This is a genomic window from Providencia sp. PROV032 (genome assembly GCF_028484875.1).
Lineage (GTDB): Bacteria > Pseudomonadota > Gammaproteobacteria > Enterobacterales > Enterobacteriaceae > Providencia > Providencia rettgeri_E.
The window spans coordinates 1-57671 of record NZ_JAMPSX010000031.1 but is presented as its reverse complement, the minus strand read 5'-3'; the positions used below and the strand labels follow the sequence as shown (position 1 = coordinate 57671).

The window sequence follows — 57671 nt, the reverse complement described above, 5'->3', positions numbered from 1 at the left end:
TACGTTCATGCCATCTTGTCGATATTTATTACACTTTATCCTCTCTTTAATTTGTCATTCAGATTTTAGCCACTGTTTATTTTTTATATTATCAAGTAGCTTATTAATAAAGTGATATTGATGGCATGGAGTGAGGTAATGGTAAAACCGCCAAGGAACGAGAGAGATAAGCACCAAGGTTTTTTCCCAAAACAATCATCAGTAAAAAGTGTGAAGGAAAATTCGCATTCTTTCAGCATTATTCGTGTTTTTTCTAAAATAATAAATTACGGCTTTTCATTATTTTATGTCGGCTTTATTTTATCGGTATGGTTTTTCCCTGAATACTATACGGTAGAAATTATTTATAACCTGACATTGATCCTGATTTTTGAATTTATTTTAGTTCACTCAGGCGTCTTTATGGCGGTATTTCGTGATTGGCGAGTATTAACGCTATTTGCTCTTTTTTATGGTCTTTTTGCGCTGGCCATAAATATGTCAGTATTAGGTGATTCCCCATTAATTTTATATTTATACAGTGCCACTGTTGCCAATCGAATGCTTTTTGGTTTAACCAGCCGAACAGAGCAAGAACGTTCAGAAAATATGGGCTATTCAGCATTAATGGCACTCAATTTTATGTTCTGTATTTTCTTGGTGTTAATTTTATCTTTCCTCGTGCCTTATGGTGGGTTAACGCCTGAATATTTAAGGTCGATTGGCTATTATTCGAGTATTTCTAGTGGTGGAGAATTCCCGGATAAACCCCATGTAGCTTTTGCCTTTGGTGTGCTCTACTTTGGTATGCCTATATTTATGGCTTGTTTAATGCATTTTTTATGCAAAGGACGTTCTATTTACCAGGAAAAAGGGAAATAACTATTATGTCACGCTCAAGATGACAGGGGCGAAAAAATAAAAAACGCCTACCGAAGTAGGCGCCTGGTGTTGGCAATACAAAAAGTAAAAATAAAAAGGCCTAGCGAGTTATTGATTTAAATTTTTGTGTTGTTGCGGTTAGTGCGACTTCTGTTGGTAAACGTTCCATTGAGCTGGCACCATAAAAACCATGGCAATCAGGGCAGTTAGCTAAAATATATTCAGCGTCTTCTGGTGTCGCAATTGGGCCACCGTGACACAGAACAATCACATCTTCGCGTACTGCTTTTGCCGCTTTTGCCCATTCATTGATTAATGGCACACAATCTTTGAGCGTCAATGCCGTTTCTGCGCCAATATTCCCGCCAGTCGTTAGCCCCATGTGTGGCACAATAATGTCAGCGCCGGCTTTAGTCATCGCAATGGCATCTTCAGCACTAAAAACGTAAGGCGTGGTAAGTAAATCTTTATCATGGGCTAGACGGATCATTTCAACTTCTAACCCATAACCCATTCCTGTTTCTTCTAAATTGGCACGAAAATTACCATCAATTAGCCCGACGGTAGGGAAGTTTTGCACCCCTGCAAAGCCTGTCGCTTTGATATCATCAAGGAATTTATCAAATTGGCAGAATGGGTCTGTTCCATTTACACCTGCAAGGACAGGAGTCTGTTTTACGACGGGCAAAACTTCTTTTGCCATATCCATAACGATTTCATTCGCATTGCCATAGGCTAATAAGCCGGCAAGTGAACCTCTACCTGCCATACGGTAACGACCAGAGTTATAGATAACGATTAAATCAATACCGCCCGCTTCTTCACATTTTGCGGATAGCCCAGTGCCCGCACCACCGCCGATGATTGGTTCTCCCCGAGCAATCATGTCTCTAAATTTTTTTAATAAATCTGCGCGGTTATGTTTCATAATTAACCTCTATTATTTGTTCGAAATTTCCTGGTGTAGCTGAATAACCTGGTCACAAAACTCGGAGGAGTTAATATGATAAGGACTCAAAATAAGCTGTCTTTTCTCTGTTATGATTAGATTTTCGGTTAAAGCATCAATGAAGGCTTGGTCTGCGATAGGATCCCAAAACGGAGCACCATCAACATCTAATGCTGAAAATCCTGCTGTTGGGATGATAAAGCGCACTTCACCGTGACAACGATTTAATTTTTCTGCAATCCAACGACCCATTTGTTGATTTTCTTCTTTGGTCGTTCTCATTAAAGTGACTTGAGCGTTGTGATGATAAAATAAGCGATTTTGGTAGTGTTCTGGCACGCTGGAAGGACGGCCAAAATTCACCATATCCAAGGCTCCACAAGACATCACACACGGAGTCTGAGTACGCTCAATGGCTCCAAAACGGTCTTCATCACACGCTAATACGCCACCAAATAAATAATCACACACTTCGGTGGTTGTAATGTCTAAAACTGAATGCAGTAACTGGCTATCAATCAGTTTTTCCATGGCTTTACCACCGCTACCTGTTGCATGGAAAACTAGACAGTCATATTGCGCTTCTAACTGTGTTGTAAGTGTCTGTACGCACGGGGTCGTTACTCCGAACATGGTTAGGGCAACGGCAGGTTTTAAGTCGTGAGGTTGTTCTTCGCTATCAAACCAAACGGCTCCTGCGATTTGATTGGCCGCATTTTTTAATACTTTGCGGGAAATGATATTCAAACCTGATACATCAGTAACGGAGTACATCATCGAAATATCACTCGCACCGATATAACCAGAAATATCCCCTGATGCCATCGTGGAAACCATTAACTTTGGAATACCTACAGGCAATACTTGCATGGCGGGTGTTATGAGAGCGGTTCCACCTGACCCCCCTAAACCAAGGATAGCAGCGACATCGGTTTGTGCGGCAAGATAAAGGCTGAAAGCGTGTGCCATGGCTTCAATGGCTTTACCACGATCACCACAGAAAACGGCTTCAGCACCTAGCGGATGAAAACTTGCAACGGTGTGTGCGCTGATATCTGCGTTTTTTTCTAATTGCGTGAGTTGTGTTGTCAGGTCAACGGTGCGTACCGCTAATCCGGCTTTTTTAATTAATTCACTGACATAAAATAGTTCAGCACTTTTTGTGTCAAGCGTCGTTACAACATAAATAAAACCCGGATGTTTTTTCATAGAACAACCCTTTCAGAGTAAAACGAGCGTTGAATTTTTCATCATAATGAGACTATAGTACCATTTGATTTAATTGTAAAATGAGACTGTCGTCTCATTTTTTGTTTTATTGTAAGAGATATTGGATTTTGTTTTTTATCTGATTGAAAATTATGATTTTTTTATTTGTGGTTTTGAGTGTTTTGAAAATGTGTGGAAAATTAAAAGATTTAAATGTGATTATTATGATTTTTGCTATTATCTTTAAAATCATCTCCTGAGATAAGTCTTATCAAATTATCAATCAAGTACATTTACCTATTCACACTTATATGTTTTCATTAATGCTAACTGAATTTATAGTAATTAGCAGTATTTTAAGGATAAATTAATGTCTAAAATTCACACACTCACAGAGTACAAAGGAACACGAAAACGGACCTATGTATTATTGGTTACGACAGCTTTAGACCTATTTGAAAAAGGGGCGATGCCTTCTGTCTCGGAATTAGCGCTTGAGGCGGGAGTGTCTCGTGCGACAGCTTATCGTTATTTTCCGACACAAACCGATTTAATTACCGCAACGGTTAATGAAAGTTTAGGTCCAATTTTAACTTGGCGTCCGCAAAGTGAGCAAACTGAAGAGCGTATTGATGAGTTATTGACCTATGCTTTTCCTCGTATGTTTGAACATGAAGGGGTTTTACGGGCTGCGTTACAAGCATCATTACAGCAGTGGGCGCAGGGTAGAGCTACGCCGCAAAGTCTTCAAGATAAGCGCCTAGAACGTGGTAATCGTAAAGAAATCCTTGCGATGGTGACATCGCCAATGAAATCAGACTATCCGCAAGAAATTATCGATAGAGTGATTCGAGCCTTTTCTGTTATTTATGGTTCTGAAATATTTTTAGTCTTAAAAGATATTTGGAAAATGGATGACGCTCAAGTAACAGAATTAGCCCAATGGATGTCCAAAGCGATTATGAATCAAGCTCGTGCTGATAATATAAAATGATGAAAATAAAAATAGTTTTGTTACTACGCCATGTTAATTTATGTTAGAGCGTTTTTTTAGACACTAAGTTAAAATAACTAGATCAAAACCTAATAAATGGATAAATACTGATAGATATCACTAAGGGGATAAATAATTAAAAACTAAAGCCATATGGCTTAAATAATGTGATATAAATTAGGGTGATAAAAGACGTAATGGTTAATACCATATGATGAAATTACTAAAAATGATAGGCGGGATTTCCATCTGTGCTTTAATCGGTGGTGGGCTTACCTATCTTGGAATTCCCCTTGCATTGATGTTTGGCCCGATCATTGCGATTATCATTTTTCATCGTTTTGGTATCTCGTTCGCTATTCCTAAACATACCATTACCTTTGTTCAAGTCACACTGGGAACCTCTGTCGGCTTGATGTTTAATCAAGTATCTCTTAACGAAGCAGACAATTTATTTCTTTTATTATTGATGTTAGTTGTCTGTTTGGCAGTGCAATTTTCGTTCAGTTTTTTTTGGTTTTACCGAAAAGTCGGTTGGACAAAACAAGAGGCGATGCTTGGCTCTGTCCCCGGTGCGATGGCTGCAATTCTCGCATTAACTGACCATACCCATACACCACCTCAAAAAATTGTTATTTCCCATACTATTCGCTTAATTATTCTTATTTTATTAGCCGGTATTGTTGTTGGTAGTGATGGTGATCCGCAACCAATAATCGAATTTCCTGAACTCACATTAGTTTCAACGGGGTGGTTACTGTTGATTGTTGCTGTCGGTGTTATTTCAGGGATAATTTTACAGCGTTTAAGAGTCCCTGCGCCTTTTATGTTAACGTCATTAGCGGCGGCAACACTCATTCAAAGTTGGGTTGATATCCCGTTGAATTTCCCACTGATGCTGACTGAACTCAGTATGGTCTTGATTGGGATGAATATTGGTAATCATTTCATTGTTTTTCCACTTTCATCGTTGATTAAAAATATATACTCCTCAGCCCAAGTGGTGGTGGTAAATATCGTGCTGACTTTTCTTATCACGGTATTTGCATCTTGGATCACCGGCTATGACATTTCCGTATTATTGTTAGCTTGGGCGCCGGGAAGTATGGAAGCAATGACATTCGCAGCAATTACGATGAATTTAGATGCCGGCTTTGTGATGTCAAACCATATTATCAGAATGGTAATTATTCAAAGTATTCCATCGCTAGTGCTTTTTTGGCAAGAACGAAGGCAAAAAAGGAATAATAATTTAGAGTAAAGAAAGAAAACATGCAGACTATGTTTAGGCATGTTTTCTTGATGGGTTTTCTCATTTGCCTATTTAACGTAAGCAAAAAGGCCTAGCGAATCGCGAGCAAGGGACTGACATTTAAACTCAGCGGTGAGTGGTATTCCTTTTAGGTCACTATAACTTTCTTTGTTAAGAGCGGTCATTTTTTCCGCATTATAGTTACTAAGATCCCATTTATTACTTTTAGCAAAGTAAACGATAGCACGTTCAATTTCCCTATCAGGGATTTGTGAATACCCACAATCATATTTTAGATAAATAAAAATAGCCGTAAGATCAGCAAGATCTTCAGCTTCATTGGGAGAAAGAGCTCTGGCAGAATTGGTTATCCCTAACAGAGTCATTAAGCATGACATCAATATAAATTTGCGCATTCGATATTCTATCTGTTTTCTATGTCAAGTTACGTTAGCATAAGAATAGAATTGTTAGTCAACTATATTTTTCTTAAATCCATGTAATAAACCCACATTTAAAGAGTGGTTTTATTGACCTTCCTGTAAGGGGAGGCTTTATCATCCCTTCATTAAACCATGTTTTGCTTCGAAAGTGTAATTTGCCATAAATTACACCACTGATGATTATTGATTTGATAAATAAAAGGAAGGTTATCAATGCTACGTCGCGATTTTTTGAAATTAAGTGCTATCACATATGCTGCAAGTGCGCTGCCTATTTGGAGCCGCATCGCGGTCGCAGCGGGAAACTACCCTGAATTAGCGATCCCCCCGCTAGTTGAACCAGATGCACAAGGCAACATTCAGTTAGTTATCCAACAAGGTGTTTCGCAATTTGTTCCGGGAAAGAAAACAACAACATGGGGCTATAACGGTAATTTATTGGGCCCCGCGATTAGCTTAAGAAATGGGCAAAGCGTTAATATCAATATTGTGAATCAATTGGCTGAGGATACAACCGTTCACTGGCATGGCTTAGAGATTTCAGGTGAACAAGATGGTGGGCCTCAAGCGATAATTCAGCCGGGAGCAAGCCGTAAAGTGAATTTTACGGTAAACCAAAGTGAAGCGACATGTTGGTTTCATCCACATACTCATGGAAAAACCGGATACCAAGTGGCGATGGGGTTAGCTGGTCTTGTATTAATTAAAGATGATGACAGCACAAAACACGGCTTACCAAGTGATTGGGGGGTCAATGATGTTCCTGTCATTTTGCAAGACAAACGCTTAAAAGATGATGGGCAAATTGATTACCAGCTTGATGTAATGAGCGCTGCAGTGGGGTGGTTCGGAGACATCATGTTGACGAACGGAGCTGTTTACCCTAAACATGTTGCCCCAAAAGGTTGGCTACGCTTAAGGTTATTAAATGGCTGCAATGCGAGAAGTTTAAACATTTCCACTAGTGATGGACGTAAAATGTATGTCATTGCAAGTGATGGTGGTTTGTTGGCTGAACCGATTGCAGTCACAGAATTGCCTATCTTGATGGGAGAGCGTTTTGAAGTATTAATTGACGCCTCCGATGGTCGCGCATTCGATTTGGTTACGCTACCTGTCGGGCAAATGGGTATGACAATCGCACCATTTGACCAGCCTTTGCCAGTACTGCGTATTGAAACAACTTTGACTAAGGGAGACGGAGTCCTGCCATCAACGCTTGCAGCAATATCTGCGATCCCTTCTCTTGCTGGATTAAATCGCCGCCGTTTCCATTTAATGATGGATATGCGTTTAGACATGCAAGGTATGATGATGTTACGCGAAAAATATGGCGATCAGGCCATGGGTAATATGGGCGGTCATGGTGCAATGATGGGTAATATGAGCCATGGAAATATGAATCATGGAAATATGAATCATGGAAATATGAATGGCAAAATGGGAAGTGGTGGCCATTGTGGTTCAGGTTCTGATGGTTTAGATATTCATAACGCGAATACCATTAATGGACAGGTTTTTTCAATGACTCATCCTGCATTCAATGCCCCTATGAATCAACAAGAAATATGGGTCGTTTCTGGGCGTGGCGATATGATGTTGCACCCATTCCACGTTCATGGAACACGTTTTCGTATCCTAAAAGAAAATGGCCAAGCCGTAGAGCCTCATCGCCAAGGTTGGAAAGATATTGTTAAAGTGGAAGGGCAGGTGAGTGAAATTTTAGTCGAATTTAAACACCCTGCAACTCAACAACATCCTTATATGGCTCACTGCCATCTTTTAGAGCATGAAGATACCGGAATGATGTTGGGCTTCACGGTAAGTTAACAGCCACATTTATTTTCAGATAAAATGCAGTGTGAAATTTTAGCACTGCATTTTCCTTTATTAGTATATGCGTGCTGCCTATGTTAAAATTACGTGCTTTCCATTCCCATAGATGCGTAATAGAAGATGAAACATACCCTTGAAGTAATGATCTCTGAAGAAGAGATTGCTCAACGAATCAGTGAATTAGCCGATAAAATTAGCGCTCATTATCAAAAACTTGATGGTGAATTAGTCCTTGTTGGTTTACTGAAAGGTTCATTTATTTTTATGGCTGATTTATGTCGTAAGATTGATGTTCCTCATGAAGTCGATTTTATGACCGTTTCAAGTTACGGCAATGCGATGACATCAAGTCGTGATGTTAAAATTGTCAAAGACTTGGACGAAGATATCCGTGATAAACACGTATTAATCGTTGAAGATATTATCGACTCTGGTAATACCTTAAATAAAGTTCGTGAAATTTTCGAATTACGCGGCCCTAAATCTGTTGCGATTTGTACATTATTGGATAAACCTTCACGCCGAGAAGTACAGGTTCCTGTTGAATGGATTGGTTATTCGATTGAAGACAAATTTGTGGTGGGTTACGGTATTGACTACGCTCAGCAATATCGTCATCTGCCTTATATTGGGCATGTAACGTTACTTGAAGATTAATATTCGGTAATCCGATAAAGAAGAGCCGTGCTTAGGCGGCTCTTCTTATTGTCGCTAGGCAGTATACTGTGGGGCGCTTTTCTTACCTTGTAATTTATTATCCGTAAGTCACTTCGATGTCCATAGTCGCATTGGCTTTACCTGGAGTAATCGTTTTTTCCATTTGTATATAGTAAGAGTTAAAGTATATCGATAGTTTTCCGTCAACATATGACGGGGAAGCCAAAGTATCACGGCCACCTATTATCATCCTATACCACGACGTTCGGTCATTACTGTATTCGACTCTGATACCAATACCTCTGGCTTTATCAGTAGAGTTATCTATATCTAGAACTGTGTTAGCGCCCGGATATTGACGTCCTTGAAGAGCAATATTAATTTTAGTGCCTTTATCGCAATCAAAATCAATCTGCCATCTCACATCTTTACTTTGCGAGTTGACGCCACTACCCAAGCCAAAGCCGGATTGACTAATAGTATAATCACCAAGATGAATATTTTGTATTCTTGATGATTGGATAGAGCAAGTATTAGAAGACACTCGTCCTGTAACATTAAAAATGGCATCGTAACCAAATGATTTAACAGGAAAAAGTAATATCGTTGTTACAAGGCAATGAATTGCATATTGAATTTTTTTATTCATTGTTTTCCCTTAATTATTTCGTACAACGAATGTAATAGAGGCATTTGCCGTACCTGGTGTTGCGCTATTTGCTAATTGCTTATAGCGCGCACGCAATTGAACTGTATTAGTTCCTGAAGTTGTCCCTGCCGCACTAATTAAGGTACTGACTTCATTTGCATTTTTTGCTTCCCAACGTTTGCGCTCAGGCGAATAAGCTTCAATTTGAATAGCCATTCCGCTCGCTGAACCTTCGCTCTGATCCAACTCAAATAGCTTTCTATCTAGTGCTGCAGGAGTTCCTTCTAAAGCGCCACTCACTTGTCGATTTGCTGTTGAACAATTAAAAATCAAATCAAATTCCACCCAATCTGTCACTGAGTTACGAGGGAAGTTACTTCCACCCCCTTCTAAAAACCACATTCCTAAATCAACGCCTTGCGCATCAGAAGATATGCTACACGTTGCACCTTTAATCGAACCTGTAAAATTCACCTTGATTTTGGCATCCACAGCTATCGCATTCATTGGCACTAGAAATATAAAGAACAGTACAAATATGTTTAAATTATGTTTCATAAATAATGACCCTTGATCATTTATACACAAGGGTAACCGTGACCTGTGCATTACCATGAGTTGCCTTCACTTCATTCGATGTTTTGACATATCTGAATTCAAATGTTTTTGTGACGATGGGGTTCAGACTTGCTTTATCCAGCAAGGAATAGACATAATTGTTGGATAAGGTACGGTCTCCTCCTAATTTCAATGGGGAAGATTGACCTGCTTCGTATACTCGCACTGCAAATCCAGGGCTTTCGCTTTCATTTTCTAAATAAATAATATCTGTATTTATATTACTTGGGTGTAAGTTATCCGCTATGGTGTAGGCTACAGACATGATGGCAGGGCAGTTAATCGTAATAGACTGTTGAGCATGGCCAAAGGTATCTCCTATATTTAACGAGCGAACTTTAGCGATGTCATGGACGCCGAGGTCGACCGATTGTCGAACCGATGAAACTGCACAAGTGCGTTGTGCCCATGAAATCAATGTTGATGCAGGTAATATTTCTCCTACTGATGAGATCCAATTCATATCACCACTGCATTGCACTTTGACTGGATTAAAATGTGTAACAGCTTTATCCGTTCCTTCAATATCTCCTTGAACGGTTTTGACATACATCATTCGTGTTTCAAGTTGTAGCGATGATGAGCCATCAATGGCACTAATTTCGCTATTGTTTCCTGTTAACGGATACCATTGGCTCGTTCCTTTTTGCCTTAATGCCATGACATAACCCACGCCATTAATACCAGTGCTAAAAACGGGGTAGCTCCCTGAACTATCATTAATTACCGTTCCTACGGGGTGGCTATTTACTTGTGGAATAAAATTAAAGTTTCCCGGCCCTTCAGCAACACATAATTCCTGATTCCCTGTAGACTCAAATTGCTTCCAACCATTACCCAATATCGCTTCACGGGGAAGTTTATGAGCTGCCGCATCAATTTCTAAATCCCCTAAATTGATGCGAAACTGCCCGATACTGAGCGCGTTAAATGAAAATAAGGTAATACCAACCAAAGCAATAATTTGTTTTATATTCATATTCAAAACCTATTTTATTGGCAGTTGACGGGCAATATGGGTAAATGATGCTTCAATTGTTCAGCGGTTAATTTATATTCGGCAACACACTGATCTTCTTGGTTTTTACCCCATTTAATTTGTAGTCGCCCTTGCTCTGGCATCCCACTGAGATAGACATCACCATTATCACCGACAATACCTGAGCTCATATTTTGGTCATCATTTTGAGCGAATTGGGCCATTGCACCAAAAGGCACTGGTTTTCCATTATGAGTAACATTAAATAATAATCGGTAACCGACATGAGTTTGGTAGTTTGCCAAAATTGCGGCGCCTTTTGTTGGTACCGCATTAACTGTATTGGTTTTTAATTCAACATTTTCAGGTAAAGAGTCAATGTTGAGGGATATTTCATTTTTAGTATAAGGGTTGAGATAAGGCACAATTGCGTAACCTCGAGAATCGGTTGAAATATTTGATCTATTTAATACTTGCACATTTTCTGCGCCCGGGGCTCGAATAATCGCGAAAGAATCATAGATAGGCTGAGCTAAAGTGATGCCATATGGGTGAGCAACAATCGCTCCTGTTAAACCGTAATTTGCTCGCTGTGAATATCTATCATAGCCATAGGCCGCATTAGCGACACCATAACTTCCTCTATAAGATGCCGAAGCATTTCCACTACCACGAGTTTCTTTATTTCCATATGATTGCTGAACAGCGTAATTAATATTATTTTTTTCGCCAAGAGTACCACTTACTCCCATCATTGCGTCTGCATTGCCGCTGTTATCCGCTGTAATACTACTATTTATCGATGTGTAATTACCGGATGTATTATTAAGTGGAATAGAAACTGAGAAAGAGAAATAATTATCAGCTTTACGCTGATAAGCACTATCAGAATAACTGTAATTAAAGTTATAAGTGATCCCATCAAAGCTTTTGTTATAACCCGCATTTAATGAGCGTTCTTTACCCGAACGGTTCCAATAATCTTGCTGATAACTAGAAAAATAAATATTACCAAATTTATTTAGTGACTGATTTAGTGAGACTTGAAAGCGGTTTTTTTTATTATCGCGATATATTTTAGGTTGATTACTGTTAGCTTCACTGAATGAATAAAAACCTTCCGTTGAGTAACGATAGTTAGCTAAAGTTACAGATGTACCAGTCGAGGTCACGTTTTTGGAGTATTGGAAACGATATGACTGCCCACTGTCGGTATCTTCTTTCCCTAATAAATTTTGGCTGTTTGCTTGTGTAACATCGGCCGATAGTGCGCCCAAACTACCTAAATTAATCCCCATTCCTATCGCATAAGATTGGTAATTTTTTGATAGTAAAGTTCCAACATACCCAGTAATACCTTTTGGTAACCCATAAATAAAAGTACTTTGCAGGAAATCAGGTTCTACTTCGCCGGAGGCATTAGATTTATATTTTCCCCCCGTTAATGAATACTTGAGTTGCCCTTCTCGCTGCATAATAGCAATTGATGAGAAAGGAACAGTAAATGAGCGTTCAGTACCATCTGCTTCCTTAATTATAACGGTTAAGTCACCGCTAGTCCCCGTTGGGTATAAATCATCAATTTCAAATGCACCTGGAGAGACATAGGATTGATAAATAACATAGTTATTCTGTTTAATCGTAACTTCTGCGTTACTTTGAGCTATTCCTCTAATAATGGGAGCAAACCCTCTCATTGAACTAGGTAGCATGGATTCATCACTTTGTAATTGAATACCACGGAATTGAAAACCATCAAAAATCTCACTTGGTGTCGCTGTGTCACCAATTACTAATTGAGATTTTAAAAAGTTAATCCCTCTTTCTAAGCTAGTCTCAATGTTTTTCCATTCGCGTTCTCCGCTATTATCCGTATAAGTCGAATAATTTTTTAAACGCCATGGGCCTAGATTTCCAGTGCTACGAAGGTTGAAATAATGAGAGTTTGTGTCTTTGGTGTTATTACGACTCCAATTGTTTGAACCACTATAATAATAATTTAAGATTAAAGCAGGAACACCATTTTCCCACTGACTAACGGGAACAGTACCTAATGCTTGTTTATTCATAGCGACTTGAGGTATTGAGATATTCAGCTTCTGTTGATTCAATTCGAGCGTAGATTTTGCCTCGGGTATATACTCGCCTATTGGGCCTATATATTGCTCAGCAGAAAGTGCAGACAATGCTGGAATAGAGTTAACTTTAACTCCCCAAAGTGCTAATTCTTCTTTTGTTATGCGTGGAATTAACTGGCTTGATTTATCATCTTTAACAAATTCGGTAACCTTAGAATCCATTAAAATACCATTTACGATAATATCGACATGGTATTCACCCGCTAACTGCCCTCCAGGATTAGCGAACTGGTCTAAATTAGGTAGATCTGCAATATTTTGGCCATTAATGACGCTGAGTGAGCTAGGACTAAAATAATCTTCCGCAGATACATGACTGATGTTTATTCCAGCCAAAATTATTGCGGTTACTACCTGACATATTTTTTTCAATCGAAAATAAGTTACCCCATTATGCAAATCGGTTATCGCGTCATAATGACAATTTAATAAATGTTGCTTTCTTGAAATGCAGCGCATAATGAATGTTCTTCCAACTGATTATTTTAATGTCTGATTTTTCGCTTTCGTTATCGTTCCATGGTCATTAATTGCACTCCAAGTAACTTGGTTTGCTTGAGTTCCCGAAATATCCCATGACGCTTCGCCCAGAGGAGGGACCATGCCTGGTTCTGCAATTTCTTTATTACCAATCTTCAACTCCCCAAATGAAACATAATAAGGAGTTGGATTATTTGCTTTTAAATAGTTTCCTTGTTTTTCAAAGGTTAATTTTTCATACGCAATTAACGCTTCCGCTGTTGGTAAACCAGCAGGGCGATAAAATAATTTAATCTTGTTATTAATTGAAATTGTTAAATTATTTGTTGAATTTGGGTCAGATGGTGGAATTGATTTAACATTTAACCAATAAACTGATTCTTTATCAGAGGGCAGCTGAGAATCTGTTAAAACAATTCGAATGGCATTGGCTGATTCAGGTTCAATGCGAAAAAGTGGAGGCGTTACAGTAAATGGTACTTTCTGTTTATCATTATTATTAAAATTATTTACCCAAGATTGTACTAGATAAGGTGTTTTATCATCATTTCTCACTGAAATTGAAGCTTCTTTCTTATTGCCTTCATAAATAACACGAGTACCACCTAAAATAACACTGGCGTTTGCATTAAGAGTCGTCATAAATAAAAGCGCTAATGAAATGAGATGCTTTTTCAAAATTTTCCCCTATAAAAAGAGGGAACGAATGTTCCCTTAATTCAGTGAACTATTGGTTATATTGAATAGTGACAGTAACGTCAGCGTTTGCTTTACCTGCAGTAACTTCATTTGCGGTTGTAACGTAACGCGCATAATATGTTTTCTCTCCACTATTACCATTCAAATCAATACCATCAGCTTCAGTGTCTGGAGTATAGAAATTTGTTCCGTTAACATCACCAGAAATACCAATACCAACACCATCAGCTTCATTGACTGCATATAATTGGTTGTTATCTGGATGTGCGGTTCCTCCGAAGGTGACGCGAGCACGTGCTAATGTTGCAGGGCAACCACTCAAGCCTATTGTTAAAGGAACTGCATCAGTTAGTTCACCGACTTTATCGAAGGTGTTAGTCATCCAAGTGCCAAGTTGTACTACACCTTCATTTTTATTAGCATTATTAACTTCAATAGTACATGTCGTATCAATAAATTGACCTTTGAAATTAATGGTACCTTTAGCATTACCGCTATCAATTGCAGCATGTGCCACACTTGATAATGAAACCATAATAATTGATGCCATTAATACTGACTTTTTAAAAATCATAGGAACCTCTTATCTATCTAGTAAAGATTTATTAATTATATTTAAGTTATTTTTTAATAACTATTATTCCATATATTTCACACGTAAAGATTGTATTAGTATTTTTAAAGTAAGTCCACTGGACGAGTAATTTTAGGTATTTAACTTAGGTTGTGATATTTAACCTGTAATTAATGCATTTAAGTTAATGGAGTAGATGGATAATCCAATAAATTACCATTATCTTAACTGTTAACGATATCAATCAAATCAAAATTAAATTTAAATATTATTCAAGTAACTGTAACATTATATTTCGCTTGAAATACAATTTAATAGGTTTGTGCAGACTAATATTCTTATTTTGTGGGGTGCGCGGTATTAAAAATGTCTAAAGTTGGTTTTTAAGGTGCTTAAAGCTTATTTGCTGTGGGGGGATGTGAAAACGCTTAAGATATGATCTTATGGTGCTATAAAATCATCTTTTTATTTTTACCTTTTTAGGTAAATAAAATGAATGATAAGACTATGGATTTTAATGTTTTCAATAAGAAACTATTTATAGTTTAAATTAAAGAGAGAGTAAACTCTCTTTAATATATGAATTTTTATTAAATTTACTTTAGTTTTGGTTTTATATCGAGAATATTCTTTACTCAATTAAGTGGTTTTACTTAAAAATAAAAGACCGTATCTAATTAGTTGAGTGACAACGATAGATATGACCTTTTCATTGTCAGCCTTAAACGACCTCCTAAGGAGGTAGTGATTGACCCTGTGAGGCTATAGCCGGAAGGAAACCCATATTAAAAAACTACCTCTTACTCACCACAAGTAAAGAGGAAATAACATGGATTTATACAGAAGTTCATCACATGTGTATTGGTGTTGCAAATATCATCTAGTTTGGATACCTAAATATCGTTATAAGATATTGAAAGATAAAGTAGGAAAAGAACTTTATAGAACAATTTATATTCTCTGCAATATGAAAGACTGTGAGTATTGAAGCTAAATGTTCAGCCAGACTATGTTCATTTAGTTGTAATGATCCCACCTAAACTATCAATATCAACACTGATGGGAGTCCTGAAAAGACGTAGTGCGATGAGGTTATATAATCGATTTCCACATATACGTAAGAAACTTTGGAGTAATCACTTTTGGGCTAGGGGATATTTTGCTGATACGGTGGGGGGTAATGAAGTCATCATTAGGCGTTATGTAAGGCATCAGGATAAAGTTGATCAAGAGCTCGACCAACAAATGGAATTATTGGAGGATTAATAAAGAATATAGCCCACTTATAGAGGGCTATATTTAAAGCCACCTCTTTTAGAGGTGGCATATATTAGATAAATCAATAAATTATATTATAACTATTTATTGATGATAACAGTACCGCCCGTGATTTTTCCATAAGAATTGGAAAGCAGAGGCGTGTTAACTTGAGTAGTTCCATTTGAATTGATTCTACCATAGGCATTGTTGATAGAACTGTTGCCCTTAACTGTTAAATTAATACCTGCATTTATTGCACCATTATAGTTGGAAATTGAATTCGCTTGGATATTCATATTTCCTGCACTATTAATTTGAGCGTAGTTGTTAATAAGCTCATTGCTCAATGTTACATCAATATCAGCTTCACCAGGTGCAGGGAAAAGAGCATTCGTTTGAACGATACCTGAAGTATTATTCATCTGAATACCTTTAATTTTAATGTTGCCATTGTTGGTGACAATCCCCCCTTTTTGGCTTGGTAAACCAAGGTTATATGTGTATCGGCTAAAGTCAGACGAATTAGTATTACTGATATAATCAGCATTCATTACTAAGTTATTATCCGCTTTAATCAAACCATTAGAGTTGTTTAAATATTGAGAGATAAAGTTAAGGTTAAAGCCTTTAATGTAACCAGCATTATTAACTAAATTATTAACTTTAAACGTCGATTTACCATTGTTAGAAGAGATAACACCATTATTTGTCAGTTTTGGTGAAGTAATATTCAATAATTTCTCACTGCTAATTACCGATTTACTATCATTAACGACTGAATTGTATGCAGTAATATCCATTCTGCCATTTTCAGTTTTCATGGTAGATGACAGGTTGTTTAAAATATTAGTATCGATAGTCATGCGGCGTTTTGCATAGAGCGCACTTGATGCTTTATTATCTAAACTTTTACCTGTGAAAGTAAAGTCTCTACCTGCTGAAATGATAGCTTGTTCATTGATGAGTCTATTAACGTTAAAAACAATATCTTGGCCAGCAGTAAATCTGTATTTACCATATTTACTATTGTTACCTGCCCAGTTGTAGATTGTATCTGCGTTAACATTAATGTTGCCTTTCTCAGCATGAATCAAGCCATTACTATTCTGGATGTCTTGTGCGGTATTGATGTTAACGTTTTGATTAGCTTTGATTAACCCATTATAGCGATTGAGTAAAGTACCATTTGAGGAAATATTAACATCACCATTAGAGGAGATAATTGTCCCATAATCATTACTAAAGGAATTAGTTGAATTAGCAGCTAAGTCAATGTTTCCTCTGCTTTGAATGGTTCCAGTATTATTTATAGCACCAGCTTTAACGTTTAAGCCTTGATTACCCGCATTAATAACACCTTTATTAAAGAGACCTGTATTGGAATCATTAATATTAATGTTCATTTTTTCTGCGTTTAAGCTACCGTTTGCAGCGACAGTTACACCGTAATTTTTCTGATTATAAGGCCCGGTAATACTAGAGATTATATTACCATTTGCATCATAAAAATTAGAACCGGTTGTAATGTTTAGTTCATTTGCTTTAACGTTGCCGTTAACAAGTACAGCGCGAGAGATAAAATCAACAACGCTGTTAGATGTCAGGTTATTATTAACTGTAATTTCGCCTTTAGAGACATTGTAGCCAACTAAGTTTTGACCAACAACAATAGGTGTTCCTGTAACAAATGCACCACGTGTAGCGTTGATGAAGCCACAGCTGTTACATGTAATACCCGATGCATTAGCAACAATAACTTGAGCTGCATTTCCAGCAACTTCCATCATACCATTAATAGTTGTCATGCTGTTGCCGATAACTTCATTTAAGATAACTGAAGCCTCTTTACCAGCAGTAATATTATCATTTCCAAAAATATTACCCCCTAAAAGGGTATCAGTTGCAGTGCTACTGTTATTAAAAATAACGCCTTTTTCGTTCACATTAAAACTTTGATAGGTGTTATGGGAAATACCACTGTCTGTTGGTTTTTTGATGTGAATGATATTTAAACCGTTTGGTTTATAAATGATACCTGTACCGTCTAAACTATAGGTTCCATTCGTATCATAGCTACTAATACCTGGAGCATAAAGGGTTGTTATATAATCAGATCTGAGTTTACCATAATAGTTATTAATATTACTTGCTGATTTAATATCCAAACGGCCTCCCGCATAGATATCACCTTTATAGTTATTTAGCCCTTTAGCATCAATATTGATTCCGCCATAACTAATTAACTGTCCATTATTGTTATCTAGTTCATCAGTTAATTTAAACTCCATTCCACCACTTGTTGCTGCTTTTTCTGATGAGGAACTTTTAAATAATCCAAAATAGTTAGAAACCTTATTACCAGTAACTGTAATGCCGGAATTTAATGCTTCAATACCACCAACTTTGTTTGTTAAAGCAAATCGAGATGCAACAGAAGAGAAATTATTAGAGTTTAAGTTGCTTAAATGACCAACATTTAATGTCATGTCGTTATATGAGCGAATATATCCACCATTGTTGCTTAGAGTATTAGCGGTAACTTTAAGTGTTTTTCCGTCAATGAAACCTTGTGTGTTACTTATATTATTAGAAGTAATAGTTAAGTTATCACCAGCAATAGACCCACCGTTATTTTCAAGGTTGTCAACCTTGATGTTAGAAGCATAAGTTGGGACTGGTACTGTATTTGGTACATTAGTAGGTGAAACAATTTTACCTGCATTGATTAATTTTGCAGAAGTGATATTTAATCCACGGCCGCTACTAATGGTAGATTTTGCATCATTATTAATATATTTAGTAATATTATAATCAGATTTTGCATTTTTTGCTGTAATAGATGATGATTTGTTGGTTAATATATCAGCATCAACTTTTATTCTACGTTGTGCGGTTACTGCAGAATTTGTATTTTCTAACCCTGAATTTAGCGTTAAATTAATATCTCTTCCAGATTCAATTCTTGCATTTTCATTAATGATTCGGCTGGCTTTGATATTAATATCTCTACCTGCAATAATTCTATCTTCAACGTGGCTATTAGCTGTATTTCGCCACTGATAGAGTGTATCAGTTAAATCAATATTAATATCACCAGTTTCGGCTTTGATTATACCATCACCATTTTGAAGCGTTTCACCTGAAATACTTACATTGTTTTTAGCTTGAATGGAACCTTTATAGCGGTTAAATACTGAGGAATTACCTGCGAGACTAATGCTGCCATCTGTTGAGATGATTTTTCCAGCATCGTTGTTGATGAAACCACCGGAATTAATATCAACGTTAATATTTTTTCTAGCAGTAATTATGGCATCATTGCTAATACCTGAGGCTTTTACATCAATATTACCGTTAGATTCAATTCTATTTCTTTTATTAGATAGCCCACCATTAGAAGAGATAGATAAACCATCATTACCAGCAGAAATAATGCCCTGATTGCTAACGCCGACCCCCATTTCGGTAGAAACAAGGGTAATTTTATCTGCGTACATACCACCTAAAGATGAAACATCAATTGCGACAGAAGGGCGGCTACCTGTACCGGGAACAGAAGATAATACTTCACCATTAGCATCGATAAAGTTATTTCCCGTAACAACTTTGATTTCTTTTGCTGCTAATTGACCATTAATAATTGCTGAACGAGCAATTAGTTCAGTTGGAGAATTAGACGTTAAGTTTTTATTAACGATAATTTGGCCTTTAGAAACGTTATAGCCAAGAATTTCTCCGTTAGTAACAATTGGCTTACCCGTTGTTAGAGTCGCACTTTCTGTATTAATGAAGCCGCATGAGTTACATGTAATACCTGATGGGTTAGCAACAATAACTTGTGCTTTTTTCCCTGCAACTTCAACCATACCATTTAGCGTTGTTGCATTATTAGAGTTAACCTCATTAAGGATAACTTTTGCTTCACCACCCGCTAAATTAAGGTTTCCGTTAATCATTCCACCTAACTGAGTATTAACGTTATCTTTACTGTTGTTTAAAATGACTCCCTTATTATCAACATCGAATTTGTTGTATATATTGTGAGAAACCCCTTTGTCACTAGCTTTATTTATATTAACAATTGTTGGGCCATTGTGCTGATTGATTACTCCAGCACCGTTAGTATTAATTATTTCGCCATGAGCCATTGAAGTCATCCCTAAAATTGCAGAGACGCATAAGACGATAGGCTTTAGCTTTAATGTATGATTAGAAGACCCACTTTTAATAGGCTGACTCATAGAAATATCCCTAAATATGATTTGAAGTTAATATATGTAAATTAACAATACCCCATTATAACACTTGAATTATGATTGAAATTTAAAATAAGTATATTTAAAAATACTTATTCAAAGTCCGGTTTTTTATTCCAAAATAAAATATCATCAATGAGTTTTTCGTGGTTGAATATATATTTCTTGAGGTTAATTTCTTTGTAATCAACAAATAAGCTTTACTCTGCTTCAGAATAAATATGTATCAATACTTAAATTAATATGCGTATAAATATAATTACAACAATTGTTAATCATAAGTTTTTTTGGATTAATATTTTCATTTTAATTTAAAAGAAATGAAAATATATTTTATAATTTAATTACGCTATTTTTGGATTTAATTGGTAAAAAGCTCTTAAATGTAAGAGCTTTTTATTTTTAGTTTAATTTATTTTTTTTGAGTTAATGTTGAAATAGCCTCACGGTAACATAACTCAAGTTTTTCTCGGCTGTCTGCAGTAATATGTAAGTCGTGTAACCGGCCATTATTAATCCCATATACCCAACCGTGGATCATCACTTTCTGGCCTCGTTTCCATGCAGATTGCATGATGGTTGAATGCCCTAAATTATAAACTTGCTCAACGACATTTAATTCACATAAACGGTTAAGGCGCTCGCAAGGTTTTAGCTCACCTAACATAGAGCTATGTCTGTACCAAATATCTCTTATGTGTAATAGCCAGTTATTAATTAAGCCAAGTTCGGTGTTATCAACCGCTGCTTCAATACCACCACAACCGTAGTGGCCACAAATAATGATGTGCTCAACTTGTAAGACATCAACGGCATATTGAATGACAGATAAACAGTTTAGGTCAGTGTGAATAACTAAGTTGGCAACATTACGGTGCACAAAAAGGTCGCCAGGTGCGGCGTTAATTAATTTTTCTGCAGGTACTCGGCTGTCAGAGCAGCCTATCCATAAGAATCTCGGCTTTTGCGCTTTTGATAATTCTTTGAAGAATTCGGGATCTTGTTCATTGACTGATGCTGACCATGCTTCATTGTTAGCAAACAGCTCTTCGATTTTTCTCATCATGACTTATAGCCTAGTTGTGTTACTTTGCGATAAAATCTTATACAACATTTATTGATTAATTAATAATTAGTTATACTAATTTCAACATCCTTATGATGAACCTGTCTTTTATTCAAGGCAACCCTAAATTCATAACATATTGAATTATATCGTATAAACTAATTATCTCTTTTCTGCATAACATAGTGCAGAAAAAAGTGGCATCATGGTGATATATTGCCTTCAAATCGTCCTAAGAATAAAGGTTTTTTTACATATGACATATGCACTTGAGTTATCGCAATTAACCAAAACCTACCCAGGTGGTGTAAAAGCCCTGAAAGGGATTGACCTGAGCGTTGAAGACGGTGACTTTTACGCATTGTTGGGGCCAAATGGCGCGGGTAAATCAACCACGATCGGGATCATTAGCTCACTGGTGAATAAAACGAGCGGTTCTGTAAAAGTATTTGGTTATGATTTAGAAAAGCAAGTTGTGCAAGCAAAGCAGCAACTTGGATTAGTGCCTCAAGAGTTTAATTTCAACCCATTTGAAACGGTATTACAAATTGTTCTTAACCAAGCCGGTTATTATGGGGTCACGCGCTCTGTTGCTGTACAACGTGCAGAGCAGTACCTGACCCAACTTGATTTATGGGAAAAACGTGATGAGCGGGCGCGTAATTTGTCCGGTGGTATGAAACGGCGCTTAATGATAGCCCGTGCGTTGATGCACCAACCAAAGCTATTAATTTTGGATGAACCCACCGCGGGTGTTGATATTGAACTTCGTCGTTCAATGTGGACATTCTTAAAGAACCTTAACGCTCAGGGAACGACAATCATTTTAACCACTCACTATTTGGAAGAAGCTGAAATGTTATGCCGTAATATTGGTATTATTCAACACGGTGAATTAGTTGAAAATACAAGTATGAAGCAATTGCTGAGTCAATTAGAATCAGAAACCTTTATTTTTGATTTAATGCCAAAAAGTCCGATCCCTCAATTATTAGGGTATGAATCACGTTTGATAGACACCTCAACACTTGAGGTAGATGTCAAAAGAGAGCAAGGTCTAAATAGTGTTTTTAGCCAATTCAGTGAGCAAGGTGTTCAGATTTTAAGTATGCGAAATAAAGCAAACCGGTTAGAAGAGTTATTTGTTAACTTAGTCAAAAGAGAAAGTAATGCAACCGAGAAGGAGATTGCAAGATGATCTCATTATATTGGGTCGCATTAAAAACTATTTGGATAAAAGAAGTCACGCGGTTTGGCCGTATTTGGATACAAACATTGTTACCACCAGTGATCACAATGTCGCTGTATTTTGTGATTTTTGGTAATTTAATTGGTTCAAGAATTGGTGATATGGGCGGTGTGGATTATATGCAGTTTATCGTCCCCGGGCTGATCATGATGGCGGTGATCACTAATTCATATTCAAATGTTTGTTCTTCTTTCTTTGGTTCTAAATTTCAGAAAAATATTGAAGAATTACTCGTTGCCCCTGTTCCGACGCATATTATTATCGCAGGTTTTGTTGGTGGTGGTGTTGCTAGAGGGATTTTAGTCGGCTTTCTCGTTACATTGGTATCGTTATTTTTTATTCCCTTGCAAGTGCATTCATGGGCAATGGTGGTAATAACTTTATTGCTAACCGCAATTGTGTTTTCCCTTGCCGGTTTATTAAATGCCATCTTCGCTAAGACATTTGATGATATTAGTATTGTTCCTACCTTTGTATTAACACCATTAACGTATTTAGGTGGTGTGTTTTATTCGTTGTCATTGCTACCACCGTTTTGGCAAGCCGTCTCTAAACTGAACCCAATTGTGTATATGATCAGCGGCTTTCGTTATGGCTTTCTGGGAATAGCTGATGTTTCTATCGCGATTACATTAGGTGTCTTAATGATTTTTTTAGTCGTTTTTTATGCATTAACATGGTTCCTAATTGAGCAGGGTCGAGGCCTCAGAAGCTAAATTTTAGGGATGAAATTGTGATAAAAAAAACGGCTTTTGATACTGAATGTAATCAAAAGCCGTTTTTTATTGAAATGTGTATAAATGGTGTTATTAATCAATCCATTGGGTAAGTAAAACCCCAAATTAAGCCACTTGGACAGGAACCGCTTTTGCTAGGCGACTCATTTTATTATTTTCATCAAAGTAAGCCACTTTTGGCTTATGTAACCGAGCGTCTTCATCTTCTATTTGCACATAAGAGCAAATAATCAATTTATCACCAACTGCAGCTCGGCGTGCAGCAGCACCATTAACCGAAATAATTTTTGAGCCACGTTCGCCTGAAATAGCATAAGTTGAAAAGCGTTCGCCATTATCAACGTTGTAAATATCAATGGCTTCGTATTCAAGGATCCCAGCTGCATCCATGAAGTCCTGATCTATCGCACATGAGCCTTCATAGTGTAGGTCTGCTTGTGTAACCGTGACGCGATGGAGTTTACCTTGTAACATTCTTCTTAACATTTTTTTCTTCCTCATTTGGCTCACAGCGTTGTTGGTGGCGCTCACTCGCCCTAGTCACATACTTATGTGCTCCTAAGGACTCGCTTACTTACCGCCTAGCTGTGAACCAAATGAGTTTGAAAAATAAAAGCCATTCGGAACACAGACATTGAATTAACGCTATAAACACTGTAATTGCAGTGTGTTATTTCATTTTTATAATTGATTTATTTTTATGCAATATCGCGTTGCAGGTCAACTTGTAAATTATCAATAAGACGCGTTTGACCTAACCATGCAGCCATTAAAATAACCGCACGTTTACTGGACTCACCAAGTGGTAATAATGTATCTGCATCGCGAATAAATAGCTCATCAGGGGTAAAACCGGCCTCACGTAAGCTATTATTCATCTCTTCGATAATAACTTCAGATGCGTTAGGCTCAGCGACTAATTTTTCACCCGCTTGTTGCATAATTTGAAACAGTTTAGGCGCTGTTTTTAGCTCTTCCGCTGATAAATTATTGTTGCGTGAACTCAGTGCTAGACCATTTTTGGCTCTAACCGTTGGGACACTAACAATTTGAGTATCAAATGATAAGTCAGAAACTAATTTGCGGATTAATTGCAATTGTTGGTAATCTTTTTCACCAAACAAGGCAATATCTGGCTGAACTAAGTTGAACAGCTTAGTGATAACCGTTGCGACACCTCTGAAATGACCAGGGCGGCTTGCGCCTTCTAACATGGTCGATAATTCAGGAACGTCAACAAAAGTCTGCTTTTCCATCCCTTCAGGGTAAAACTCTTGTGGGGAAGGGGCAAAAATTAAGTTGATGTCACGGCGCTTTAATTTTTCGCAATCCTGTTGCAACGTCCGAGGGTAATTGGCTAAATCAGATTGCCTATCAAATTGCATCGGGTTGACGAAAATACTGGCAATGACAATATCAGCCTGTTTTTTTGCTTGGTCAATGAGCGTTAAGTGACCATCGTGTAAATTACCCATTGTTGGGACAAGTGCAATACGTTTGCCTTCTTGTTTCCAGCGACGGATTTCACGGCGTAAAATAAGTGCCGTTTCAACGATAAGCATACGTGTGTTCCTTATAATTTCTGATATCAATTAAGAAAAAGAGTGGGCTTCACTTGGGTAAATGCCATCTTCCACTTCTTGGATATACATACGAATAGCATCATGAAGGTTGCCTGCCTGAGCTAAAAAGTTTTTAGCGAATTTAGGCGCTCGAGCTGTAATACCCAGTGCATCATGCATAACAAGGATTTGTCCATCAGTTCCATTTCCTGCACCAATACCAATTACCGGTAGAAGTAACTCTTCCGAAACATGACTTGCTAAGGCAGTTGGAACACATTCGAGAACCAACAATTGGATACCTGCATTTTCTAGTGCAATCGCATCTTTGAGTAATTGATTGGCGGTGACTTCATCACGTCCTTGGACTTTATAACCGCCAAGGACATTGACGGCTTGTGGTGTTAAACCGAGATGACCACACACAGGAACAGAGCGTTCTCCTAATATTCTTACAGTATCGCATAGCCAGCTGCCACCCTCAATTTTCACCATGTTTGCACCTGCTTGCATTAAGATTGCTGCATTAGCACAAGCTTGTTCTGGGGTGGCGTAACTCATAAATGGCATATCTGCGATAATGAAGGCATTGGGGGCGCCTTTGCGAACGCATCGGGTGTGGTAGGCAATTTGCTCGACAGTAACTGGTAAAGTCGATGATTCACCTTGGATCGTCATTCCCAGTGAGTCGCCAACGAGCATCACTTGGATACCTTGCTCATAAAATAATTGAGCAAAGCTTGCGTCATAGGCAGTCATAGTAGCAAATTTGTGTTTGTCTTTTTTAAACTGACATAAATCAGCCAGAGAAATTGGTTTCATTATAATAACCTCCGGAAATGATCTCCCTGCGACCATACCTCATAAGAGGTTGAACATTTTAGGCTGGAATATCCCAAAATGTTAGGCCATTTCGAGGGACTTGTTTGAGTCTTTCTGAAAGCTTTTCGCCATCAGGAAAAACAAGAGAAGGAGCGATTTCATTAAGCGGATACAACATAAACTCGCGCTCTTTTAGCCCATAATGTGGAACGGTTAACCGTTCAGTATTGATAATACGGTTACCAAAAAGCATGATATCAAGGTCAAGCGTTCGTGGGCCCCAACGTTCTTCTTTACGTACACGACCAAGCTCAAGTTCTATTTTTTGAGTGTGGTTGAGAAGTACTTCGGGCTCAAGACTCGTTTCGAGTAGTACAGCCAGATTCAGAAAATCTGGCTGATTTTGCGGGCCTAGTGGCTTGGTTCGATAAACAGAAGAGGTAGAAACAACACGGCTATTGGGAACAGCATCTAATGCTGCAATAGCTTGCTGTGCCTGTAGTAGCGGCTCACCAAGGTTACTTCCTACTGCAATATAGACGTGTTCCATTGTATTCTCTCTATCTATTATGACTTATTTGACCGACGCGCACCTGTTCCACCTTGTGATGAACGTGGGCGGTGGCGACGGCGAGTGGGTGCATTGCCTAATTCCGAAATCATTTCACGCTGTTTAGTATTATTTGCCTGTTGAAAATCAGCCCACCATAAGGCTAACTCTTGTAGTTCGTTTCGGTGCTCAACATTGGCCCTTAATTCTAATAAATCAAACGCGGCACGGAATTTCGGGTGCTCCATTAATTTATTGGCACGACGACCTTGGCGACGAGGTAAACGTAACTGCAGCAACCAAATATCACGCATCGTGGTTGTAATGCGTTTGGGGATCGCAATCGAACGGCACTGTTCGTCTAAAATATCATTCATCGCAAGGGCAAAGGCATCATAATAGGCTAGCCCGCCTTCTTGAGAGAGCTTTTCAGCATGCTCTGTCACTGGGTACCATAACATAGCCGCAAATAAAAAAGCAGGGTTAACACGCTTATCATTTTTTAATCGGAAATCAGTATTTTTAAGGACTTGCTCAATGATTTTTTCCATTGGTGAATCACTGTTATCCGTAAAGCGGCTTGCGACAACAGGGAAAAGCTGCTCAAACAAACCATATTTTTTGAGCATTTTATAGGTATCGTAACCTTGGCCTGCTTGTAGTAATTTGAGTGACTCTTCAAATAACCGAGCAGATGGAATTTCTCTCAATAAATGAGCAAGTTGGTAAATTGGCTCTGCAGTTTTTGGTTCGATGCTCATATTTAATTTGCAGGCGAAACGTACCGCTCGTAGCATTCTGACTGGGTCTTCACGATAGCGTGTTTCTGGGTCACCAATTAGACGAATAACGCCAGCTTTGAGGTCATTTAAACCATTAACGTAATCACGTAATGTGAAGTCTTCGATATTGTAATAGAGGCTGTTAACGGTGAAGTCCCGGCGGATCGCATCTTCCTCAATGGAACCAAAGATGTTATCACGTAACAACATGCCGTTTTGTGCTTGTGCAGATAAATTTTTGTCATCTGAGGCATTTTGGTCATGGTGGCCACGGAAAGTTGCAACTTCAATAATTTCGGGGCCAAACATAATATGTGCTAGACGAAAACGACGACCAACGAGTCGGCAATTGCGAAATAATTTGCGGATCTGCTCAGGGGTGGCGTTCGTCGTAATATCGAAGTCTTTAGGTTTTTGGCCTAAAAGCAAATCACGCACACCTCCACCCACTAAATAGGCTTCAAAGCCACTCTTGTTTAAGCGGTACAGCACTTTTAACGCATTGTCACTAATATCACTGCGCGAAATAGGGTGTTCGGAACGCGGGATAACAGTAATGTTTTCTTCGTTTACGGTTGTCATTGTAGGGCGCTTCTCAGGTGTTGAATCGGCACGTTGAGATTGACGAACCGTTTTTCTAATAGGGGTTGTTTTATGGGGCTGAGCTGTGTTCCGCTCTTTAGGTGCGGTTTGCGCATGAGCAGAATGAGTGACTGGCCTTTTACCGGCTGCCTGACTATCTCGCGAAGGATCACGATGTTCTACTACATCTTCAGGGGATGCGGCTGTATTGCGAGATAAAATGTTACGGCAGAAATTTGCTACTCGGTTAAAAATAGTACACCTCGATGTCATTACCAATATTCATTAAACAAAATAAGCGGCTAATCATAGCTCACAGAAGTTTCTTTGAGAATGGTTAAACGAATAAAAGTCGTCTCTAATTATAAACGTTACCAATAAAATTTACGCAAAATAATAGCGTAAAAAGCTTTCTTGCTATAGGGGTATAAGGTTAGAAGCCTTATTTTAAGCGCTTTTTTGTTGTTAGAGGATTATTCAACTTCAAACTATGGGGTTAAAAAATAACCTAATCTATTTCCGTAAAAAATTACCTGAAAGTAAATGTTTATCTTATTTAAAAGAGCACGATAGGACGTTATCGCCAATTAATGAGTAGAAAGGTGCGGGGGAGGATGGAGTGACGTGATAGCTAACGCAAGGAATAAACTTTGAGCTGAACACAACAAAATGTAGAGTTCCCTTGTAACGGCGCAGTAATATGCGCCGTTCAGGACTCCATATAGACACTAGCCAGCCATTTGCTTTTCGCGAATTTCAGCTAATGTTTTACAGTCGATACATAAATCAGCGGTAGGACGGGCTTCCAAACGACGGATACCAATTTCTACACCACATGATTCACAATAGCCAAAGTCGTCATCTTCAACTTTTTTCAGCGTTTTTTCGATTTTCTTAATCAGTTTACGTTCACGGTCCCGGTTACGTAATTCAAGGCTGAATTCTTCTTCCTGAGCGGCTCTATCAACGGGGTCTGGAAAGTTAGCTGCCTCATCTTGCATATGAGTAACAGTCCGGTCCACTTCATCTCTGAGTTGATTGCGCCATGCTTCGAGAATGAGCTTAAAATGCGCCAACTGGGCCTCGTTCATGTACTCTTCGCCAGCTTTTTCATGATAGGGTTCAACCCCAGCAATGGCGAGAATGCTTAAGGACGATGTCTTACGTTTTTGCCCTTCTTGCATAATGCTTCTCCTACACACGCAAATTTTACAAAAACCCCAAGGGGGAAAAATTAAGGTCGCTATAAATAGCAGAAGACTGCTCTCTTGGCAATCGTTCCTGCAATGAGTTTTGTAATGCTGTGAGGGCGAGCGTGTTTATTCCCTTTTTAGCGCCCAGAACTCTGCGGCCTCGTATAAAAATCGGTTAAAAAAACTTTATTTAATAGAGTTAAAGTGAATCTGCTTACTTAACACCATTTGTTGAACAGTTATATCAGCTTGATAACAAAGCACTTCAACACCACTTTGTCTCGCTTCCTCCAATAATAGCGCATATTGTTTATCAATATGTGCCGCAGCAGATGCTACGTGAATACCTGTGTGTAAAGCAACAAACAATAGTATGGCTCTTTTTCCTTCTTTCGCAATATACATTAGTTCTCTTAAATGTTTTTGGCCCCTAAGTGTCACTGCGTCAGGAAAAAAACCTTGATTATTTTCGAGTAAAGTTACTGATTTTACTTCGATAAAGCAATCGGGTAATCCATTTTGCGTGAGATAGAAATCGATTCGGCTATTTTCTGTGCCATATTTGACTTCAGGTTTTATTACGCTGTATTCGGATAATTCTGGAATGTGTTTTTCGGTTAAGGCTTGCGCAACTAATTGGTTCGCACGAAGGGTATTAATGCAAATAAAATGACCGTTTGCTGTTTGGGTTAACTCCCAGCTATACGGGTATTTGCGTTTTTTATTATCAGACGTTGAATACCAGATGGTATCACCCGGGGTTGCACAACCTGTCATAGCGCCTGTGTTTGCACAGTGAATTGTCATTTCTTCACCATTCGGTAAAGTGACATCAGCCAAAAAGCGCTTGTAACGCTTAATTAAAGTGGCTGGTTGTAAGGCAGGTTTAAATTCCATGAGCTCTCCGCTAGGGTATCGGTAATATGCTTACTGGCAAAAGAGGCTAATGCTACAATGTCTGACAGTAAAAGTTAAATAGATGGAGTGATAACCCCAGTGTTACCGATATTCGAAGTTTGTGAGGACATACTTACCGCCTTGATGGCTTCACCTCAAGTATTGCTTCATGCACCTACAGGTGCGGGTAAATCAACTGTTTTGCCGCTAGAAATATTAAAGAGTGGGGTTATTAATGGTCGGGTTATCATGTTGGAGCCTCGTCGCCTAGCGGCACGTTCAGTGGCGGCTCGTCTTGCACAACAACTGGGTGAAGAAGTCGGTCATACCATCGGTTTACGCATGCGCTCTGAAACTAAAGTTAGTCGTCACACGCGTCTTGAAGTGGTGACAGAAGGCGTACTGACTCGTTTATTGCAAAATGACCCAATGCTTGAAGGGGTTGGTTTAGTTATTTTAGATGAGTTTCATGAACGAAATTTACAGGCAGATTTAGGTCTCGCTTTGTTAATTGATTCACAACAAGCTTTACGCGAAGATTTGCGTATTCTATTGATGTCAGCGACATTGGATAATCAAGGGCTGTCTCAGCTGTTTCCTGATGCGCCGGTTATTACTTCACAAGGGCGTACATTTCCCGTCATACGTGAGTATCATCCAATAAACCCAAATAAACTCTTTCATAAAGAAGTGGCATTGGCAGCTTGGCAATTATTGCAGCAAGCGCATGGGTCTTTATTATTATTTCTTCCAGGTGTGGGGGAAATCGAGAAAGTAAGAGTAGAACTCGCTTTGATGGTCAGTGAGGACATACTTTTATGTCCTTTATACGGAGCACTATCTCTACAGGCTCAGCAACAAGCGATACAAGTGGCACCTGAAGGTATGCGTAAGGTGGTATTAGCCACCAATATTGCGGAAACCAGCTTGACGATTGAAGGGATCCGCCTTGTGATGGACAGTGGTTTTGAACGTGTGGGGCAGTTCAATCCACGAACAGGGTTAACCAAATTAGTGAAACAGCGAATTAGCCAAGCGTCGATGGCGCAGAGAGCAGGGCGAGCAGGCCGTTTGGAAGCAGGAGTTTGTTGGCACTTGTTTAGTGAAGAGCAAGCTGAGCGGGCAGCACAATTTAGTGAAGCCGAAATTGCGCAAAGTGACCTGAGTAGCTTATGGCTGTCTTTATTACAGTGGGGGTGCCACGATGCGGCACAGCTTAGCTGGCTCACTTTACCGCCAAAACCTGCGATATCAGCGGCAAAAGATTTACTGGGTAAATTAGGTGCTATTGATGCAGCAGGTAAGTTAACGCCTTTTGGGCAGCAGATGGCGGAGTTAGGTAGTTCAGTACGAACAGCAGCAATGTTATGTAGAGCACAGCAAAGCCAAAATCAGCATGTTATTCAATTAGCTGCATTATTGGTAGCGATTATCGAGGAGCCACCGCGCCATCATGATTGTGACCTTCGCTATTATATAGAAAAACCAACGGATAACTGGTGTAAGCGCGCATCTGTACTTTGTCATCAAAAAGTAACAAACACGATAGGGAAACAATCAGAGCTGATTAGTGAGTGGTTACCAACGTTAATCGCTACAGGTTTTCCTGACCAAATAGCAAAATTGCGAGATAACCAACAACGTTACCAATTAGCGAGTGGCTTAGGGGCAACATTGGGTGAGTCAGATAGACTATTGGGGACACCGTGGTTAATGGTGGTATCCTTATGGCAACCCGAAAATATGGCGGATGCGCGTATTTCCTTGGCTTACCCTGTCGAGATTGACAGACTACAAGCCGATTGCCCATCACTGTTTAACATCCAAGAAACGGTCGAATGGGATGAACAAAAAGGGACATTGTTAGCTTGGAAGCGTTTGCAATGTAGTCAATTGGTGGTGAAATCAGAACGTTTAAGCAACCCAGATAAGACTGAACTTCGCCAAGCGTTGGTGTATTGGCTGAAACAAAATGGCTTACAGCAGTTAAATTGGCAGGAAGATGCACGGCAATTTTGTGTCCGTTGTACGTTAGCTAAGCAGTATTTCCCCGATGTTGATTTCCCAGATTTTGATGATATAGCACTATTGGATTCGCTGGGTGAATGGCTAGAACCTTATCTTGATGGCGTAACGAATAAACAAAAATTACAGCAGATTGACTTAGCCTCTTTATTAATCAATCGATTAGATTGGCAGCAGCAACAATGGTTAGAAAATATGTTCCCAAGACGCTATCAGGCGCCATCTTTACATGATGTAAGTATTCACTATTCGTTAGATAAGCCTCCTGTAATCGCAATTCGAATGCAAGAGATGTATGGAGAAAAAACAAATCCGACAATAGCACAAGGGAAGATAGCGGTAACGGTATCTCTACTGTCCCCTGCCATGCGGCCGTTGCAGATCACGCAAGACCTTGGCGCGTTTTGGCAAGGCAGCTATAAAGAGATACAAAAAGAGATGAAAGGGCGTTATCCAAAACATTTATGGCCGGATGACCCTGCAAATACTGCACCAACAAGACAAACAAAAAAAGCGATGATGGGTGCGAAATAACCTATTTTTATGCTCTAATAGCGGGTTTCCTTATTTAGCCAATTGATAGTCTAAACTGAGTAAGGAAATGTAATTAAGAGCTTTCTTTGGTGAAATCTCTGAGGTTATGGGCCAAAATTAACCACTAAACTGGCATAAATAGTGAGTGACTCAGATATTTTGTAAGGTGATATGGAGCGACCATGTCAGGTAAAGATTTTGAACCAATCGGCAGGCGTAACAAAAAAACTGCTGGGAAAAAACAGTCTTCATCCCGCCGTCGTAGAGACCGCGATGACTATGACGATGAAGATTTATTCGAACATGATGATATTGATGAACAATATCTCGATGATGAAGATGAAGAAGAGCAAATGGCTAAAAAAGGCTCAAGAAATAACAAGCCTCGAAAGGTAAAAAGTAAATGGCGTTGGTTTTGGCTGCTCGTCAAACTGATGATCGTGTTTGCGGTTTTACTCGCGGCATATGGTTTTTATTTAAATCAACAAATTAAAGAACGTCTCGATGGTAAGGTGTGGGATTTACCCGCCGCCGTATACGGCCGAATGGTTAACCTTGAGCCCGGTATGGATTACAGCCAGGCAGAAATGGTTCGCCTACTTGAAGGCATGCAATACCGTAAGGTGAGTAAAATAACAACATCGGGCGAATTTGTGGTGCGTGGTAATAGCATCGAAATCTTACGTCGACCGTTCAATTTCCCTGATCAAAAAGAAGGGCAAATACTTGCTCGAATGGTGTTTGAAAATAATGCCTTGAGTAAGATCGAAAACATGGAGAACGGTCGCTCATTTGGTTTTTTCCGTTTAGACCCGAAACTGATCACAATGATGCAGTCGGCAAATAATGAGCAACGGTTAGTTTTGCCGATATCTGACTTTCCCGAATCTCTAGTTAAAATCTTACTAGAAACCGAAGATCGCAACTTTTATGAGCATGATGGCGTCAGTTTGTACTCTATTGGCCGTGCTGTTGTTGCTAACTTAAGTGCAGGGCGCTCCGTTCAAGGGGGAAGTACGTTAACCCAACAGTTAGTCAAAAACTTGTTTTTAACTAATGAGCGCACATTAAAGCGTAAAGCGAATGAAGCGTATATGGCGGTTTTACTGGACTACAACTACAGTAAAGAACGTATTTTAGAGCTGTATTTAAACGAAGTCTTTTTAGGTCAAAATGGAAATGACGAAATTCGTGGCTTCCCATTAGCGAGCCTGTATTATTTTGGCCGACCAATCAATGAGTTAAGCTTTGACCAACAGGCTTTATTAGTGGGGATGGTGCAGGGGGCGTCAACATATAACCCTTGGACTAAACCACAAAATGCGATTAAACGCCGTAATATCGTGCTGAAAATCTTGGAAACACGTGGCGTGATTGACCAAGAAATGTATCAGGTACTTAGCGCAAGGCCTCTTGGGGTGAAAAATAAAGAAGGGCTGGTGGCTTCTCAACCTGCCTTTATGCAAATGGTTCGTTTAGAACTCAATGAAAAATTGGGTGATAAAGTTAAAGAACTCTCCGGTGCGAAAATTTTTACCACCCTAGACCCAGTTGCTCAAACTGCGGCTGAAAATGCAGTTGAGAATGGTGTCGCTGATTTACGTAAATCTCGTAAATTAGATGACATAGAAGGAGCCATGGTAGTAGTTGACCGCATTAATGGCGAAGTACGTGCGATGGTTGGTGGTTCTCAACCCCAATATTCAGGGTTTAATCGTGCGTTAAATGCACGGCGTAGCATTGGTTCTCTGGCAAAACCTCCAGTATACCTCGCTGCACTAAGTGAACCGGACCGTTTTCGTTTAAATACATGGTTAAAAGATGAGCCACTAACAGTTAAAGTTGGGAATCAAAACTGGAGCCCGAGAAACTACAGCCGCAATTTCAATGGCCGGATGATGTTAGTTGACGCCTTGGCTAAATCACAGAACATCCCAACCGTAAACTTAGGCTTAGAGGTCGGTTTAGACCAAGTGTTTAACACCTTTATACGCTTAGGGGCACCTGCGGCGGCTATGGAAAAAGTTCCCGCGATGCTCTTAGGGGCGGTTAACTTAACACCTGCTGAAGTTGCTCAAGTATTCCAAACTATTGGTGGTAATGGTAATCGTGCGAAATTGTCGGCACTACGTTCTGTTATTGATGGCGATGGCAACGAGATTTACCAAAGCTACCCATCTGCTGAGCGAGCAGTACCTTCACAAGCGGCATACCTCACATTGTATGGTATGCAACAAGTGGTTAAACAAGGTACGGGCCGAGTCTTATTGTCTAAATACGCAAAGTATAATTTAGCTGGTAAAACAGGGACAACTAACGATCTACGTGATAGCTGGTATGCAGGGATTGATGGCAAAGAGGTCGCAATTGTGTGGGTTGGCCGTGACAATAACGGCCCAACACAATTAACTGGGGCGACAGGCGCACTGAAGGTGTACCAACGCTACTTAGATAACCAAGCGCCATTGGCACTCATTAACCGTGCACCAGAGGGCATTGTTGATATGCAAGTCACTGCTGATGGTCAATTAAGTTGCTCAAACTTCGGCGGCGGTAGAATGTTGCCGATTTGGACAGATAACCCAGAAGGGTTATGCCAAGCGTCAGAAGAGCAAGCTCCGGTCTGGGACTTAAATGGTAATAATGGCGAGCAACAAGATGATGCACCGGATTGGGTTAAGGATATGTTTGGCAATAGCCCCTAAATTCTCGTCATATTTCAAGTTGTGACTGTGTTGGCTTCATAGAAAATTAGCTGGTGAATTAATTATTTTAAAGGCTAGTTAGAGCGTTGTGGTGTCAAATCGAGCGTTATCTATTCTTAACTATAAAAAAATAGAGGTGAAATTGGATAAATTTCACCTCTATAACATCAATGTGAATTAATTCTTTTTAATTTTCATCAATGCAGTTTCTGCCGCTTTAACCGTTTTCTCAATATCTTCATCGCTGTGTGCGATAGACATAAAACCTGCTTCAAATGCAGAAGGTGCGAGGTAAATACCTTGTTCTAACATGTAATGGAAGAACTTTTTAAAGCGTTCAACGTCACATTTCATCACGTCTTGGTAGCAAGTTACGGTTGGGGCGTCGGTGAAGAAAATACCAAACATACCGCCAACGTGGTTGATCACCATTGGAATACCTTGCTCTTCGGAAACACGTTTTAAACCACGAGCTAACTTTTCTGTTAATTCATTTAAACGAGAATGGACTCCTGGTTGAGAGACCTCTTTTAAGCAAGCAAGACCAGCGGCCATCGCGACAGGGTTACCCGATAATGTTCCTGCTTGGTAAACAGGCCCAATTGGTGCGAGTTTTTCCATAATTTCAAGGCGGCCACCGAAGGCACCAACAGGCATACCACCACCGATGATTTTACCTAAACAGGTTAAATCAGGCTGAACGTCATAGTAATCTTGTGCTCCACCTAATGCGACACGAAAACCTGTCATAACTTCATCAATGATGAGTACGGCATTGAATTCATCACATAGTGCACGTAAACCGGGGAGAAATTCAGCTGTTGGTGGTACGCAATTCATATTTCCAGCAACAGGTTCAACAATCACGCACGCAATATCTTCTGGGTAGTTTTCAAATGCTTGGCGAACTGAAGCTAGGTCATTATAGGTACAAGTTAATGTGTGTTTTACAAAATCTTCAGGTACACCCGGGGAGTTTGGTTCGCCCATAGTAAGCGCACCAGAACCCGCTTTGACTAATAAGCAATCCGCATGGCCATGATAGCAGCCTTCAAATTTGATGATTTTGTCACGGCCTGTGTAACCGCGCGCCAGACGAATTGCGCTCATGGTCGCCTCAGTGCCTGAATTCACCATGCGTACCATATCCATAGAGGGGACTAACTCACAAACTAATTCAGCCATTTCAACTTCGGCGGCAGTTGGTGCACCAAAACTTAACCCTTTATGAACAGCTTTGATCACGGCATCGCGGATCTCAGGATGGTTATGGCCTAATACCATCGGTCCCCATGAGCCAACGTAATCCACATAGGCTTTACCATCAACGTCATAAATATAAGCGCCATCCGCTTTTTCAATAAATAATGGGGTTCCACCAACACCATTAAAAGCACGAACAGGGGAGTTTACACCACCAGGAATTTGTTCTTTTGCTTGTGCGTAAAGTTTTTCAGATTGTGACATCGCAGGGCTCCAGAAAGAGGCTAAGAAAAAAATTGCTCTCATTCTAAAGCACCACACCAATTAAACCAAATGTTGATACGAAGATATGCACAATGTGTCTAATTGCGTAACAACACTTGAACCATTTAGTCAAGTGGCGGATAATTAGGTTAATTGATCTGAGTAGGTTTTAGCCTACACATGAATTTACCGGTCACCGGTTTGGAGTAAAAAATGAGTGATGATGCAGCTCTGCCTTTGCAATTTACTGATGCGGCAGCAATTAAAGTTAAAGATCTAGTCTCTGATGAGGACAATCCAAATCTGCGTCTGCGTGTTTATATCACTGGTGGCGGATGCAGCGGTTTCCAATATGGTTTCACATTTGATGACCAAATCAATGAAGGCGATATGACAATCGAGAAACAAGGTGTTGCTCTTGTTGTAGACCCAATGAGCCTACAATATTTAGTGGGTGGAAGTGTTGATTATACTGAAGGCTTAGAAGGTTCGCGCTTTATTGTAACTAACCCGAATGCTAAGTCTACTTGTGGGTGCGGTTCGTCCTTTAGCGTCTAATTTTCGTCATATTTCGAGTTGTGGCGGTGTTGGCTTCATTCAGTTACTCGGGTCACATACTAATGTATGCTCCCCGAGATATCTTCATTTGCCACCTTGCCACACCTCGAACTATTTAGAAAATTTTTGTAATTTGTAATTTGTAATTCTCAATCAGATAATGCGTTTAACTGCTCGCACAGTTGTTCTGCCGCATTAACAATCCTTGGGCCTGCTCGGTGAAACCAATCTTCATTTAATCGGATAATTGGGACATTCATCTGAGAGTGCCAAAATTCTTTCACTGCTTTTTCCTGTTCTGGCGAGCCTGTCATGATAATTACATCTGGTTTGCGAGTGAGTACCTGCTCACGGCTGACTTGCGGCCATTGCACTGCACTATTTACAAAAACATTTTCACCGCCACAAAACTCTACGATATTATTTTGCAGCGTGTGGTTGCCCGCGCTAAATAAAGGCTGAGTACCGAGTTGAATGAACACTTTTTTGGGTTTGTTATTTGATACTTTTTTATTTTGATAAGGGGCAAGCTTAGCGCGCATTTTTTCCACATTTTGCTGTGCTAACGCTGGGTTTGGGCTGTATTGCGCTAATTCAATTACTGAATTGATGACATCATCAATGGTTTGAGGATCGAAATAAATAATTGGAATACCAAGCTCCGAAAGTTGATCAAGAGGACGCTGGGGGTTACCTCCTCGCCATGCAAGGATTAAATCAGGTTTAAGTGCGATAATACGTTCGACGTTTAAACCTTGCCAATCAGCGACTTGTTCCAAATTATTTGCTTGCTCTGGGTAATCGGAGTAAGCACTGGCTGCAATCAAGCTATCCCCAAGCCCTGCCGCATAAGCAAGCTCAGTATTAGCAGGCGATAAACTAATAACGCGTTGCTTTGCTGCTCCTAGAACAGAAAAAGACACCAATAAAGCGCATAATAAGCTAGCTGTAAGGGAAAAATAATACGTTATGCTTCTCATGGGAATTCATTGTGATATTAATAAAAAGGTATAACTAACATAAGGTTATACCTTTTATGAAAATTATTTTACGAGTTTAGCTAAAATTGCTGTGATCATCAGTGAAGATTGACGAGCAGCAACAGGTAAAAACTCATCAAAGCTCGTATGAGATTCTTTATCTGCCACATCTGAAATAGCACGAACGACGACAAACGGGGTGCCAAATTGGTGGCACACTTGGCCAATTGCAGTGGCTTCCATTTCTACTGCCGCAACTTGCGGGAACATTGCCTTGATGCGAGCTAGCGGTTCAGCACCATTAATAAAAGCATCACCGCTGCAGACTAAACCACGTACAGCATTCATATCCAATAACTTAATGCACTGCTCAGCAACTTCAATTAGCTTAGTATCAGCAACGAAAGCTGGCGGACACTGTGCCATTTGGCCGGGTTCATAACCGAATGCGGTCACATCAGCATCATGGTAACGAACTTCTGTAGAAACCACGATATCGCCAACGTTTAAACGAGGGTCTAAACCACCTGCAGAACCCGTATTAATCACGACATCTGGTTGGCAATGCTCTAATAATAGCGTTGTACCGATTGCGGCTGCGACTTTTCCAATACCCGATTTCAATAACGCAACGTCAACGCCATTAATTTGGCCTGTATAAATCTCACAGCCAGCACGGTTAATAGTTTGGCAGTTTTCAATTTGTGAGCGCAAAATCGCCACTTCCTGTTCCATGGCGCCAATTATTCCAACTTTCATTTTGTCTCCTTTTCCCTGCACAATTTGCACTATTAATGTCAATATAGTGTCAAAATTTTGACTAGGGACGATAATGTTTTATTGTGTTATTGCTGCATTCTTCGAGTGGGTTCGCAATTTTAATTGTAACAACTCGAATTTTGACAACGAAATTACAAAGATGCACGAAGTGTAACATTGAAAGGTGAGTCGTGAAGGTTTTTTCCTGTATTTAGGCTATATAATGAAACATCAATCGAAATAGGGAAGGTGGCAGAGTGGGTGAGATTAATTTTGTTAAGAAGCTAAACTTTCAGCGTAACTACATGAGCAGTGCGAAAAACCAAAAAATTTCACCTAAAGATGAAGATGCGGTTAATCGCTTATTTGAAAGTGATCGTGGGCGGATTATCAATTCAGCAGCCATTCGCCGCTTACAACAAAAAACACAAGTTTTCCCCTTAGAGCAAAACGCAGCAGTGCGTAGCCGATTAACTCACTCACTAGAGGTTCAGCAGGTTGGCCGTTACATCAGTAAAACGGTTTTAGGTGAATTAAAAAAGAAAAAATTACTGGAACCCTATGGGCTAGATGAACGTTGTGATGCGTTTGAAAGCTTAGTCGAAATGGCTTGTTTAATGCATGATATCGGTAATCCACCATTTGGGCACTTTGGTGAGGCCGCAATTCAACGTTGGTTCACCAAATTATTGTCTCCAAGTTACCTGTTTACACCGAATACTCCTGATCCATGCAAAATACCTGCATTACAGTTAACTGGAAATGAAAAACAAGATTTATTCCGCCGCCAATTAAAGCAGGATTTATGCTCATTTGAAGGTAATGCGCAAGGGCTGCGTATGGCGCATCGCTTACTCAAATTAAACTTAACCTATGCGCAAGTTGGTTCTATCTTAAAATATACGCGTGGGGCTTATGATTTGGAGCCAATTCCACCTGAGTTTGATTATTTGATGAAAAAGCCAGGCTATTATTGGTCTGAGGTGGACTTTGTTAGTGAGTTAACCAAAAAGCTCGATATGGAGAAATATTGTCGTTTTCCGTTGTCCTATATTATGGAAGCGGCTGATGATATTTCATATTGTATTGCTGACTTGGATGATGCCGCGGAAAAAGGCATTTTTACTGTTGAACAGTTGATTGAATTTTTAAAAGCCGAGTGGGGAGATATTCAACAAAATGATTTGTTCGATCAAACTGTCATGCGAGCTTTCAATAATATCAGTGACAACCACACAAGGCGTATTCAGCAAGATCAATTCTTTATGTATTTGCGCGTGAATATCACGGGGAAATTGTCACATTACAGCGCACAACAATTTATTAAAAATTTGCCTGAAATTTATAATGGCACTTTTAACAGTGCGTTACTAGAAGATAAAAGTCCAGAACATAGATTACTGAAAGTACTAAAAACAGTGGCCTTTAAACATGTATTTAACCATCATGAAGTTGAAGAGTTAGAGTTGCAAGGTTACCGAATTATCAGTGGGTTATTAGATTTTTATAGTCCATTACTGATGATGGATAGACGCGATTTTGCTGATCTTGTCGAAAAAAATTATCACAAGCACTTTTTCATAGAAACGAGGTTGTTTCATAAATTATCTAATAAGCACCGCTTATCCTACACAGAAGCACTTGAGAAAATCTCTGCAACGAATGAATCAGATAAATCTATTCTAGAGTTTTATTATCGAGCTCGTTTGATTCAAGACTATATTAGTGGTATGACCGACCACTATGCTTATGAAGAATATCGTAAATTTATGGTTAGTAACTAATATAATAATTGAATGGAATGATAAAACTATAAAAGTAGTCAATCAAATGATAGGAAAATAGGTATAATGGGCCTGTTCGTTTTTCTTAATTAATTAGCGGAAAAAATATCGTACTAAAATTGGAAACACGACAATCATGATTTTTATAACTTAATACTCTGTAGTGACTACTTTATGGCTCAATTTTACTCCCCTAATCGTCGCACCACTTCACGTCGCCAAATCACGGTTATTGCTGATAGCCTTGATGCCGCAGGGCAAGGTGTTGCCCGTATCGAAGGGAAAACCATTTTTGTAACAGGTTTATTGCCTGGAGAAGAAGCTCAAATTGAATTGACGGAAGAGAAACGACATTTTGCTAAAGGAAAGGTGGTTAAGCGTTTGAGCACTAGCCCCCAGAGAGTAAAGCCTCATTGCCGTAATTTTAATCAATGTGGAGGATGCCAACAACAGCATGTTGACATTGCTCTGCAAAGAGAAAGTAAAGCTCATGCTTTAGCTTACCTGATGCAGCGCGAAACATCGCTAGATATATCCATTCCTACGGTGATGGGTGGTGAGCCATATGGTTACCGCCGTCGAGCTCGATTAGGGCTACAATATCAGTCTAAAAGTAAAAATGTCATTATGGGGTTCCGTCAACCTCAATCTAACACATTGGTTGATATAAAAAATTGTCCGGTACTTTCCCCTGAATTGGATATCTTACTAAAGCCGCTTTCTGAATGCATTAACGAGCTCAGTAATAAAGCGAAACTGGGTCATGTAGAACTGATCCGTGCAGACAATTGCAAAATTATATTGATTCGTTACTTAACGCCTTTTTCATTATCAGATACTCAAAAGTTGAGTGATTTTGAGAATCAGCACGGAGTGTCTATCTGGTTAGCGGGGAATGATGAAAGCTTACAAGCTCTATCACCAAATTCGCCACAACCAGAATATCAAGTTGCAGGGGAGATATTAAAATTTAACCCATTAAATTTTATTCAAGTGAACGGGCAAGTTAACCAGTTGATGGTAGAACAAGCATTAGCATGGTTAGATCTAAACAGTGAAGATAGGGTATTAGACCTTTTTTGTGGAATGGGTAATTTTACTTTACCGATCGCACGGCTAGCGAAATCCGTTGTGGGTGTTGAAGGTGTTGAAAATTTAGTCGAACAAGCTCGAAATAATGCCCAGCTCAATACTATTTGTAATGCCACATTCTATAATGAAAACTTAGAAGCCCAGATACACACACAACCTTGGGCGGCTCATGGTTTTAACAAAGTATTATTAGACCCAGCTAGAGCTGGAGCTGCTGGTGTTATGGAACATTTAATTAAACTGATGCCAGAAAAAATTGTCTATGTTTCATGTAACCCCACAACATTGGCGAGAGATAGCAAAGTTTTACTGGATGGGGGCTATCAATTATTACAGTTGCGGATGCTAGATATGTTTCCGCAAACTAGCCATTTAGAGTCAATGGCGCTATTTATCCGTCGCCCAGAGGTTTAACAGGTAGGGAGAATATATGGTTGCAGTAAGAAGTGCACATCTTATCCCAGCAGGTGAGTTTGCCCCAGAAAAGTGGGTTAACGGCCTGGGGTTGAGCAATAAACAATCAGAAGAAAAGCTCATCCATACCTGGCAATATTGTCACGATAAATTAGCCGGACAAGAAATCGCCCCTCTATTACTGTGGCGTGGTATTGAAATGACCGAAATCCTATCGACACTAAGTATGGATATCGGCAGCTTACAAGCGGCTTTACTTTTCCCCTTGGTGGAGGAGGGAAAGTTAGAAGAACAAGAAGTTATTGATGAATTTGGCAAATCCATTCACGAACTTGTTAAAGGCGTGCTGGAAATGGATGCAATTCGTCAACTCAAAGCAACACAATCGAGCGAAACAAGCTCGACACAAGTCGATAATATCCGTCGTATGCTATTGTCGATGGTGGAAGATTTCCGCTGTGTTGTCATTAAATTAGCGGAACGAATTGCCCATTTACGTGAAGTCAAAGATGCAACGGAAGATGAACGCGTTTTAGCCGCAAAAGAGTGTTCAAATATTTATGCACCCTTAGCAAACCGCTTAGGAATTGGTCAATTGAAATGGGAGTTAGAAGACTTCTGTTTTCGTTATTTGCACCCAGATGAATATAAGAAAATAGCAAAACTCCTCCATGAACGACGTATTGACCGTGAAGAGTATATAGATACTTTCGTTACAACTTTACGCAAGTACATGTTAAAAGAGAGTATTCAAGCAGATATCTACGGCCGACCTAAGCATATTTATAGCATTTGGCGTAAAATGCAGAAAAAATCATTGGCATTTGATGAGCTGTTTGATGTGCGAGCAGTGCGTATTGTCGTTGAACGCTTGCAAGATTGTTATGCAGCCTTAGGGATTGTTCATACCCATTTTCGCCACCTTCCTGATGAGTTCGACGACTATGTGGCGAACCCGAAACCTAATGGCTATCAATCGATCCATACTGTGGTGTTAGGCCCTAACGGCAAAACGCTTGAAATTCAAATTCGTACCCGCCAAATGCATGAAGATGCAGAACTGGGGGTTGCGGCGCACTGGAAATACAAAGAAGGCGCGACTGGCATTGGCAAAGGCAGTAGTTACGAAAACCGTATTGCGTGGTTACGTAAGTTGATTGCATGGCAAGAAGAAATGGCAGATTCTGGCGAAATGTTGGATGAAGTTCGTAGCCAAGTATTTGATGACCGCGTGTATGTCTTTACCCCAAAAGGGGATGTGGTGGATTTACCCGCAGGCTCTACACCACTTGATTTTGCCTACCATATTCACAGTGATGTCGGCCACCGTTGTATTGGTGCAAAAATAGGTGGGCGTATTGTCCCATTTAGCTATCAATTACAAATGGGTGATCAAATTGAAATTATCACTCAAAAACACCCAAACCCAAGCCGTGACTGGTTAAATCCTAACTTAGGGTATGTCACAACCAGCCGTGGGCGCGCGAAAATCCAAAATTGGTTCCGTAAGCAAGATAAAGACAAAAATATCCTTGCAGGGCGTCAAATTCTAGATAGTGAACTATCACAGCTTGATATCAGTCTCCGCGAAGCAGAGAAACTGTTGATAGCTCGCTATAATGTTCATTCATTGGATGAAGTGTTAGCAGGAATTGGGGGAGGTGATATTCGTATTAACCAATTAGTGAATTTCCTGCAAAGTAAATTTAATAAAGCCACAGCGGAAGAAGAAGACCGCGCGGCAATGAAGACGTTGGAAAGCAAGTCTTCACTACCAAGAGCGCCATCTCATGGTAGCGGTCGAGTGGTCGTTGAAGGGGTTGGTAACTTAATGCACCATATTGCACGTTGCTGCCAGCCAATTCCAGGAGATGAAATAGTTGGTTTTATCACCAAAGGGCGAGGTATTTCCATTCATAGTGCAGATTGTGAGCAATTAGCCGAATTACAAAGTCATGCGCCAGAACGCGTCATCGATGCGGTGTGGGGCGAAAACTATTCCAGCGGTTATTCTCTAGTGGTTAGGGTCGTAGCTAATGATCGTAGCGGGTTATTACGTGATATCACGACAATATTAGCGAATGAAAAAGTGAATGTACTTGGCGTCAGTAGCCGCAGTGATGTGAAGCAGCAATTGGCGACGATAGATATGACAATTGAGCTGTATAATATTGAGGTGCTGAGTCGGGTGTTAGCAAAATTAAATCAGTTACCGGATGTTATTGAGGCAAAACGCCATTCCCAGTGATTTTCTTCATATTTTGAGTTGTAGGGGTGTTGGCTACACTTAGCTACTCGGGTCACATACTTATGTATGCTCCCCGAGATATCTTCGTTTGCCGCCTACCTACATCTCAAACTATTTTGAAAATCAGTACTGTTATATTGTCAGTGGTTTTCTTCATATTTTGAACCGCAGCGTTGTTGGCTGCGCGCTCTCATCTTAGTCACATACCGATGTATGCTCCTAGGGGCTCGCCTAGCTGCAATTCAAACTATTTTGAAAATAATTTTTGCAAATGTTCAATAATCTTTTCTTTGTTTTTTCTTTTGTTGGGAAAAATTTGTTGATTTGCCTTTATATCTGGTAAGTTTGAGATAAAGATGACAATTAGAAACAAAAGAAAATCAAAGGTCAATAAAATGAGTCAGGAAAAGCCCCAAATTGAACGTTTATTATCTATCATGGCACAGTTACGCGACCCGCAAACAGGGTGCCCATGGGATAAGGTACAAACATTTAAAACTATTGCGCCTTATACGCTTGAAGAAACTTATGAGGTACTTGATGCGATAGAACGAGAGGATTTTTCTGACCTAAAAGGCGAGCTGGGGGATTTATTGTTTCAAGTGGTTTTCTATGCGCAAATGGCGAATGAAAAATCATTATTTGATTTTGATGATATCTGCCAAGCAGTGAGCGATAAACTTGAACATCGTCATCCACATATTTTTGATACAAATAACACATTGAGCAGCTCGGAAGTGATTGAGGGGTGGGAAAAACGAAAAGCAAAAGAGCGAGCTGAAAAATCGCAGTTTTCTGTGCTAGATGATATCCCGAATTCGCTCCCAGCACTAATGAAAGCCTATAAAATTCAAAAACGTTGCGCTTCTGTAGGGTTTGATTGGGATACCTTAGGTCCAGTGCTTGGAAAGGTCCATGAAGAGCTTGAAGAAGTCATGGAAGAAGCCACTCAAGTTGTCGTTGACCAAGCTCGCTTAGAAGAAGAAATCGGTGATTTACTGTTTGCAACAGTGAATTTATCCCGTCATTTAGGACATAAGCCTGAAATAGCGCTGCAAAAAGCTTGTAAGAAATTCGAAGGTCGTTTTCGCCAAATCGAAAAAAGCCTCGCGGAAAGTGGCAAAACGACAGAAAGTGCTACACTTGATGAGATGGAGGCACTTTGGAAGCAGGTTAAGAGCCAAGAATAAAATGGCTCGTCATATTTCGCACTACAGCGTTGTTGGCTGCGTTCGGCTACACGGGTCACATACTTAGTGTATGCTCCCCGAGATATCCTCTCTTGTTGCGATGGAGAGTTAGAGTAAATAGTTATTCAAAATCAAAGTTAGTGCAAAATCGCATTTTTTATACCTTATAATGAGCTGAAAGGATTTAGCTTTTATGTTTGAACTGTGTTAATCTATAAAAATAGATAAAGATGACTAATTTTGAAGCGATAAAAAAACTTTCGCTTTTAACTTGCTGATAATATTAGAGTATTGATGAAATTTAGCCTTATTATGCTTAGAACATTTGTAGCGAAATTAAGGTTCGGGTATACTGTTTTCCCGTCCTGTTATATCCATCATCTTTTAAACCTAAACTTTCAGGTTCAGCATGAAAACTAATTATATTTTTGTGACCGGCGGGGTCGTATCCTCTCTGGGTAAAGGCATTGCCGCAGCCTCTTTGGCGGCTATACTCGAAGCCCGTGGACTCAATGTGACTATTATGAAACTGGATCCCTACATTAACGTAGACCCAGGCACAATGAGCCCAACCCAACACGGGGAAGTTTTCGTTACAGAAGACGGCGCTGAAACTGACTTAGATTTGGGTCACTATGAGCGCTTCATTCGTACTAAAATGACTCGTCGTAATAACTTTACGACCGGCCGTGTTTACTCTGAAGTTCTGCGCAAAGAGCGCCGTGGCGACTATTTAGGCGCGACAATTCAAGTTATCCCACATATCACTAATGAAATTAAAGACCGCATCATCCGTGGTGGCGAAGGCCATGACGTTGTTTTGGTTGAAGTTGGCGGCACAGTAGGTGATATCGAATCTCTGCCATTCCTTGAAGCAATTCGTCAAATGGCAGCAGAAGTCGGCCGTGAGCGCACATTATATTTACACTTAACCTTAGTGCCATATCTTGCAGCCGCTGGTGAAGTGAAAACTAAGCCAACTCAACATTCTGTGAAAGAATTACTGTCAATTGGTATTCAACCAGATGTGTTAATTTGTCGTTCAGACAGAGTGATCCCAGCGAATGAGCGTGCGAAAATTGCGCTGTTCTGTAATGTACCAGAGAAAGCGGTTATTTCTCTCAAAGATGTTGATTCAATTTATAAAATCCCAGCCTTATTGAAATCACAAGGTTTGGATGAGTACATTTGTAACCGTTTCCGCATTGATGCGCCAGAAGCTAATTTATCTGAGTGGGAACAAGTTATATACGAGGAAGCCAATCCTGCGGGTGAAGTCACTATTGGAATGGTGGGTAAATATATCGAGTTACCCGATGCGTATAAATCTGTAATTGAAGCATTAAAACACGGCGGTTTGAAAAACCGTTTAACTGTAAACATCAAATTAATTGATTCACAAGATATCGAAACACGTGGTGTTGAGTTATTAAAAGGTTTAGATGCTATTTTAGTACCAGGCGGCTTTGGCGAGCGTGGTGTTGAAGGGAAAATTCTGACCGCACAATATGCACGTGAAAACAAAATCCCTTACTTAGGAATTTGTTTGGGCATGCAAGTTGCATTGATTGAATTTGCACGTAATGTTGCCAATATGGCAGATGCAAATTCAACAGAATTTAAAGCGGATTGTAAATTCCCAGTTGTTGCGCTGATTACAGAATGGCGTGACGAAGAGGGTAACCTTGAAGTGCGTTCAGAAGAGAGCGATCTTGGTGGAACAATGCGTGTTGGCGGTCAACCATGTCATTTAGTGAATGGTAGCCTTGTACGTGAAATGTATGGTTCAGAAACTATCATTGAACGTCACCGCCACCGTTATGAAGTGAATAATTTACTACTGAAACGTATTGAAGATGCGGGTCTAAAAATTGCAGGCCGTTCAGTGGACAATAAGCTGGTGGAAATCATTGAAAACCCTAATCATCCATGGTTTGTGGCATGTCAGTTCCACCCAGAATTCACTTCTACGCCAAGAGATGGTCATCCGTTGTTTGCAGGTTTTGTTAAAGCCGCTGGTAAGTACCAGAAAGGTGAGTTGAAATAAGATATGGGGAGGTCGGCGCAGGTGCACCAACTTCCCAAAATTTAACTTGTACTGAGGAAAACCTAATGTCCAAAATTGTTAAAGTGATCGGTCGTGAAATCATTGACTCTCGTGGTAACCCAACTGTAGAAGCTGAAGTTCATTTAGAAGGTGGCTTTGTTGGTTTAGCAGCAGCACCATCAGGTGCGTCAACTGGTTCTCGTGAAGCTCTGGAACTGCGTGACGGTGATAAAGCACGTTTTCTGGGTAAAGGTGTTCTGAAAGCAGTTGCTGCTGTTAATGGTCCAATCGCAGAAGCGCTGATTGGTAAAGATGCTAAAGACCAAGCTAACATCGATAAAATCATGATTGATCTCGATGGCACTGAGAACAAATCTAAATTTGGTGCAAACGCAATCCTTGCTGTATCTTTAGCAAATGCTAAAGCAGCAGCAGCGGCGAAAGGTATGCCTCTGTATGAGCACATTTCTGATTTAAATGGTACTCACGGTCAATACTCTATGCCTCTGCCAATGATGAACATCATCAACGGTGGTGAGCACGCTGATAACAACGTTGATATCCAAGAATTCATGATCCAGCCTGTTGGCGCTCCAACGCTGAAAGAAGCGGTTCGTATGGGTTCTGAAATCTTCCACCACTTAGCAAAAGTACTGAAGTCTAAAGGTATGAACACTGCGGTTGGTGATGAAGGTGGCTATGCACCTAACTTAGAGTCAAACGCAGCGGCATTAGCAGCAATTAAAGAAGCGGTTGAACAAGCAGGTTATGTGTTAGGTAAAGACGTAACACTGGCGATGGACTGCGCAGCATCTGAGTTCTATAACGCAGAAACCGGTAACTATGAACTGAAAGGTGAAGGTAAAACCTTTACTTCACAAGAGTTTACCCACTACTTAGAAGAGCTGACTAAACAGTACCCAATCGTCTCTATCGAAGATGGTCTGAACGAATCTGACTGGGATGGTTTTGCATACCAAACTAAAGTTCTTGGTGACAAAATCCAACTGGTTGGTGACGACTTATTCGTAACGAATACCAAGATCCTGAAAGAAGGTATCGATAAAGGCATCGCTAACTCTATCCTGATCAAATTCAACCAAATCGGTTCTTTAACTGAAACGTTGGCTGCAATTAAAATGGCGAAAGATGCAGGCTATACTGCAGTTATCTCTCACCGTTCAGGCGAAACTGAAGATGCAACTATCGCAGATTTAGCGGTCGGTACAGCAGCAGGTCAAATCAAAACAGGTTCTATGAGCCGTTCTGACCGTGTTGCTAAATATAACCAACTGATCCGCATTGAAGAAGCATTAGGTAAAAATGCACCATTCAATGGCTTAAAAGAAGTTAAAGGCCAAGCATAATTTATTTTGTTTAGCTAAAATCATTAATGGGAAGCGAAAGCTTCCCATTTTTTTTGAATCAATGATATCCCCCCTCTAATCAACATATAAAACAACTTTATTGTTAAATAGAAGTCTGTCTGAAATTGTAAGCCAGTAGTGGTTTTTCTATTAATAATAAACTATTTTTATTTTTCCGCTTTTCCGTTCACTTATATAATATATTCAAAGGAATGAATATGAAAAATGATAAAACTAAATCATTAGTAACTATTACAGAAAATAATATTATTCGCAGCAATAAAATAGCCAATTTAAAAGAAGTGTCAAAGAAATTAACGATAGACACAAGTGAGTTAATAAAGTCGAGTGGTATTGTTAAAAAAGGAAAAGTGGAATTTATTAAAACAAAAGATGAACGTTATGTTGTGAGGTATTTAAATGATAGTAAAAATAAGCCTACAATTAATAGCTATTTTTTGAGTTATAACAAAATCGACCAAAGCCATTTTTATCCATACTATATTGATATTCCTAAAAATCCATCAGACAGTTTCTTTTTATTTACAGATACGCTAGATAAACATTCTTTAATTATCACTGATTATGATAAAGATCATTATCGGGTGTATCATGATTGCCGTACTAATAGTTCTATATTATATGACAATGTTGTCATGGCGGTTGATTATAAGGATTACCATATAAAAGGGAAGGGAAGTGGAAATGCAACGGCTTACATGCAGTATATTAATAATGAATGGCAACTATACTACCAAAAGCAAGAGACAAAATATTATGAAGGAAAAAAAACCTTAATATTAAGAGAAAATAGTCGGTTAGTACAAAAATCACCTAGTAAGGAAGTTAATAATAAAAAAGAATTTCTAAAATATAGAGATGCAGTACACCAAGAAACATTGTCATTAGCAAATGAGCTAAATATCGAAGTGAAGAAAATAGATAGTGGTCTCTATATTCAAGATAAAGATTCTCTAGAAAGTACCATAAATAATACGTGGAGAGATTTGAATGCAGTAATTTATAAAAAATTGAATAGAAACATTTCAATATTAGATGAGGTTCAAAATAGGTGGAGACATAAAATAAAACAATTATCTAAAACCTCAGTCAGTGAAAGATTACAAATCAAAGCTTTACAACAAAAAATAATACAGAGTGATATCTACATTAGCCTTTATCAAAACCGTTACAGTAAAGCTTTGGTAGAAGCCCGACAAGTTGAACGTAGTTGGTTATGGTGGCAGCTAAAAGAAAAATATGGAATGAATGCGGTTGTAAAGACAGGGGAGTTGATTATTCAAGGAGGAAGTGATGAAAACAAAAAAACGGTTAATGAGCGTTATGAAAATTTAGTTTTTGTGCATAAGAATTCAAACAATATTCCATTTAGACGACGTTTTAGCGAAGGTATGGAAGATTTTAATGAAGTAAATATTTCAGGTATTAATAGAAAAATGTCGTCTTTAGAATTAAAAAAGTTGTACTTAACATTGGAGCTTAGCCCGATAGAGCGTGGGGCATTGTATCGACGAATTAGTGAAATTAGCCATGAAGAATACATAAAGTATGTATTGAGCGAAACAAGTAAAGTCAGCAAGTTGTTTTATTCCTTTAATAGCCTATCAAACCGGTTAATGCCACAAGACTTCTATTTGTCACTTATGGGGGGAGAAACTAAGGGGCGATGTTATCCATTAGTTAGAGCAATGTCTGTAGCATTAGCTAGAGATGGGCAAAATGGTGCAGATGTATTAATTAATAAGCTATTTATTGCTTCTGCGAATCCAAAAGATAAAGACTCAATACTACTTAAATCAGCGCTAGAGAAGCTCCATTCAAATGTTGATGCGGTTGAAGCTTCTTTTTCTCATGGCCGGATGGGAATTGAAGAGACGCAAAATTTATTGGATGTAGGGGAAAAAACAGTAATGTTTGCGATTAATAGCCAAAATCATTCAATGCTGATTGGAAAAGTGGTGGGAAATGACCAATCACATTACTATTTTTATGACCCTAACTTTGGGTTATTTACATTTAATAGCAGTCAAGAACTCTTCATCGCTTTTAAAATGTATATGGTTGAACACAAAATGGCTGATTTTTATTCGGCATTTGGTAGCGCTAAAAAACCTCATTTTGAAATTATTACAATTTCAACTGAAGATATGGCGGTTGTCTCTGTTGGTAATGGTTTAAAAGTGAGTCACTTAAGTGATTCAAATGAACTTAGTCAGTTAGCTAAAAGAGAGCAAGAGAGTCGCCGAGTCATTGAAAAGCAGGATACAATAAAAAATGACCTCCAGTTACAAGGAACTCTCAGCATTTTAGAGGTAGAGCAATGGGGGGACAGGCTAGATAATTCAATAAAAGGTTTGTTATTTGAGTATCAAATGACGAAAAAGTGGATCCCTATTTTTTCTACTTTACAAGAAACAAAGAATGGAAAATATCGTCTACAGTTCGTTAATTATGACGATCCAGAAAAAAGTCATTGGGTAGAAACGGAAGATACCACTTTTTTAGAGTTTAACCATTACTATAATAAAAAGATGGAAGAATTTAAAGCGTATTCCCATCTTGAAGAAAACGATATTAAGCTAAAAGAGTTTAGCAGTGACACTCACACTTTTGATGGATTAAATACGGGAATTGCTGTTCAATCACTCATTCAATGGTATTCGGATGAAAATAATAATATTAAACCAATCGAAACTGATGGTTTTAATTTAGCCATTGCTCTAAAAATACATGGTTATATTAATCATGGCATGATCTCACACGGCATAATGAGTGATTTATCTAAAATTATAGGGGTTATTCGAAAAGGATTAAAAAATAATTTAACAGTAGAGTCTAAAGCCATTAATATTTTTTCTTCCTCATTGGTGCGAACAGCGAATGAAAGTACAGCGATTTTATTCAATGGTGCATTAGTTGGTATTGATGTATATGAGCTATCCCAAGCAAAAAACGAACCACAGAAGGTTATTTTTGGTACACAACTTGCCTTTGACTCAGCAAACTTGATAACGAGTGGTGCGAGTTTAGGAGCTGGGCTTCTAGGGGCTAGCGGGGTATCAACATTTATGAGTGGAGCTGGCGTTATTTGCGCTGGTTTGAGTATTGGCTTCACAAGTTTAGCTCGTAATTTTGTCGTTATAGGTGAAGATGCAAAATCTGTCGGCCATTATTTTTATATGTTAGATCAAGCTTATCAAAGTAATGGATATGACTATTTGACTAAGAAAAAAATAGCAACACCAAAATTTGGTGCGGTGTTTAAAAGAATAGATCTTAAAAATAACCAAATAGAATTTGATAGCCAGTATATTTATAGAACAACTTCACATTCTGCAGGGGGAGGGCGAAAAAATTATATTTTTTGGGCCGGTAATTTTCCTACAATGCTTCATGACCGGCAACAAGCTCTAAACATACGTCAAGGTATTGGTTATTCAAATAGCTATAGAGAATTTGATTATTTAGAGGCTGAAATAGTTGTTTTACCAACGACACCTAAATCTTACATTAAATATAATTATAATCTGTGGCCTGGTGCAACAACACGGCATGATAATGGATTTGATATTATTCGTCGCTTAGAAAACACAGATAAATTTGACTATGATTTTTATATTTTTCCAAGTGAGAATACAATAACACAAATATTCCATGAGTATGTAGATACACCAATAGAAGTAAATCTGGATGATAACTATCGTTATGTGGTTGTTCCTAAAATTCCTAATGAATGGTACGGAAAGTTGAATTATTCTATTAAGGGAAATGGTGGGGTATATAAAATAGCACCTCAATTAGGAACGAAAATTACATTATTTGATGAATCTGGTTCTAAATCACCTTCTAATTGGTTTATTGATGGCTCGTTTTTTGAAAATAATGAAATAATAATCCATCATAATAAAGTTGTTATTTCTGGTGTAGAAGTTAATTTTTCGCCATCAATGTCTAAAGATAATATATTGTATATTAATAATAAGAATGAAGTTTATAAAATTGATTTTTTGAATTTAGATTACTATCTTATTAGTGAAGATGGTCATAAGTGGGCAGGTAAGGAGGGTGAATTATCTGCACATTTGGATAAGTTAAATTCTCAACACAAGTTTAATAGCCAATATATAATAATTGAAAATTATCAATATAAGGGGAGGGATGTGGGGCGTGCATTTTATCAGGTATCCACAGGTCGTTATATTTTCACTCATTCTTCTGATGATAAAACGAACAGTGCGGATTCTTTTGTTATTATTGGTGATTTATTTTATCTTTATTCTAAAAAATACAATTTAATATGGGCGATTAATTCAGATAATAAAATAAAATCCAAGTATATGCTAATTAATAATCAGGGCAACTCTTTTGAATTAATAAATCTATGGGAAAACAATGGAGCTGTTTATTTTTCATGTCGCTATCAAGATCATGATCTACCGCAAGTTGTGACCTATATGATTGACGGCGATAACATTATACTCATTGGTATTTCTGTTGATGAGTTAACATGCTACCAATTATCTGAAGGGCAGGATAAAATACCTAAGAAAATGTTAGAACAGGTTTTAGATAAGTATCTACTATCAGTGAAGGATCATGAAAAACTCGTTAGTGATAAAAATGCAAACCCATCAAATTTCGCGGAAATAATACTCATTACCGGTGTTGATAAGAATAATCGCGTTTATCACGATTGGCTGAAATATGACGATGGTACGGTTATTAAGTCAAATATCATTTCTTATTTAGACTCTATGGATAACAAAAATACGCGCCTCAATAAATTAAGTCAACCTAAAGATATTATATTGGTCGCGAATCTAATTGATGAAAATGATAATGAGGTGTTTTATTTTTATAGTCAAGATAATAGCCTGATTTATCGTCAGGTTGGTGCTGCTCCTAATATATCTCAAATAGGTAAGCAACAAGTTAAGTACATTGAGGTTTCTAATGTAGATAGTATTGTTTTTTCTCACGGGATACTCCTTGTTATTAATCAAGATGGTATTGTTAATCAAATTACAGCTAAAGGAGAAATGAATAACTTTGCAATAAATGAAAATTGGTTTGATAAAAATGTGGTCTGGTGGGAAAATTTAAAGGAAGTAAATAATAAAATGAATTCATATTTATTACTTGGGCTTAAAAGAATGGATAATAATGAAGTTATACCTGCTTGGTATGATAATGGAAATATTATTATTGCTCACCAGTTATCCTCTAAAAACACATTACAATATTTAGGAATAGATAATAAATCGTCTGCTGCTATTATTTATGATATATCAAGTAAGCGACTTTATTGGCAGCCTTTAGCAACAACTATCGAGTTAGAGAAAGCTTTTACTGGAAATAAAATGTATAACCCAGCTTCATTACCATCTTTGTATGAAATATACCCTAACATGAGATTTGAAGCAGTCAAAAAATTAGCTGACGGGTTGCTTATGTATACTTCAAATAATGAAATTTTATATCACGATAGTGCGATTGCTCATGCAGATGGTAATAAAAGAGGGTTTCTCTCTTCATTGCTCATTAAAGGTGGAAATCAAAAAGATATCATTAATCCTCCTGTTATTGATAATGTCAAAAATATTGTCTTGAGCGCTGGAAATGAACAAGATAGCTATGTTATTTCCCGAGCGGCTTGGCTACATTATCAAGTGATTGTTATTAATAATCATGCTAGTGATTATTTAACCGATACTCTCGTTTTACCTGTAGATGATATGGAAGCATTAGTTGTAAGCCGTTTTGACGATGATCTTATTCTTACTGATATCAATACTAATAGTATGTTATTAATTAATAAGGCTTTTGAACTAAATGCTGAAAAGTATCAGCATTTGCAACTGCGGTTTTTAAATTCAACAGAAGAAATCAAAGTAAAAGCGATAGTAGAAAACTATGGGCTTACTGGTGTTTTTTTGTCCGAAACCAGTAAATTTGATAAAAGTAGTGAAGAAATCGCACTGAGAAATGAAAATCAATTGTTACAGCTGGCAGATTCAACAGTGTCGTTGAATAACGATGAGAGTACATTTAGCAATCAGCGCATTGTCCATTCCCCTTTAATAAATCCCCCTCTTTACATCGGGCATATATTATAAATTGTGATAAATTAGCCATCCATCAGTGCTGGCTAATAAAATAGCCAAATTTAAATTAAAGTGTTGAGTATAATACTTAAGTGTATTGATTATTCTTAAGTTTATCTTTTTTATTGCTTTTTTTGGTAATTAAAACTGAATGGTCGGTTTTGTAGTCTTTTGTGTCGCTAGAGCGACTCCTAGCTTGGTTTTTGTAAGGAAAATAAAACATTTCTTGTTGATTAAACGAAAAATGAATTAAATTGCGCGGGGTAGATCTCACTTTTAGGTTATCCACATTTTCATCTCAATAAATTAACTCTATATTTCACTCCTTATAAATAACTATTAACAATATGCACGCGCTAAAACTAAACTTGCTTCCAAAGCTATGGAGTAAACATGGACGCTTCAGAATCGTTAACACCATCAGTGAGCCCTACGCCCTCGAACAAACGAGGGTGGATAATCTTAGCTGTTGATATCGTATTATTAATTCTATTACTAAAATATTTACCATTCGATGACAAAGCGAATGCAGGTCTTGCAATGATGGTTTTCATTGGTGTGCTTTGGTTAACTGAAGCTATCCACGTCACCATTACTGCATTGTGTATTCCTATCTTAGCCGTCGGCTTAGGGCTGATGAATACAGGGGAGGCATTGAAATCATTTGCAAACCCAATCATTTTCTTATTCTTCGGTGGCTTTGCGCTAGCGACAGCTCTACATATCCAAGGTCTTGATAGGCTAATTGCTAATCGCTTACTTATGGCTGCTCGTGGGCGTTTATCAGTAGCGGTATTATTACTGTTTGGTGTAACCGCGTTACTGTCTATGTGGATTAGTAACACAGCGACCGCAGCAATGATGCTGCCGTTAGTATTAGGTATACTGTCTAATCTTGATGTCCGCCATGAGCGCAATACTTTTGTGTTTGTTCTATTAGGTGTTGCTTATAGTGCAAGTATTGGTGGTTTAGGTACGATTGTCGGTAGCCCACCAAACGCAATTGCAGCAGCAGCTTTAGGTTTAGATTTCTTATCCTGGATGAAATACGGTGTTCCAATCATGGTAGTGTTGCTGCCTATGATGTTCGTATTGATGTACATGATGCTTCGCCCTAACTTAAAACATCGCTTTGAAATTGAATTAGAGCATGTGAAATGGAATGGTAAACGTATTACTGCAATGGGGATTTTCCTGTTTGCGGTTGTTTGCTGGATCACCAGTACTTTCATTAGTGATGCGTTAGGTGGTGTGAAAGATTTAGACACCGTTATTGCAATGATTGCAGCTATCTTAATTGGTATAACTGGCGTAGCTAGTTGGTCTCAAATTCAAAAAAATACTGAGTGGGGCGTATTGATGCTGTTTGGTGGAGGTTTAACACTCAGCGCAATCTTAAGCTCTTCTGGCGCAAGTAAAATCATGGCAGACTGGATGCAAATGACATTTGGTGAAAGCCACTGGTTCGTTATTATTCTTGCTGTTACTACTTTTATCATCATTCTGACTGAGTTTACTAGTAATACAGCGAGCGCAGCTTTATTAGTACCTATTTTTGCAACTGTTGCTGAAGCATTAGGTATGCCTGTGATTGTCTTAACAATGATCATCGGTATTGGTGCATCTTGCGCATTCATGTTACCTGTTGCTACACCACCAAATGCGATTGTGTTTGGTTCAGGCTATATTAGGCAGATTGAGATGGTACGTGTCGGTGCGGTATTGAATGTGGCCTGTATCCTAGTTATTTCATTGTTTGCTTGGTTTGTCTGGATGTAATTTAGTATCAAAATTTATCTTAACGGCCTCTTTTAGAGGCCGTTATTTTTTGTAGGCTAATTTAAAATTAGTTCGCTGTTTTAGCGATAAGGGCTTGCTGATTTTTCCCTAATTTTATGATGCCTTTATCTGAAAATATAATATCTGCATCTCCGCGTACAGAGAAACTCATCGTATTTATAACCCCTTGAATATCGACTTTATTTTGTGGACAAAGAAAACTGTCTTTACATTGATATTGGTGGCTTTCAAGCACAATGTTACGTCCTGTCAATTTAGCCTGTTCATTTAGCTCTAAATGATTACCTTGAATATATGGAATATCCGTTTTGAATTTTGAGCTGTATTTGACAATACCTTCACTAGGGGAAAGGGTGCTATTGCCAGATGCGCTGATATAGTTTTGTATGGCAGAGTGAATATTAAGGGAATTTTGCAGCTTTATTTGGTCTGCAACGACATTTAATTTTGCTAGTTGAATTGGGTTGCCTTGCTGCTGACTAATACTGATTTGGCTAGCTGGCTGCGTTGAAAACTTCAATTGGTTATAGTCTTCCAATTTTTGGGGTTCGAGCTGGTTATCTTTATCTTTGTTTTTCATATATTTTTTTTCAAACTTACCGGCAATTAAGGAGAGGCTATTAATATTATCAACGGTGCCATCTTTCCATGAAATGCCATTAGGATTCGCAATAACAAGGTTAGCGCGCTGCCCTTTAATACCTAATATTCCTTGCAGTTGGCTTGCTTCAGTCCCTGTAACTTCTGCAAAAATAAGCCTTGCTGCCTTATTATTAAGTTTGTTATTACTGTTAATATCATTATTAAAAATTAAGCCATCGTCATTAGATGAGAGACTTTCAAATGTATTAAATGAAATATTGTTTTTTAGAGGGGCTTCTATATTAATGACCTTTGCCTTAGAGATATCAGGGGATCCGGCCAATGATGAGTGGTGATATAAAGTACAAGTTAATAGAGTGAATAATATGGTTTTCTTCATTTTTATTAGCTCCTTGCTGTAAAAATCCATTTTATGATTAAAAGTATAATGCACGGAGTGGCTTGTCTTAATAATCAAAAATTATCTGGGTTTAATAAAATATGATACGCAGACCCTCAATTGATCTAGATGAAACACGATATTTCCATTCTAGCCGCACCAAGGTGTGTTTCTATTTTGGTTATCAGACGTCTCTATTTTGGTTATCAGACGTCTCTATTTGGGTTATCAAGAGAGCGAAGGCACAGATACTGATTAGCTTGAAAGGGGAGGCGGTCTGCAGCAAGTTAGAATTAATAC

At 38.7% G+C, this 57671-nt stretch carries 41 protein-coding genes and 1 pseudogene; 20 read left to right on the top strand and 22 right to left on the bottom strand.

The features are described from left to right. Nucleotides 1-138: 138 nt before the first annotated feature. Nucleotides 139-861 carry a hypothetical protein gene (locus PSF42_RS17545; RefSeq protein WP_272680440.1) on the top strand — a complete coding sequence of 241 codons (723 nt, stop codon included), beginning with the start codon at nt 139-141 and terminating at the stop codon, nt 859-861. 100 nt (nt 862-961) lie between these two features. Here the strand turns inward: PSF42_RS17545 and PSF42_RS17540 are convergent, their stop codons facing one another. Next, on the bottom strand, nt 962-1789 hold the full coding sequence (locus PSF42_RS17540) for a phosphoenolpyruvate hydrolase family protein (protein ID WP_213913862.1): 828 nt from the start codon (nt 1787-1789) through the stop codon (nt 962-964). A 12-nt stretch (nt 1790-1801) separates the two neighbouring features. Then, a complete protein-coding gene (locus tag PSF42_RS17535; protein WP_125891613.1) occupies nt 1802-3019 on the bottom strand; it encodes a Tm-1-like ATP-binding domain-containing protein in 1218 nt (405 codons plus the stop codon). 370 nt (nt 3020-3389) lie between these two features. Here PSF42_RS17535 and PSF42_RS17530 point away from each other — a divergent pair, with 370 nt between their 5' ends. Both PSF42_RS17530 and PSF42_RS17525 read left to right on the top strand, forming a co-directional pair. After that, nucleotides 3390-4013, top strand: a complete 624-nt coding sequence (locus PSF42_RS17530) for a TetR/AcrR family transcriptional regulator (protein WP_125891612.1) — start codon at nt 3390-3392, stop codon at nt 4011-4013. Nucleotides 4014-4224: 211 nt separating this feature from the next. Continuing rightward, complete coding sequence (locus PSF42_RS17525) at nt 4225-5274, top strand: AbrB family transcriptional regulator (protein WP_213913863.1); 1050 nt, start codon at nt 4225-4227, stop codon at nt 5272-5274. Nucleotides 5275-5333: 59 nt separating this feature from the next. Here the strand turns inward: PSF42_RS17525 and PSF42_RS17520 are convergent, their stop codons facing one another. Further along, the gene (locus PSF42_RS17520; RefSeq protein ID WP_125891610.1) at nt 5334-5681 is read right to left on the bottom strand and encodes a YacC family pilotin-like protein; all 348 of its coding nucleotides are present in this window, start codon (nt 5679-5681) and stop codon (nt 5334-5336) included. 240 nt (nt 5682-5921) lie between these two features. Here PSF42_RS17520 and cueO point away from each other — a divergent pair, with 240 nt between their 5' ends. Continuing rightward, nucleotides 5922-7538 (top strand): multicopper oxidase CueO, encoded by a 1617-nt coding sequence (gene cueO, locus PSF42_RS17515; RefSeq protein ID WP_272680439.1) that lies wholly within the window; start codon nt 5922-5924, stop codon nt 7536-7538. Between the two features lie 126 nt (nt 7539-7664). Continuing rightward, entirely contained in the window at nt 7665-8201 is a 537-nt protein-coding gene (hpt, locus tag PSF42_RS17510; protein ID WP_125891608.1) for a hypoxanthine phosphoribosyltransferase, read from the top strand. Nucleotides 8202-8298: 97 nt separating this feature from the next. On the opposite strand, the gene PSF42_RS17505 is transcribed toward hpt, so the two are convergent. The 6 genes from PSF42_RS17505 to PSF42_RS17480 all read right to left on the bottom strand — a co-directional run bounded on the left by PSF42_RS17505 (nt 8299) and on the right by PSF42_RS17480 (nt 14338). Further along, nucleotides 8299-8850, bottom strand: a complete 552-nt coding sequence (locus PSF42_RS17505) for a fimbrial protein (protein ID WP_272680438.1) — start codon at nt 8848-8850, stop codon at nt 8299-8301. A gap of 9 nt (nt 8851-8859) precedes the next feature. Beyond that, nucleotides 8860-9408 carry a fimbrial protein gene (locus PSF42_RS17500; protein ID WP_185746884.1) on the bottom strand — a complete coding sequence of 183 codons (549 nt, stop codon included), beginning with the start codon at nt 9406-9408 and terminating at the stop codon, nt 8860-8862. 16 nt (nt 9409-9424) lie between these two features. Continuing rightward, the gene (locus PSF42_RS17495) at nt 9425-10447 is read right to left on the bottom strand and encodes a fimbrial protein (RefSeq protein ID WP_272680437.1); all 1023 of its coding nucleotides are present in this window, start codon (nt 10445-10447) and stop codon (nt 9425-9427) included. A gap of 14 nt (nt 10448-10461) precedes the next feature. After that, the gene (locus PSF42_RS17490) at nt 10462-12957 is read right to left on the bottom strand and encodes a fimbria/pilus outer membrane usher protein (protein WP_272680436.1); all 2496 of its coding nucleotides are present in this window, start codon (nt 12955-12957) and stop codon (nt 10462-10464) included. A gap of 108 nt (nt 12958-13065) precedes the next feature. Further along, a complete protein-coding gene (locus PSF42_RS17485; protein WP_248466868.1) occupies nt 13066-13743 on the bottom strand; it encodes a fimbrial biogenesis chaperone in 678 nt (225 codons plus the stop codon). Nucleotides 13744-13792: 49 nt separating this feature from the next. Beyond that, nucleotides 13793-14338 carry a fimbrial protein gene (locus PSF42_RS17480; protein WP_213913869.1) on the bottom strand — a complete coding sequence of 182 codons (546 nt, stop codon included), beginning with the start codon at nt 14336-14338 and terminating at the stop codon, nt 13793-13795. Nucleotides 14339-15167: 829 nt separating this feature from the next. On the opposite strand from PSF42_RS17480, the pseudogene tnpA reads away from it, so the two are divergent. After that, nucleotides 15168-15604: pseudogene (gene tnpA, locus PSF42_RS17475) on the top strand (IS200/IS605 family transposase). 92 nt (nt 15605-15696) lie between these two features. On the opposite strand, the gene PSF42_RS17470 reads toward tnpA, so the two are convergent. Beyond that, a complete protein-coding gene (locus PSF42_RS17470) occupies nt 15697-19839 on the bottom strand; it encodes a two-partner secretion domain-containing protein (RefSeq protein WP_272680435.1) in 4143 nt (1380 codons plus the stop codon). Between the two features lie 427 nt (nt 19840-20266). Next, on the bottom strand, nt 20267-20920 hold the full coding sequence (can, locus tag PSF42_RS17465) for a carbonate dehydratase (protein WP_102139423.1): 654 nt from the start codon (nt 20918-20920) through the stop codon (nt 20267-20269). Nucleotides 20921-21176: 256 nt separating this feature from the next. Between can and PSF42_RS17460 the strand changes: the two genes are divergently transcribed. Both PSF42_RS17460 and PSF42_RS17455 read left to right on the top strand, forming a co-directional pair. Further along, nucleotides 21177-22118 carry an ABC transporter ATP-binding protein gene (locus tag PSF42_RS17460; RefSeq protein WP_004913716.1) on the top strand — a complete coding sequence of 314 codons (942 nt, stop codon included), beginning with the start codon at nt 21177-21179 and terminating at the stop codon, nt 22116-22118. Beyond that, nucleotides 22115-22885, top strand: coding sequence for an ABC transporter permease (locus tag PSF42_RS17455; RefSeq protein WP_004913713.1), 771 nt, complete (start codon nt 22115-22117; stop codon nt 22883-22885). Before PSF42_RS17460 ends, PSF42_RS17455 begins: the two co-directional genes overlap by 4 nt. A 126-nt stretch (nt 22886-23011) precedes the next feature. Here the strand turns inward: PSF42_RS17455 and panD are convergent, their stop codons facing one another. From panD to sfsA, 7 genes are all read right to left on the bottom strand, one after another. Continuing rightward, a complete protein-coding gene (panD, locus tag PSF42_RS17450; protein WP_125891601.1) occupies nt 23012-23392 on the bottom strand; it encodes an aspartate 1-decarboxylase in 381 nt (126 codons plus the stop codon). Between the two features lie 212 nt (nt 23393-23604). Beyond that, nucleotides 23605-24468, bottom strand: coding sequence for a pantoate--beta-alanine ligase (gene panC / locus PSF42_RS17445; RefSeq protein ID WP_125891600.1), 864 nt, complete (start codon nt 24466-24468; stop codon nt 23605-23607). Between the two features lie 30 nt (nt 24469-24498). Continuing rightward, on the bottom strand, nt 24499-25290 hold the full coding sequence (gene panB, locus PSF42_RS17440) for a 3-methyl-2-oxobutanoate hydroxymethyltransferase (protein WP_272680434.1): 792 nt from the start codon (nt 25288-25290) through the stop codon (nt 24499-24501). Nucleotides 25291-25348: 58 nt separating this feature from the next. Beyond that, complete coding sequence (gene folK / locus PSF42_RS17435; protein WP_272680433.1) at nt 25349-25840, bottom strand: 2-amino-4-hydroxy-6-hydroxymethyldihydropteridine diphosphokinase; 492 nt, start codon at nt 25838-25840, stop codon at nt 25349-25351. A 17-nt stretch (nt 25841-25857) separates the two neighbouring features. After that, a complete protein-coding gene (gene pcnB / locus PSF42_RS17430) occupies nt 25858-27204 on the bottom strand; it encodes a polynucleotide adenylyltransferase PcnB (RefSeq protein WP_217748480.1) in 1347 nt (448 codons plus the stop codon). Nucleotides 27205-27932: 728 nt separating this feature from the next. After that, a complete protein-coding gene (dksA, locus tag PSF42_RS17425) occupies nt 27933-28388 on the bottom strand; it encodes an RNA polymerase-binding protein DksA (RefSeq protein ID WP_004260494.1) in 456 nt (151 codons plus the stop codon). Between the two features lie 195 nt (nt 28389-28583). Beyond that, nucleotides 28584-29294 (bottom strand): DNA/RNA nuclease SfsA, encoded by a 711-nt coding sequence (sfsA, locus tag PSF42_RS17420; RefSeq protein WP_125891597.1) that lies wholly within the window; start codon nt 29292-29294, stop codon nt 28584-28586. A 99-nt stretch (nt 29295-29393) separates the two neighbouring features. Here sfsA and hrpB point away from each other — a divergent pair, with 99 nt between their 5' ends. Together hrpB and mrcB are read left to right on the top strand one after the other, a co-directional pair. Continuing rightward, nucleotides 29394-31853: an ATP-dependent helicase HrpB gene (gene hrpB, locus PSF42_RS17415; RefSeq protein WP_272680432.1), complete on the top strand. Its 2460-nt coding sequence runs from the start codon at nt 29394-29396 to the stop codon at nt 31851-31853. Between the two features lie 182 nt (nt 31854-32035). Then, nucleotides 32036-34558, top strand: coding sequence for a bifunctional glycosyl transferase/transpeptidase (gene mrcB / locus PSF42_RS17410; protein WP_272680431.1), 2523 nt, complete (start codon nt 32036-32038; stop codon nt 34556-34558). Nucleotides 34559-34735: 177 nt separating this feature from the next. Here the strand turns inward: mrcB and hemL are convergent, their stop codons facing one another. After that, entirely contained in the window at nt 34736-36025 is a 1290-nt protein-coding gene (gene hemL / locus PSF42_RS17405; protein ID WP_272680445.1) for a glutamate-1-semialdehyde 2,1-aminomutase, read from the bottom strand. A 213-nt stretch (nt 36026-36238) separates the two neighbouring features. Here hemL and erpA point away from each other — a divergent pair, with 213 nt between their 5' ends. Beyond that, nucleotides 36239-36583: an iron-sulfur cluster insertion protein ErpA gene (erpA, locus tag PSF42_RS17400; RefSeq protein WP_004260480.1), complete on the top strand. Its 345-nt coding sequence runs from the start codon at nt 36239-36241 to the stop codon at nt 36581-36583. Between the two features lie 149 nt (nt 36584-36732). On the opposite strand, the gene btuF is transcribed toward erpA, so the two are convergent. Both btuF and mtnN read right to left on the bottom strand, forming a co-directional pair. Next, nucleotides 36733-37563 (bottom strand): vitamin B12 ABC transporter substrate-binding protein BtuF, encoded by an 831-nt coding sequence (btuF, locus tag PSF42_RS17395; protein ID WP_272680430.1) that lies wholly within the window; start codon nt 37561-37563, stop codon nt 36733-36735. Nucleotides 37564-37626: 63 nt separating this feature from the next. Then, nucleotides 37627-38322, bottom strand: coding sequence for a 5'-methylthioadenosine/S-adenosylhomocysteine nucleosidase (mtnN, locus tag PSF42_RS17390; protein ID WP_213913877.1), 696 nt, complete (start codon nt 38320-38322; stop codon nt 37627-37629). A gap of 257 nt (nt 38323-38579) precedes the next feature. Here mtnN and dgt point away from each other — a divergent pair, with 257 nt between their 5' ends. From dgt to PSF42_RS17350, 8 genes are all read left to right on the top strand, one after another. After that, entirely contained in the window at nt 38580-40106 is a 1527-nt protein-coding gene (gene dgt, locus PSF42_RS17385) for a dGTPase (RefSeq protein ID WP_213913879.1), read from the top strand. 174 nt (nt 40107-40280) lie between these two features. Next, a complete protein-coding gene (rlmD, locus tag PSF42_RS17380) occupies nt 40281-41612 on the top strand; it encodes a 23S rRNA (uracil(1939)-C(5))-methyltransferase RlmD (RefSeq protein WP_272680429.1) in 1332 nt (443 codons plus the stop codon). A 16-nt stretch (nt 41613-41628) separates the two neighbouring features. Next, nucleotides 41629-43860: a GTP diphosphokinase gene (gene relA / locus PSF42_RS17375; RefSeq protein ID WP_272680428.1), complete on the top strand. Its 2232-nt coding sequence runs from the start codon at nt 41629-41631 to the stop codon at nt 43858-43860. 395 nt (nt 43861-44255) lie between these two features. Continuing rightward, nucleotides 44256-45050 carry a nucleoside triphosphate pyrophosphohydrolase gene (gene mazG, locus PSF42_RS17370; protein WP_272680427.1) on the top strand — a complete coding sequence of 265 codons (795 nt, stop codon included), beginning with the start codon at nt 44256-44258 and terminating at the stop codon, nt 45048-45050. Nucleotides 45051-45459: 409 nt separating this feature from the next. Beyond that, the gene (gene pyrG / locus PSF42_RS17365; protein ID WP_125891588.1) at nt 45460-47097 is read left to right on the top strand and encodes a glutamine hydrolyzing CTP synthase; all 1638 of its coding nucleotides are present in this window, start codon (nt 45460-45462) and stop codon (nt 47095-47097) included. Between the two features lie 65 nt (nt 47098-47162). Further along, entirely contained in the window at nt 47163-48464 is a 1302-nt protein-coding gene (gene eno, locus PSF42_RS17360) for a phosphopyruvate hydratase (protein WP_004260453.1), read from the top strand. Nucleotides 48465-48682: 218 nt separating this feature from the next. Continuing rightward, nucleotides 48683-54601, top strand: coding sequence for a TcdA/TcdB pore-forming domain-containing protein (locus tag PSF42_RS17355; RefSeq protein ID WP_272680426.1), 5919 nt, complete (start codon nt 48683-48685; stop codon nt 54599-54601). A gap of 381 nt (nt 54602-54982) precedes the next feature. Next, nucleotides 54983-56368 carry a DASS family sodium-coupled anion symporter gene (locus tag PSF42_RS17350; protein ID WP_125891586.1) on the top strand — a complete coding sequence of 462 codons (1386 nt, stop codon included), beginning with the start codon at nt 54983-54985 and terminating at the stop codon, nt 56366-56368. Nucleotides 56369-56435: 67 nt separating this feature from the next. On the opposite strand, the gene PSF42_RS17345 is transcribed toward PSF42_RS17350, so the two are convergent. Beyond that, nucleotides 56436-57371 (bottom strand): two-partner secretion domain-containing protein, encoded by a 936-nt coding sequence (locus PSF42_RS17345; protein ID WP_272680425.1) that lies wholly within the window; start codon nt 57369-57371, stop codon nt 56436-56438. A 101-nt stretch (nt 57372-57472) separates the two neighbouring features. Between PSF42_RS17345 and PSF42_RS17340 the strand changes: the two genes are divergently transcribed. Continuing rightward, nucleotides 57473-57671 (top strand): hypothetical protein (locus tag PSF42_RS17340; RefSeq protein WP_272680424.1); only part of this gene is annotated, 199 nt, incomplete at its 3' end.

Excerpts from the sequence above, each read along its gene's own strand:
- PSF42_RS17545 (WP_272680440.1), top strand. The coding sequence starts at position 139 with ATGGTAAAACCGCCAAGGAACGAGAGAGATAAGCACCAAGGTTTTTTC.
- PSF42_RS17540 (WP_213913862.1), bottom strand. The coding sequence starts at position 1,789 with ATGAAACATAACCGCGCAGATTTATTAAAAAAATTTAGAGACATGATT.
- PSF42_RS17535 (WP_125891613.1), bottom strand. The coding sequence starts at position 3,019 with ATGAAAAAACATCCGGGTTTTATTTATGTTGTAACGACGCTTGACACA.
- PSF42_RS17530 (WP_125891612.1), top strand. The coding sequence starts at position 3,390 with ATGTCTAAAATTCACACACTCACAGAGTACAAAGGAACACGAAAACGG.
- PSF42_RS17525 (WP_213913863.1), top strand. The coding sequence starts at position 4,225 with ATGATGAAATTACTAAAAATGATAGGCGGGATTTCCATCTGTGCTTTA.
- PSF42_RS17520 (WP_125891610.1), bottom strand. The coding sequence starts at position 5,681 with ATGCGCAAATTTATATTGATGTCATGCTTAATGACTCTGTTAGGGATA.
- cueO (WP_272680439.1), top strand. The coding sequence starts at position 5,922 with ATGCTACGTCGCGATTTTTTGAAATTAAGTGCTATCACATATGCTGCA.
- hpt (WP_125891608.1), top strand. The coding sequence starts at position 7,665 with ATGAAACATACCCTTGAAGTAATGATCTCTGAAGAAGAGATTGCTCAA.
- PSF42_RS17505 (WP_272680438.1), bottom strand. The coding sequence starts at position 8,850 with ATGAATAAAAAAATTCAATATGCAATTCATTGCCTTGTAACAACGATA.
- PSF42_RS17500 (WP_185746884.1), bottom strand. The coding sequence starts at position 9,408 with ATGAAACATAATTTAAACATATTTGTACTGTTCTTTATATTTCTAGTG.
- PSF42_RS17495 (WP_272680437.1), bottom strand. The coding sequence starts at position 10,447 with ATGAATATAAAACAAATTATTGCTTTGGTTGGTATTACCTTATTTTCA.
- PSF42_RS17480 (WP_213913869.1), bottom strand. The coding sequence starts at position 14,338 with ATGATTTTTAAAAAGTCAGTATTAATGGCATCAATTATTATGGTTTCA.
- PSF42_RS17470 (WP_272680435.1), bottom strand. The coding sequence starts at position 19,839 with ATGAGTCAGCCTATTAAAAGTGGGTCTTCTAATCATACATTAAAGCTA.
- can (WP_102139423.1), bottom strand. The coding sequence starts at position 20,920 with ATGATGAGAAAAATCGAAGAGCTGTTTGCTAACAATGAAGCATGGTCA.
- PSF42_RS17460 (WP_004913716.1), top strand. The coding sequence starts at position 21,177 with ATGACATATGCACTTGAGTTATCGCAATTAACCAAAACCTACCCAGGT.
- PSF42_RS17455 (WP_004913713.1), top strand. The coding sequence starts at position 22,115 with ATGATCTCATTATATTGGGTCGCATTAAAAACTATTTGGATAAAAGAA.
- panD (WP_125891601.1), bottom strand. The coding sequence starts at position 23,392 with ATGTTAAGAAGAATGTTACAAGGTAAACTCCATCGCGTCACGGTTACA.
- panC (WP_125891600.1), bottom strand. The coding sequence starts at position 24,468 with ATGCTTATCGTTGAAACGGCACTTATTTTACGCCGTGAAATCCGTCGC.
- panB (WP_272680434.1), bottom strand. The coding sequence starts at position 25,290 with ATGAAACCAATTTCTCTGGCTGATTTATGTCAGTTTAAAAAAGACAAA.
- folK (WP_272680433.1), bottom strand. The coding sequence starts at position 25,840 with ATGGAACACGTCTATATTGCAGTAGGAAGTAACCTTGGTGAGCCGCTA.
- pcnB (WP_217748480.1), bottom strand. The coding sequence starts at position 27,204 with ATGACAACCGTAAACGAAGAAAACATTACTGTTATCCCGCGTTCCGAA.
- dksA (WP_004260494.1), bottom strand. The coding sequence starts at position 28,388 with ATGCAAGAAGGGCAAAAACGTAAGACATCGTCCTTAAGCATTCTCGCC.
- sfsA (WP_125891597.1), bottom strand. The coding sequence starts at position 29,294 with ATGGAATTTAAACCTGCCTTACAACCAGCCACTTTAATTAAGCGTTAC.
- mrcB (WP_272680431.1), top strand. The coding sequence starts at position 32,036 with ATGTCAGGTAAAGATTTTGAACCAATCGGCAGGCGTAACAAAAAAACT.
- hemL (WP_272680445.1), bottom strand. The coding sequence starts at position 36,025 with ATGTCACAATCTGAAAAACTTTACGCACAAGCAAAAGAACAAATTCCT.
- erpA (WP_004260480.1), top strand. The coding sequence starts at position 36,239 with ATGAGTGATGATGCAGCTCTGCCTTTGCAATTTACTGATGCGGCAGCA.
- btuF (WP_272680430.1), bottom strand. The coding sequence starts at position 37,563 with ATGAGAAGCATAACGTATTATTTTTCCCTTACAGCTAGCTTATTATGC.
- mtnN (WP_213913877.1), bottom strand. The coding sequence starts at position 38,322 with ATGAAAGTTGGAATAATTGGCGCCATGGAACAGGAAGTGGCGATTTTG.
- rlmD (WP_272680429.1), top strand. The coding sequence starts at position 40,281 with ATGGCTCAATTTTACTCCCCTAATCGTCGCACCACTTCACGTCGCCAA.
- relA (WP_272680428.1), top strand. The coding sequence starts at position 41,629 with ATGGTTGCAGTAAGAAGTGCACATCTTATCCCAGCAGGTGAGTTTGCC.
- mazG (WP_272680427.1), top strand. The coding sequence starts at position 44,256 with ATGAGTCAGGAAAAGCCCCAAATTGAACGTTTATTATCTATCATGGCA.
- pyrG (WP_125891588.1), top strand. The coding sequence starts at position 45,460 with ATGAAAACTAATTATATTTTTGTGACCGGCGGGGTCGTATCCTCTCTG.
- eno (WP_004260453.1), top strand. The coding sequence starts at position 47,163 with ATGTCCAAAATTGTTAAAGTGATCGGTCGTGAAATCATTGACTCTCGT.
- PSF42_RS17355 (WP_272680426.1), top strand. The coding sequence starts at position 48,683 with ATGAAAAATGATAAAACTAAATCATTAGTAACTATTACAGAAAATAAT.
- PSF42_RS17350 (WP_125891586.1), top strand. The coding sequence starts at position 54,983 with ATGGACGCTTCAGAATCGTTAACACCATCAGTGAGCCCTACGCCCTCG.
- PSF42_RS17345 (WP_272680425.1), bottom strand. The coding sequence starts at position 57,371 with ATGAAGAAAACCATATTATTCACTCTATTAACTTGTACTTTATATCAC.